Below are 49,482 nucleotides of genomic sequence, written 5' to 3'. Positions count from 1 at the left end.
GCAGGCATCGTCAAGCGCGGGCTCAAGGAACATGGCTTTGCCATCAAAAAGGTAAAAGGTTTTGGTCGAAAGCGAGAAATGCTCACCGCCATCATGACCGATACAAACCATATTGACGTTACTAGTGATAATAAAAGTTGTGATAACGAAAGCCACGATGCGGAGCAGATAACAACAGATAGCACCTTTAATCACACTGCCATCATTGGTGCAGGCGTTTCAGGGTTGCTAACGGCTTGGTCGCTTGCCAATCGCGGCATTGCGGTCACTTTATTAGACAAAACGGCGCCTCTGGCTGGCGCTTCAGGCAACCCTCGAGCATTGCTTGCCCTAAAAATGACGCCAATTCACCACGTTGATGAACATTTGCATACCATCGGTTATCTTTATAGCAGCAGGCTATATCGAGACCTTAATCAGAAAGCCACACAGCTCAATACAGCGCCAGTACTGGAGCCGACTGGAGCGCTTGATTTACTGGTGAAAGCCAATATTGGCACCGAGCAAATCGAAGATTATCCTGATGAGATGGCAACCACCCTACCCCATGAGCAAGCACAGAATATTAGTGGAATAAAAGAGCAAGACTTATCAGAGAACTTATACTTACCACAGTCTGGTTTGGTCAATCCGCAAGCATTGAAAACTATTATATTGACACATCCGCTCATTCGCTTTCAGCAATTAGAAGTGAGTGAGATTAACGAAACTGAACAGCAAGTGTGTATTGAAGGCAGTGATCAAAATCAGGAGACTGTCTCTATTCTTGCTGATCATGTCGTTATTTGCGCCGCCTTTGAGAGTCATCAATTAGATAAGCGCATTTTTGATTGCCGTAAAATTCGTGGTCAACTGTCTTGGTTTCGTCCTAGCCTAGAGCAACTGATAAATTTGCCAAAAATCCCGCTTAAATATAGTGGTTACTGTGCGCCCTTTAACGCAAAAGCAGGGGATGATGAGCTAAATACTGTCACCGCTGGCAAGCCATATCTATTATTAGGCGCAAGTTTTATCCGCAACGATACAGATACGGACTTAAGAGATGAAGAACATCAGATTAGCCGGGACAAGCTCGTTGCTGCCATTCCTGAGATGGAATCTATCGTGCCAGCCGATACTAGCCTGTGGCAAGGGCGCGCTGGCATTCGCACTCAGACACCGGATTATCATCCAATCGTTGGGCAACTAACCAACAGTCAGCGAATTTGGACGATAAGTGCAATGGGTGCAAAAGGTTATGCGTTGGCACCCATCTGCGCTGAAGCGTTAGCGGGTATGATGCTAGGGTCATTTGCGCCACTATCTAATGCAATGCTCGCACGTCTATCGCCCAATCGTACCCGTTTGCAAACACCGCTCACTTAATATCATTTAGGATGATATTCATGTACATCAAAACAACGATTTCGACGATTCATATTATCTTGTGATATCTTTATTTAATGTTCATTCCGACAATGAGATAAGCATCATGAGCTATCATCAAACCACCATTACCCTACCTACTTATGCCCGTGGTATTCATGTCATCACGCCTATCATCGAGGAAGCCATTGCTCAGCTCATACCGTCCAGTGCCAAAGCGGGGCTGGTTCATTTGTTTTTGCAACACACGTCAGCCAGTCTCGCCATTAATGAAAATGCTGACCCAGATGTAAGATTGGACACAGAGGATTGGCTCAATAAAATCGCCCCAGCCGATCAGCAAGAGTACCGTCATACCTTAGAAGGCTCCGATGATCTACCAGCGCATCTCAAAAGCATAATGATAGGTGTCAGTTTAACCATTCCTCTGATAGATGGTGTCTTGGGTTTAGGGATGTGGCAAGGAGTTTACTTATGTGAGCACAGAGACTTGAAGGGTTATGGCGGACAGCGTAAGCTGGTCATTACAATCAATACGTAATACTATATAGTGATGAGATGGCAGGTTGACCCTTGCAAATTGCCACATTGATATAGCGCGCTATTAACGGATAAACCTGACTATGAAAACCTTTTTACCAAAACGGCTCAGCTTTTTGAACGCTAACACTTACTGCCTCAGTGCACCTGCTATTTTTTTGAGTGTGTTTTTGCTGACTGCCTGTCAAGAAACGCCAGAACCCGAAGAATCTGCCGAAACACCATCTGAAACGTCAACACAGACAACGCCAGTAACGACAAATATCAATGTCAATGAAGCGGCGGATGACAGTATAGAGGAGGTACCGAACTTAGCGCAGACTGCTACTGATTCAGAGCGCGATGTGAGCTTGACTGAACTGGAACAAGACCTTGGAGGCACTGTCGCTGCACCAAGTAATACTGCTACATCGCCCAATCCAGAACAGGCCATTAAAGGCGCACAAATCACTGATGTCCGTTACAAAAGTGAAGCAGGCGACACCTTATCGGTCGTTTTTGAAACGTCAGCTGCAGGGTTGCTCAATGCCATCGTCACTCGACCCAACCAGCCAAAAATGACGCTCAGCGCACCAGAAGGACAAGGTAACAACCCCACTTATCGCTCAGCTGACGGTAACGTCCAACTGGTGAGTCATGCAGGTGGCGGCACCATTGATCTTATCCAAAACAATACCGTCACTAGCTTTGATGCAGTCAGTGCTGAAGCAGAAGTCGTCACTGAATAAGTGCTAATTGCATCCTTTTTGAAAGTCTTATTTTAAATAATTAAAAAGCGGCAAACGTTACTATCGTTGCCGCCTTTTTTCACTAATACTGAATGCTCTCCGCTTACTTGCATTCACTCAAATTTCTAATATATAACTTTATTTATCCAAACCCAGTCGATTGACCAAAAAGTCCGACCAACCAGCTTATCGCCGTCCATATCCCCCAACCAACAAATACAATCACGATGAGTCCCAATATGTCAGGGATATGCAAGTACAGCCACGCTACTATAGGATTGCGCCAAAATGCACCAAAGCGGCCTTGCTGCTTGTCTTCTAATGACTGATGTAAAAAAGGCCGATCCATATGCATGGTTTCAGTGATGCCATACTCCTGATGCAAATGCTCGTGTACGATACCCAATGTCTTGCGGCTAGGGCGAATAAAAATATCTAGCAATGTCCCAATGCCGGGCACAATACCGACCACCATATCAATCAGCGCCAGTCTGACCGCAGGTGTCATTTTATCGGCAGGAACACCCAGCTGACGACCCAGTATAAAAGCATAGCTGGTCAGTATCAGTCCTGCGACATCCCCTGCGAGAGGAATGGTAGAGAGCGCCGCATCCGCACCTATGCCTTGCTTGGTAAAAGGCACGCGGACAAGAGAATCCATTGTATTAGCAAACTTTGCCAGTTTACGCTCGGTGGCAATGACTTGCTCGCGTGTCAGTCCCTGCTCAGCAAGTTTTGCCTGATAATCGACGACTGAGCCATTTGTATTAGAGGATTTCTTTGCTTTAAATCTCGGCAACTTCTTAAATTTATCCATTTAGAGTCGTCCATATACAAGCAATTGCAACGAGGGCAAAAACATAGCGTCCTACCCAGATATTGGCTAAGAATGCCTGAAAGCAAGCCTGCGCATTGCGACTGGCACAAGCGCTGTTTTGTTTGGCAAACATCATCGCCACCAATGCCAATCCGAATACGGGTGTCACGCCTAGCGTCGTTGGAGCAAAGTAATGCCACATAGCCGCGCCCATCATCAGCAAAAATAGCATTTGCAGGATTGAGATAATAATCACATCATAGCGGCCAAATAATATCGCCGTTGATTTGACCCCAATCTTGAGATCATCCTCGCGGTCAGCCATTGCGTACTGCGTGTCATAGGCCACCGTCCAGCACATATAAGCAAAGAATAATAGCCAGCACCAAATATCGGGAGCGCCCTGCACCGCCACATAAGACATCGGTATGGCCCAGCCAAACGCCGCCGCCAAAAATACTTGTGGCAGATGGGTATAGCGTTTCATAAAGGGGTAAATAAACGCCAATACAACAGCACCCAGCGACCAATAAAAAACGGCAACGGGTAAGAAAAACAGCAAACTGGCACTGAGTAATACCAGTACCACAAAAGCTGCGATGGCTTCTTTGGCAGACAAGCGGCCATCTGCTAATGGACGTCCTTTGGTGCGAGTCACATGACCATCTACTTTACGATCCGCAAAATCATTAATCGCACAACCAGCGGCGCGCATAAATATCGCACCGAGGGCAAATATTACAAATATCTTGAGCGTTGGCAGACCTGCTGCAACTCCTTGCTGCTGAGCTTGGCCCATGGCAGCTAACAGTACGCCCCATAATGTCGGCCATAGTAGCAGCTCAATACCCACTGGTTTATCAAAACGCGTGAGCTGGATATAGGCTTGTAGTTTGTCTTTGAATGTCATGGCTTCTTATTATCGTCAATAAAGAGTGTTATATGCTTTTTTGCTAGGGCGTGTCGCTATTTTAAAAATGGTGATAAACGTTTGAATTAGGGACACGCCCTAATCGTTAGATTTGTTTCCATAAGTTATTCGCCTCAATTAGAGACAATTCAGGATACTGTTTACGTAACGCTTTAATCGCAGGGATTTTATCTTTATGTGCTGCTTGTTCGCAAAAATGCCAATTGCTCTTGTGGACTGCTCAATTCCTTTAAACATGCTTCAAGCCGAAGAATCCGAGTGCGCAGCATGATATTGACCAACAATAAGCCTGCACCCATGACCCAAATGATTAGCGTTGACATTTCCTGCTCCTGAATACATGTATTCTAAATACTCAAGCTAATGAATGACGTATGTTTATGCTGATACACTTATTTATCACAAACAGTGGCTATGAAATAATCCTCGAAAAACCGATGTCAGGCAAAATACCCATCAAAACGCACGGCTTCATTATGCCAGCTTTCACTAACCGGCTCATCGGCAAGTAATGGCGCAAATTGCGGCCGCTTGACGATCACGCGACCTTGTCCTTGCGCGCTTCGACTCACAATTGCCTTAGCACTATTTAGCAGTTGGCGCTCTTCCTCTAGCGTTGGTGGACGCGCCAATTGATGCAGCGCTTGCATGTGCTTGCCGACTTTGGCACCTTTACCTGTCTTACTGTCTTGGTAGCTATCCTCTGGAAACATGGGATCTAAATACACCACATCGACTGCATTGCCATCATTCGATATATCGTCAGCTTTTAGGCTCGCAAAATAACTCAGTGCATCAGTATTGATAATATGTAGGCGACTCATGAGCTTTTGCCAATTAGGCTGCGCGCTCATACGCTGCTGCTCTGCAAGTAACAGCAACGCCATTAGCGGCTGCTGCTCAAGCATAATGACTTGTGCGCCAGTACTGGCCAATATCAAACTATCATGGCCAAAGCCGGCCGTGGCATCGATAACATGGCTATCTGCGGTAATCTTTGCTGCTTGCAGTAATAGCTCCGACTTACGACCAGCAGTCACCACGCGGCGTTGCAATTTATCCCACTCTGGTGACACGCTCAGTCCATCACTAAGCCACGATAGCTTATCTTTTTCATCAAGCAGCAAAATAAGTTGAGAGGATGTTTGGCTCAGTTGCTGGCGACGTTTTTGTGTTAATTTCTCCGTGGAGAGCTCAGTCTTTAGGACGATTGGTAATTTGTGCTCAGCTATCAATGCCTGTAAGCGCTCAATCTGAGCTTGTTGGTTGTCATTCACATAGAACAATTGGCACTGTACAAGGTCACCTGACTTATTATCTGTGTGATGCAGCACTGTCATAACCATCATCCTTTTTACTTATAACTGCTTACTTTTTACCTATAGCATTACAAGCCATCGTACAAATCTAGCCCGCCATTTGGTAACCAAAGCCCCAAGCCGCAACCAACACGATAACACCCGTGATAATGCGTAACCAAGCAAAAATAGTAAAGTCACGGCGACTCACCCATGCTACAAGCAGGCGAATACAGAGTAGCGCCACGACAAACGACACGATGGTTCCAACACCTAATATCAACCAGTCTTCACGATTGCTCAGTACATCGCCGTGTTTGAGCAGATCTAATAATGCCGCGCCTACAATGACAGGAATACCCAAAAAGAAAGAAAACTCAGCGGAGGCTTTACGCGAGACTCCAAGCCATAGCGACCCAATGATCGTCGATCCTGAGCGTGACGTCCCTGGTATCAGAGCCAAACATTGAAACAGACCAATCATTAGGGCCGTTTTTATACTGACATCTTCTGCTTCTTTTGCAATGATGGTTTTAGGGCGCTTTTCCACATAGAATATGAGCAGACCACCGATGATGAGCATAATGGCAACGACAATAGGATTAAACAAATAAGTTTTGATTTCATCAGCAAAGGTAAAGCCAACAATCATCACAGGAATGGTCGCGACAATGAGACTGAGTCCCAGTTGCCTAGGATTGGTCATGCCTTCTGCTTTACCTGTTATGAGACCCATCAATGCTTGCCACAGTCTGCCCCAATAGTCATATATCACTGCCAAGATAGCACCAAGCTGTACCACGACCACAAACAAATCGACTTTTTCTTTGGTCCAAAATCCCATCACATCGGCTGATAAAATCAAATACCCCGTGCTGGAGATAGGCAAAAACTCTGTGATACCTTCCACGATACCCATGATGACAGCTTGAACGAATAACAGTATATCCACAATGACTTTCCTAAAAACAGGCCGATTGGCTGTCCTATGTTGACGTTGGTTTTATATTGATTAATGCTTAAAAAATACTCAAAAGCTACGCTTTGCCTTGCTCTTTAAGTGTTTTCCAAGCTTGGTTACGTAGATATTTTGGTAGCGCTTGCGCCGCCTCCGTACCACCATCGTTTGCAAACTGAGCAACACCAAGCTGCCCGATGATAACAGCGTCTGGCCAGACGTCTTCATGGCACACTTGCTGATCATGCAATGCTAGTAGTACTGATCCATTCCCCGCGATAGGGAGATTCAGTGCTGTTTGGCTATCATAATCTAATAGCTGCTCAGTGCTATCACTGCCATGAGCCCATACTGGCTGCATGATGCTATAACCTAACTCGTCGTCAACTACCAACTCATACTGTCCGAAATAGACTTGCTGCATACGAGCATCAAGGGCGCTGTATAGGTGTGTCAGCCCGTACTGCTGATACGCAGATTGTGCAATCGCTTGTAGGCTAGAGACACCAACACAAGGCAAGTCATGCGCGACAGACAACGCTTGCACCACTGCCGTGTTGATACGAATACCGCTAAACGCACCCGGTCCGCGATTAAATATTAAAGCCTGTATATCAGCAAGACGTAGCTGCGCCTCAGATAGTGCAGCATCAATCATCGGTAAGATCTGCTGAGTTTGCTGACGCTTGCCTGTTTCGGTATGGTTCGACAGTACCTGTCCGCTCGAATCTAAAATCGCGATCGAACACTGATCGAACACGGTATCCATTGCTAAAAACATCACAACCTCGGCTTTTACTTTTGGCGTTCTAAATGGGTTTGTCAGATTTTAATAATTTTTAATAGTTATTTATTATTTATGTACTATCAAAATTTAGACAGAATGAAACAGCGCCTATCATAGCATTTAGGCTAAATGAATTTTATCAATTTCTACGCTTTTCCACACTTTATTCATCTGTACTTATTCATAGCTAACCATAAAAAACCCTAAAGCTTAGGTAGCTTTAGGGCATATATAAAATACTTTCAGTATGCATCACGATGGCTTAGAAGCGTGTTTTAAACTTCTTGGGTGCTTGGTTTTGCATTTTTTGCATTTCTTGCATCTGCTTTTGCATCTCTTCGGTGCTCGGCATATTGTTCGGATCCAGTCCCATTTGCTTGGCCATTTGTTCTGGATTCACGTTTTTAGTGCCTTGCTGACCGCCGCCAAACAATGGGCCGCCACCGCCTGCGCTACCACCACCCATGAGGCCTTGCATAGACTTCATCATTTTACTGATGCCTTCAGGCTTTGAGATCATTTTCATCATTTTTGCCATTTGCTTGTGCTGCTTGAGCAAACGGTTAACATCTTGAATCTCACGGCCTGAGCCTGCAGCGATACGGCGCTTACGACTTGGATTAATCTTATCAGGGTTTTTGCGCTCAAACGGCGTCATTGAATTAATCAACGCCTCCATCTCACGTACTTTTTCTTCTGGCTTGGCTTCTTCGACGGCTTTTTGCATGTCTGAGCCGCTCATACCTGGCATCTTATCTAAGAAGCCCGCCATACCGCCCATACTTTTCATCTGCTGGAACTGGGTTAATAGATCCTCAAGGTCAAAATCACCGCCTTTTTGCATCTTTTTCGCCATTTTTTCGGCTTTATCACGGTCGATTTTTTGCTCAACCTCTTCGACCAAACTCAGTACGTCGCCCATACCAAGGATACGCTGGGCAATACGCTCAGGGTGGAATAGCTCTAACTCGCCTAGTTTCTCACCGCGGCCCAAGAACTTAATTGGCTTGCCGGTGATAGCGCGTACAGACAGCGCCGCACCGCCTCGTGCATCGCCGTCAGTCTTAGTTAAGATAACACCCGTCAATGGCAACGCATCATTAAAGGCTTTTGCGGTATTGGCGGCATCTTGACCCGTCATTGCATCGACGACGAATAGTGTCTCAGATGGGTTAACCGCCGCCGTTAGCGCCTTAATCTCATCCATCATGGTATCGTCGATATGTAGACGACCTGCCGTATCAATAATAAGGATATCTTGATATTGGATTTTGGCCTCTTCAATCGCACGCTTTGCGATATCGATTGGATTTTCATCCGTGCTTGAGTTCACAAACTTGGCATTTACCTGACCGGCGACTTGCTCAAGCTGTTTGATCGCCGCTGGACGGTAGACGTCGGCCGATACCAGCATGACTTTTTTCTTTTGACGCTCTTGTAGATATTTGGCCAATTTACCAGCTGTGGTCGTTTTACCCGCACCTTGCAAACCTGCTAGCAAATAGACCACAGGCGGTTTGCCTGTCATCTCTAACTGCTGATTGGCACTGCCCATCATTTCGGTCAGCTCGTCGTGTACGATTTTGACAAATGCTTGACCTGGCGCTAGCTCTTTTAGCACTTCAGCACCAAGCGCTTGCTCTTTGACGCGTTTGACGAAATCACGAGTGACAGGCAGTGCTACGTCAGCTTCTAACAATGCCATACGTACTTCACGCAGGGTGTCTTTGATATTGTCTTCAGTCAGTTGTCCAGATCCTACGATATTACGTAGGCTGGACGATAAGCGTTCTGTTAAGGTATCAAACATAAATAACTCTCAATTAAAATGGTTTTCAATTAAATAATACGCAATTAAAATAACTTTCAATAAAATGTTGGCGAATCAAACGATTCAAATGGTTCATCAATACTATTAGGATGGACTATCAAATACTGAGGATGCTCTGATAAAAAATCATATTATCAATACTATAGCATCAACACGGCTCAAAACTTATAGTGGTTTTGCAAAACTTGGCTCTGATATTTATAAGTGACTTACGATATATTTTGCGGATTGATGCTTTGTCAATCATATTTATAAGCAATGAGTAAGATGATGCTCAACTGGCACCCATTTTATGATAAATTGGACGATTATTCTAATCATTCTGATAATACCACTTTAGCGACACATTGAGCGGCAGTTTATGCTCAGTATAAGATGAGGCTTTTTATCTGTGCACCTTGCATTCTTACTTGCTAGCATGGCTTATGTCTTAGTCAGCCTCCATATTGGTTGGGCGCTGATTCAGGACAAACCTATTCATAAAGGCGTCAGTTTGGGGCTTTTATTGGTAGGGATGGCCGCACATGCGACCTTACTTTATCCATATGTAGTGACGCTTTATGGTCTGAATTTCAATTTGTTCAATATCATTAGCCTGACCAGTTTATTCTTCTTATTCTTTTACCTGCTGTTTTGTCTGTACCGCCCTATTCTGAGCCTTGGTATTTTGGCTGCGCCTACTGCACTAATAGGTATAACCGTCGGCTATATTTGCCGCGCACCCTATCAACCGCTTACTGACGTCAGTGTCGGTCTTGAAGCTCATATCCTATTATCGTTAGCGGCCTATTGTGTGCTGTTGATGGCGGCAGTACAAGCGCTATTTTTGCGTCTACAAATTCGCGAGCTCAAGCATCATACCATTCACCGATTTTGGGTCAATAAATTACCCTCATTACAAAGTATGGAGAGTCTATTATTCGATATGCTCTTGGTAGGCTTTGTGCTGCTTAGTATCGCACTGGGCATCGGGTTTATCTATGTCGAAGATTTGATGGCACAGCATATCGTGCACAAAACAGTATTTAGTCTGCTCTCGTGGTTATTATTTGGTACGTTGCTGCTTGGCAATTGGCGCGCAGGATGGCGAGGCAAACGTGCGGCGAATATCACTATTTATGCCTTTATTCTGTTAGCGATTGGCTTTGTGGGTAGTAAGTTTGTTTTGGAAATGCTGATATAAAATATCACATTATAAAAAAGGCGATCAGTAACTGTTGCTACTGACCGCCTTTCTTACTCAATTTTCTACTGATTTTTTAGTTAAAAACTACGGTCTTGTTGCCTGCTACAATCACACGGTTTTGCACATGCCAATTGACAGCACGTGCCAATACATTACGCTCGATATCACGGCCAATAGCGCGCAACTCTGTTACCCCTTGGCGATGGGTCACACGGTGTACGTCTTGCTCAATAATAGGCCCTTGATCCAGCTCAGCAGTCACATAGTGCGCTGTTGCGCCAATCAGCTTGACGCCTTTATCATAAGCCTGACGATAAGGATCTGCACCCACAAACGCAGGCAAGAACGAATGATGGATATTAATCACTTGCATCGGCCAACGCTTCACGAAATCAGCTGACAATATCTGCATATAACGCGCCAACACTAGTAAGTCATTACCTGCCATCAGCTTATGGATTTGCTCCTCCGCTTCTACCTTATTCTCTTTGGTCACGGGCACATGGTGAAAGGTAATGCCAAAGTTTTCGACCGCTTGTTGTAAATCAGGATGGTTACTCACCACGCAAGTAATCTCGCAATCCAGCAAGCCACGCTGGTGTCGCCATAATAAGTCCAATAATGCGTGATCAAACTTTGACACCAAAATACCCACTTTGGTCTTGGTAGCATTGTTATGCAGACGCCAGTCCATGTTATGGCGTTTAGCCACAGTATGTGCAAAGCTGGCTTCAAAGTTCTCAATGATATCGCTCAAGCCTGCCAACGCAAATTCCAAACGCATAAAATATTGACCACCTTCATGAGCTGTTGAATACTGATCTAAGGTGATGATATTCGCGCCATAGCGATGAATAAATTCAGAGACTGCCTGTACGATACCCGCCTGATCTTTGCATTTGATGAGCAATGTCGCTGTATCAGTAAAGCTAGGAATCTGTTTGCTCTGAGAAGCGATGTTTGTTGTACGTGATGATGAAGCCGTTTTGGTGTTGTCTGACATAATACGCCCAATATAAGAAGTGATGACTGTTCGCTGAAAAATTGCTGGCAGCGGAGTAAACCGGTTATTTTAATCTTTTTTGCGATGCTTTGCTGAGCGAGTTGGTTGTTTTTGGTTATTTAGGATAATTTAGTTATTTGAGAATATAACGTAAAAACCCCCAACATAGGGTTGGGGGTTCTATACTTTTAGCTTAATTGACTTTATATAAATCTAATCAGTTTTGTAGAACTGTTTGCAGCTGGAGATGGCGTTACCACTGTTAGTTTAAGTTGATCGTTAGGGCGGCAACCACTGTAGCTAAATGTGTAGCTGACCGCACCATCTGTTACCTTGCCAAAAGTACCATTTCCTACTGGTACACCAGCTCCTAAGTTAACAACATCAGGTACAGTCAAACTACCAGAAACGAGTTCAGCTTCGCATGTTGAACTTGTATCTGCTACTGTCAATGAAGAGTCTGCTGGTAAATTACCACTAGAGGCCGAACCTGTACCGTTTGTACCGATAGATACATTAAACGAAGATGAACCTGCTGTAACAATAGCAACCGTATTTGGCTCAGCATTTGATACTTGAATTCTGCCATCCGCCAAAACGGCTGTAGGAGAGTAACTGGTCTTATCTTCAGCTGCGATGCTAATATTCGTTCCAGATGGCATGCTAACCGTTTGAGCGCCGTTACCGTACATTTTGAAGTCTACTTCAACAGGAGAGTCCAAATCAGTTAATGGGTTTGCTGGCAAAGTTCTTCCCAAACTTGGATATAGAGGACTGTTTGATGCCAAACCTAATACAACCTGATAACGTAAGATAGCATCTAATTTGTCATCACATGTTCCGTCAATATTAGGATAACTGAATGATGAGCTACCGCATTGTAGATTAGAAGCATTTCGGCGATAGATAAATTCACCTAGATTATCATCATACTGGTTATTTTCATTATCATCTCGGAAGAAGTCACCGATATTACGGGTTAGTATATCTCCAGCACTAAACTGGTTATCCCCATCTCTATCTATATAGCTTTTGTCTCCTTCTACATACGCCATAACAGAGATACGATCATCTACAGGACGTGGATTTTGCGTACTAAATTCCACGCTACATTGACCATTAGCAGTTGCACAACTTGGAATAATTCGACCACCTTCGCTAATAAAACTTACGACTGTACCATCAGGTACAGGGTTACCTACTCTATCCACTAGTCTTGCTGTCACAGTAGCAATATCACCATCAACGCCAGCAGCTAATACGTTTTTACTTAGTGAAATACTAAAGCCATTTTGTGTGGCACGTCCGGTCGCTACAGAAACATTTTTAGATAAAGCAAAGACACTACTGTTCGATACTAAAGCGGCCTTTATCTCTACTGGGCCAGGTAAGGCTCCAGGATATAAATTGACTACGACCCTACCTTGAGAATCACTCGTAACTGTCTCAGGGGCTCGATTGCCCAGACTCACGAAACTAAAGTCAGTAGGAGCGAACACCTTACTTATCTGAACTCTTTGGTTAGCGGCAGGTCTACCATTTGAATACACAGTAAATTCTATACTTCCTGAGCGTGACGAACCGCTATTATTGGCACCTAGCTGTACATCATCTGTAGTGGTATATACTATTGAGCTGGCTTCCACACCTTCAATATTAACGGTTACCGTTTGGCTGTTAGAAGGATTACTTACAGGTGCAACTGTAATGGTTTGCTCACCTTCACATAAGTTGCCATTATCATCTATTGCTTGATAAGTTGCAGACACATCACCTTGGTTGCTTGAAACCATACTATTATTGTCAAAAGTGCCACAGCTCGTATCGAACGTAACTGAAATATTGTTTTGATTGGTATTACTAATGACATCTCTTGTCTTCAACGTAATATTTGTACTACCACCTGATTCTAGACTGCTAGAAGATAGAGCAACATTTGTTAATACAACCTCTAAGGTTTGCAAAGAGAAATTATAACCTGGGGTAGTTGCGGTTAGATCCTCATAACTGGCAGTTGCTCTGAGTTGGTAACTACCTGTCGTACTATTATCTAACGGTTTGACAGATATGTTCGCTTCACCGTCCTCATTAGTTAGTATGGCCGCATTACTAGTGCCGAAGATTACATTTTCACCTTCAAAGGTTACCAACGCATTGCTAACTGGTGCACCATCGTTATCGGTTACCACGACTTTTGCATTGGCTCCTGTAGATGTTATAGTACGGGTAATATTGCCATTAGTATCTGTCAGCGCGATAGGTGTGACATTTAGCTCACCCACTTCTTGGCCTCCATTATCAGACCCATTACCCGTACCGGGCTGTTGCGTACCCAAATCAGGCGCCGGTGCAACCGTATCCGTGCCCCCACCACCACAACCCGCTAAGGCCAATGATAAGGTTAGCGCTGTCAGTTGAAACAATTTAGAAGTAGGTAGCAAATGATGTGACATGTTTTGACTCCGCATGAGCAGTAATTTATTCGAGCAAAAAGGCAGAAAACCATTACACAGAATTAAATAAGATTGGTAATGATACTTAGATTTACAGTGATACCGATGTATTAACAGATTGTATTAAATATATAACAGCAACTTTACTGACTTTTGTTATAACTTACAACTAAAAATTAATCTTTACTATTAAACAATCAACAACATAGCACGCTCATTTCAGGGTATAATATCTCTCCTTTAAACCAACAACTATCATAAAAATATTTGAGTATTCGTCTGTTTTATGGTATAAATGTCGGCTTTAAAATTTTCTGAATTGGTCAGCCTGTTATTTGCCTTTAGATAACAGTAAAACCAGCTCAACCTTCATATAGTTTTGTTTGGTGCAAAGCTGCCGCTTGCTGTGTCCATGCCGCATAAACGTGCAACTTGCCCAGACTGGTATGAGAAAAACTCATGCCTCATAGATTAGGAGTTCGCCATGTCTCGAGTTTGCCAAGTGACTGGAAAGCGCCCTATGGTGGGTAATAATGTTTCGCATGCAAACAACAAAACCCGTCGTCGCTTTCTACCAAACCTTCACAACCATCGTTTTTGGGTAGAGTCTGAAAACCGCTTTGTACGTCTACGTGTGTCTACTAAAGGTATGCGCATCATTGACAAACTTGGTATCGATAAAGTGTTAGCGGATCTACGCGCACAAGGTCAAAAAGTTTAAGTTAAAAATAGCAGCTGAGTGATGACTCTCATTATTTAGCTGCTGTTTTGCTACATTAGCTGTGGCAACTTGCTCTTTGAGACACGTACCTATCGTTTGAAGACCCCTCATTTACAGGAAAGCTATCATGAGAGATAAAATTAAATTAGTATCAACAGCTGGTACTGGGTATTACTACACCACTACTAAAAACAAGCGCACTATGCCTGGCAAAATGGAAATCAAAAAGTTTGATCCAAAAGTACGCCAGCACGTGATCTTTAAAGAAGCTAAAATCAAATAATCTTCATTTTATCAATGGTATTATTTGAACAAAAAAAGGGTTTATCAATGGATAAACCCTTTTTTTATGTTTGTATATTTAGCTATCTTCAGCTCACTAATAACTAGATCAACTGTAGTGCGTTGGTTCTTTATCATATACATGCGCATGCCACTTACTCATTTGCTTTTGCATAATGACCTGAATCGCAGCATGAATCATGTGTTGACCAATCACTTGAGTGTCACTACCAAGTAGCTCTTTTAGCTTGTCAGAAAAGTCGATAGTCATCAGCGGCGCTTCATCTTGCTCGGCATCACGCAACAACAATCTACCATCATCTGCTTCCACTAACTCTAAGGTGGTTTCTTTGGCAAACCCTGCAAACTGATCGCTACTTTCGTTGTCTACTTCTATATCATTATCGATATCATATGGCATTAATATGTTCCTTATTATCCCGTTTAGTACTGGTAGAGAAACTAGTGATTGCAAAGCCGTTATTTATTGAAAACAAACGCATTCGGCAAATCTATCATCTTACAGTAACGCGGGTAAATCTGTCTTACTCATACAATGGACGCTTTAACACTAGAATTCAAGGGCTATCACATAAGTCTTCACTATAAAAAACTTGGATGCCTTGCAATAAGGACACATTAGCGCCAATAGCGCAGTTTCGCTAACGTAAATAAGAAAGCAACGAACATCCCAAGGTAATAGACCAGTTTTAGCTCAAGGGTGGGATCGCGGTATTTAAAAGGCAGAGCAACAGTCGCCGTTGCAGTCGGAAGTATCAATAGCATCAGCAGCCAGTTCTCAATCACATTGAGCCAACCCTGTAAATCCGTCCCGTTACGCAGTGAAGCGAGCCCCATCAAAAGACAAGCTATGATTAAGCTGGTAAATAAGCCATTTGGTAAATCTTTTGGATAGATAATTTTGGCAATACTGGCCGGTACAATTCGCATATAAAATTCCAGCCATGCACATAGAACATGGCTTAATGATTAAAAAGTATAAAATAGCACGTCACAATGCAAGCATAAAAAAGCACTATATTTATAGCAAAACCCTTTAACTATAAGTGCCCATCAGCCATAACATCGATACACAAGAAGTCAAATAGCCCAAACTAATGGCATTCCAGCTCTCGATATGCAGTCCTTTAACCTTGTTGACTATACGAGAACCTACCCAAAAAAACAGCGGAATACCTAACATGAACGCAGGCACAATGACCGCAGCATGGCGCAACACTGTTCCGACATCATCACCCACCATCAAACGAAAGCCATAACCTGCCAAGCTCAGTACCAGCGCAAATATAGCCATGCCAATGGTAATACCTTTGGGCACCAAGCTACGTTGTGTCTCACTTTTCGGTGTCTGATCAGTATGTTTCATCGTCTCAGAAGGTTTCAATGAGTTGGTAGAATGTTTGTTGTCCATGATTCACCTTTACATGACTGGCCACTGCGCACAATTGCAAATGATATGGCCTACTTCAATACTGTTTTTTGGTCGCCAACACCGTTTATCGATCATGTCACAATATGCAGATTAGCTATTATTGGCTAAAGCCAACTCTGCGCGCATCTCATCAATAGCCGCTTTATAGTCTTTTTGGTTGAATATCGCAGACCCAGCGACAAACATGTCAGCCCCTGCTTCAGCAATCGCACGAATGTTGCTGGCTTTGACACCGCCATCTACTTCTAATCTGATATCTCGACCACTGGTGATGATACGCTGACGTACCTGACGTATTTTATCTAATGTGTTATCGATAAACGACTGACCGCCAAAACCAGGGTTAACACTCATCAATAAAATTTGATCCACTTTATCCATCACACAATCTAGATGGTGTAATGATGTGGCAGGATTGAGTACCAAACCGCACTCTGCCCCACCATCTTTGATAAGCTGAAGAGAGCGATCAACGTGATGACTGGCTTCTGGATGAAAGGTGATGATACTTGCCCCCGCTTCCAAAAACTGCTCAATCATACTATCGACAGGTGATACCATCAAATGGACATCAATTGGCGCTTCCACACCATAGTCACGCAATGCCTTACAAATCATGCTACCAAACGTCAAATTGGGTACGTAATGGTTGTCCATTACATCAAAATGAATCACATCAGCACCCGACTCTATTACCTTCTCAACTTCTTCGCCCAACCGCGCAAAGTCAGCTGAGAGTATCGATGGGGCAATAAGATAAGGTCTAGCAGGACTGTTCATAATTGGGCTACCTAATTCATGTTTATATAAGATATGGATAGATTAAAAGTAAATTCTAATCGGCTCACATATGCTGCAAGCCTTTGACATATTGATACTAAATATTTAGTTGTTTAGCGCTGCTTGTATTGAGTTTTGCAATAAGCACGGCCAACCTCAAAAGAGCGCTTTGCCTCATGCTTGGTAGCACGATTACTCACGCGCTTGCGCTATAAACGAAAAGATGATGGCTTTAACGTTTGGCGCATAAATTTGATAACCGCAGTCTCATCGAGACCATAGCTATGCTCTATCGCACCGAATGGCGTTCTGTCTTCCCATGCCATCTCTATCACGCGAGATATTTGCGTCTCATCAAGTACTCTCTCACCTGCATCGTTGACGGTTTTTGCGATATACTCTTTTGCTTTCGCTTCGGATACGTGGTCACTATCGACATCATGTTGCTTTTTTGCCAAAGCAGCATCCATATCCGCTTGCATAGTCGTTTTTGTAGCGCTTGTATCTGCTGACTTATTCTTCGAATTAGAAGCTGTCAAGTCTTGATAACCTGCCATAAAAACTACCTTTTAAACATGAATGCAATAGCAAAAAATGTATTACGGTCATCTGAATGACCTCTTAGCTCATCTGAGCCATATGCCAATGATGCTCGATATGATCATTAATCACCGTTTGGATAAAATAATAGCTGTGGTCATGCCCCGCTTGATAGCGTAATGTTAAGGGCTGTTCGGCTTTCGCACAAGCGTCTTGTAGTTTAGAAGTCTGTAGCTGACCTTCTGCTAAGAAATTATCAGCCGCGCCTTGATCAACCAAAATACTGGCATACTGCTGTCCCACTTTTTCGATCATCTGCGCCGCATCGGCTTGTGCCCATAGAGACTTATCATCACCGAAGTACTCTGTATAGGCGGCTTGCCCCCATGCAGACTCACTGGCAGCACACACTGGCGATAATGCCGATACGCTGACAAACTTACTCGGATACTTGAATCCTAGTAATAACGCGCCATGGCCACCCATCGAGTGCCCTGTAATACCAATGCTATCGATAGGAAACTCTGAGCGTAATAAGTCATATAGCTCATCAACGATGTAACTTTGCATATTGAAGTTGTCTGACCACGGTGCTTGAGTGGCATCTACGTAATAACTTGCACCTTGACCAACAAAATAGCGCTCATCATTTGGTACATCGCTGTCTTCACTACTTCTAGGCGAAGTATCAGGTGCGATAAGTATCATACCAAGCTCGCTACATTTTTGTTGAAAATGACCTTTATGCGTCACATTGTCCGCGTTACACGTCAGACCCGATAGATATAATATCGCAGGACAACGTCGTCCAGCCAAGGCCTCATCAGGTAGATAAATACTAAACGTCATAGAGGTTTTGGTAGACGTCGATTCGTGACTATAATAATGCTGCTCACCATTAAAACAGCGATTTACACTTTTTTGGGTAAGCTGTTTATGGTTAGACAAACTATGACTATAAGAATTCTGCATGAGTGATATCCTTTTTATTCAAAAAACCAACGATGGCGTTTAATAAGTGCTCGTTATTTGATACTAGCATTTGCCAGTTACTAGATCATTTCTCATATTTATTCGGCAGCTGCATCTACTTCGCCTACCGATAGATTAGCAGTAGTTTCAGGTAAAGCATTGACGGTCGTAGAAGCAGTATTATTCGTAAGACTTGCAACTGAAGGTCGCGCTTTATCAAACAGCACTTGCTCAAATGCAGGTAAGGCGGTTTCCATCAAACTGCCGATTACCATCTGCGGCTCTGATGGCTCAAACCCCATTGCGCTCTCACGCTCATTGACACGTATACGAGCATCCTTAAAAGCCAACTCAAAACTGGTATTCCCTCTCAAGCTTTCAGCAAAAAATGCTTGACCAAAATACGTCATCTCAGCCGTATTGGTACAACCAAAAGATGCTTTGTCAGCGGCTGATGCCGTTATCACCACTGTGGTCGGAGACGCTAGTTCATCGATGAATGATCCCGAATAACAAGCAGACACCACAATCACACGCCAGCGAATACCCGAGGCGTCCAGTGCTTCACGAAGCCATGCAGCATCTAGATTGTCCATCGCGATTGGCGGATTCGCTAACTGAACGATATCCTCGTTACCATGTGAAGACAACGTCAAAAACAACACATCTTCATCAGCATTCATCTGCTGACCGATCTTCTTTAAGCCGCGTAGGATGCTGGTTTTGGTCGCAATTGGCTCGTCCATCCAACTATACGTATTGTTAATCAAAGACAACGAGTGCCCGCTGGTCCCAAAACGCACATCAAACAGCTCACGTACTTTATTGATCTCAGAACGAAAGACGTTTTGACTAGAGAACCCTGCCACACCCATAAAGTACCAGTCGGTTTTGCCATCGATACTTGGGTCTATACTATTTAATGCTTGCTGTAATAAACGGGGCTGCTCATATAGTGCCGCCTCTTCCAACACAGGCTCTACTGGAATTTGCTTAAAGATAGGCTGATCAGCGACATTGCGCTGCCAGATCGTCAACAATGCCACAGCACCAACTAGGATAATAATTCGCTCCCACCATGGTATGCGCAGGCGACGAGAAAAAATCCATAGCAAAGCAAGCGTCTGCCATAAAAACAATACCAAAAATAGTATGGGTAAAAACGAGTAACTCCACTCAGGTAACCAGCCATAGCTACCAAAAAACTGTACCAAGCTCTGCAATAATGCAGATAAGGTATCAGCAACCAACCAAAGAACGACGGGCACAAAAACCAGTGTCTGATTGCTGGCTCGCCGTGCCAAAATAATACCGCTTAATAAAATAATCATCGGCCAGATCAAATAACTGACCAGCCCCTGCTCATTGAATATACTACCACTTTCAGCCGCCAACCACGAAAATAGGACGTTACTACCAAGTGCCAATAAGGCAAATACAGCAAACTGTATAAAGGTGGGCTTTACCCAAGAAAACGCCCGAGTTGAACCCACCAACATCCACAAAGTTGCGATAATATTGGCAGCGAAATTAAGCGAAAAACGCTGGAGCGATACGGTTTTTAACGACGTAAGTGACAAAGACTTAGACCTCTAGCCAGTCGAGAAAAATAAAATGACCCAATGATAACTATCATGATGTCGTCGCCGCTTGATGTAATCGACTTACGATTTTTTCACGGCTGTAGACATCTATTTATATTGAATTCACGATGGAATGTTTATCGAAGATGACTAGCATTAACCAATAGTTTAGCTCGCTAATCTATCGCGATTGTAACGGATTGTCGGTCAAGAGGATAAGGATGATTTGTAAAATTCATTCAAATATAACCATAAACCTCAATAAAAAAGGAGGCCTTGCAGACAAGACCTCCTTTTACATCAATTACCAGACATTATCTCATCAATAGCTCATTAACGCGTTTTAGATAAGCGGCTGGATCGTCTAACTGACCGCCATCTGCTAACAATGCTTGATCAAAAATCACTTGCGCCAAGTCGTCAAATTGCTCACTGCTCTCAAGCTTTTTAATCAGCGGATGATCTGGATTGACCTCTAGTGTTGGCTTACTCGCTGGTACATCTTGACCCATTTGCTGCAGCATCTGAATCATTTGTGGCGATAACTCACCTTCACCAACAACCAAGCACGCAGGGCTATCAACCAAACGCGTCGAGACTTTGACATCTTTAGCACGCTCACCAAGTGCAGTTTTGAGCTTATCAACGACAGGCTTTAGAGTTTCTTCAGCTTTTTCGGCTTCGGCTTTTTCGGCTTCATCCTGCAAGTCACCCAAATCTACCGCGCCTTTTGCGATGTTTTGTAGCGGTGTCTCATCGAATGAGGTCAAGAAATTCATTGCCCATTCATCGACACGGCTGGTCATCAAAATAACTTCGATACCTTTTTTCTTGAATAGCTCGAGCTGCGGGCTGTTTTTTGCCGCGGCTAAGTTATCAGCCGTTAGATAATAGATCGCTTTTTGCCCTTCTTTCATACGAGCTTTGTAATCTTCAAAACTGGTCTCAAGACCGTCTTGCGTGCTGGTTGCATAACGTAATAGCTTAGCAATACGTTCTTTATTGCCGGCATCTTCGCCCAGACCTTCTTTGATGACATCGCCAAACTCTGCATAGAACTGCGCAAATTTTTCTTGCTTATCGCTGTCTTCGCTATTGGCAAGGCTTGCCAGCAAAGTCAAGATACGGCGCGCGTTACCATCACGGATAGATTTTACATCACGTGACTCTTGTAGTAGCTCGCGGCTCACGTTCAGTGGTAAGTCAGCAGAATCGATCACCCCTTTCACAAAGCGTAAGTACATCGGTAATAGCTGCTCAGCATCATCCATAATAAAGACGCGCTTTACATAAAGCTTTAGACCGTGCTGCTGCTCGCGAGTGTATAGATCCATCGGGGCTTTTTTAGGGATATATAAAAGCTGGGTATACTGTACGCGGCCCTCGACACGGTTGTGCGTCCACGTAAGCGGCGCGTCCATGTCATAAGTGATGTTTTTATAAAAATCGACATACTCATCATCGTCGATTTCAGAGCTTGAGCGTGTCCATAGCGCACTGGCTTTATTGATGGTTTCCCACTCATCAGTGAGCACCATTTCGCCACCAGTAGGCGTGTCATCATTTTCGTCATCGACGACATCTTCTTGCCAGATCTCTTTACGCATTTGAATCGGCAGACTGATATGGTCAGAGTATTTATTGACCAAGCGCTTGATCTTGCTTCGGTCTAGGTAGTTATCTTCGCCCTCGCTATATTCTTCTTTTAGGTGCAAAGTGATCGCGGTACCGCGCGTGTCTTTGGTAATAGGCTCAACCGTAAAGCTACCAGTGCCATCTGATACCCAGCGCACGCCTTTATCAGCAGGCTCACCCGCTTTACGTGATTCAACGCTGATGGTGTCAGCCACGATAAAACCTGAGTAAAAACCAACACCGAATTGACCAATTAATTGTCCGTCTTGTTTTTGTGATTCAGACAATTTATCCAAAAAGGCTTTGGTGCCTGATTTGGCGATGGTACCTAAGTTTTCGATGGCATCGGTTTCATTCATCCCAATACCGTTATCAGTAAAGGTAATAGTTTTGGCGTCTTCATCGACGGCGATACGGATTTTTAATTCGCCATCGTCTTCATAAAGGCTATCATCATTGGTGGCTTCAAAGCGCAGCTTATCGCAAGCATCCGACGCGTTAGAGACGAGCTCACGGACAAAAATATCAGCGTTAGAATATAGTGAATGGGTCACCAAGTGCAGTAGCTGGGCGACTTCTGCTTCAAACGTATGTTTTTTTAATTCTGGATTCAGACCTTCAGCTTGAGTTGCTTCACTCATAAAAACTCCTTTAAATTCTATGAAAGACCTATTATCAGATAACGATATACTCACTAAGACCGCTCTCATAATGTTAGAGACCCTGCCGTATGTGATACCGTTAAACTGTCTATACTAATAGGGTCATTGAGAAAAAATTCAAGCTCAAAAAAAGCCCTATTCAATAAAAAACACCGCGCTTGTTTATCAAGGCGGCGTTCTGGTATCAGTCATTTTTTAGCGCAAGAACAAAAGCTAACCACTATTCTGAATAAACCTCTATTAATAACTCCCAAATAGTCGTCAGTTTTTTGGAAAATTGAGTATATGCTTTCATAGTAACCTCTATGTCGATTGATATCATCTGGTTGGTAATATCGTCTTATTAGCTACTATTAAAACCATTTCTCCAATATTTGTATAATTAATTGATTACAACATATCGTTTCGTTTTCCAAAATTACTAGACAGTTGATTCTTTCTCTTTTAACGTGGCATCGGGCGAATGGTGAGAATCTGTTCGCTACGACCGAACGGCCCGTATATATCGTGCAATACTGCACTGGTCAACCCAATACCATCATCGCCATATTGTTGTACGGCTTCAATACCGAGCCAGCGACCTTTAGGGACACGGTGCATATGGATTTGCAGGTCTGTATTGGGAAACATCCACTCTAACTTAGACAACCCAAGACCCAATCTTGGTACCACGCCATTGGCCGTATCGACCATGCCCAGCAGATGCACCATATCATCAGTGGGTACGCCCTCTACCATCTCGACATCGTTGGTTATCCAAACCATGCCGCGACCTTCTCGGCGATCTGGAGCGGCCACCAAACGCACACTTTCAATAAACCCGCCCGGCCAGCCTTTCATGTCTTCCCAAACGGGCAACTCTTCAGGTTTGTATTTTGCTGGTTGATCTTCAAGTCCGGCAATCTCACTGGTATCTTGCGTCATCAGACGCCACGCTCGAGCAATAATGGCATCACGGCCACGGCTACTCATAACCGCTTCAATCAATTCAATGGTCTTGCCCGGTCGAATACAGCGAGTGGTGACGGTAAAATCGTCCAGCGGTATCAATCCTAAAATGTCAAGGCTGATACGAGCGATACGCATATTGGCTTGCGGCGCATAATTGTTTAATTCAGCCATAAGCAGTCCTGTCGCTGGGGCCATATGCTGTTCGTGCTCATTCCAAGCGCCTTGTGCATGCTTGGTTGGCTGGTAATGCGCCAGACTAACTCCGTCTTCTGGCTGTTCGCGTTTAATAAATTTGTAATAAGCAGTCATAACTATTCTCTATTTCCTATATTTGGCATTTTCACCTGTATTTTTTATTTATGCTTGTATTTTCTATTTATGGGTAAGCTCTTGTTTTCTTAGTATGAGAATACCGCGAGCTTTTTGTATGAAGAACAGTAAGCAAATCATTATGACTGCGAGTACAGCGTAAAGAACGCTTTTTTCTACCATAAACTTCATGATATTCATAAACAGTACAAAGACCACTGCCACCATGACAAGCATATTGAGTCTCAGTTGCTTATTCACTTCAGCGAGCGTGGCTTCTGCCAATACAAATCTGGCTTTTGGTTCTTTCATGCGAGCTTATCCATATAAATGATGATTCATACAAATACGAGGGCGTGTCCTAATTACTTACCAACTTGATTACTTACCAACTTGGGTGACAGGAATCCGCAAGGCTTTCGGCAGACTAAACGTTACGTTTTCTTCAATACCAGATAGCTCACTAGGCAGATCGCCCCCCCAGTCCTGCAACTGTTGTAACACTTCTTGGATCAGCACTTCAGGCGCAGATGCGCCAGCGGTCACGCCGATACTCTGCACACCATCCAACCAACGCTTATCCATCTCACTAGCGTTATCAATTAAATATGCACGGCAATTCATACGCTCTGCTAGCTCGCGCAGACGATTAGAGTTTGAAGAGTTTGGCGAGCCGACGACTAAAACGACTTCGCAACGACTGGCCAAATCTTTTACCGCATCTTGGCGGTTTTGGGTGGCATAACAGATGTCGTCTTTACGGGGACCTTGAATACTAGGGAACTTTTCACGCAGTGCATCGATAACACGAGCCGTATCATCCATCGATAGGGTTGTTTGAGTCACAAAAGCCAAGCGTTCGGCATTTTCCACAGTGAGAGCAGCAACATCAGCTTCGTCTTCCACTAAATGGATTTGCCCACCGTTTTTTGCATTGAATCGACCCATCGTGCCTTCTACTTCTGGATGTCCGGCATGTCCTATCAACACGGCATCCATACCGTCTTGTGCAAATTTTGCCACTTCAATGTGTACTTTAGTGACCAAAGGGCAAGTGGCATCAAATACGGTAATATCACGGCGACCAGCTTCATCTTCGACTGCTTTAGAGACGCCGTGAGCAGAGAAAATCACCACAGACCCATCCGGTACTTCGTGAAGCTCTTCGACGAATACCGCGCCCCGATTTGCCAAATCCGACACCACAAATTTATTATGTACAACTTCATGACGGACATAGATGGGTGGCTCAAAACGTATTAGTGCTTCATTAACAATCGCAATCGCACGGTCCACACCAGCACAAAACCCACGGGGATTGGCAAGATAAATTTGCATAAAAAGGCCTATCGTCGGATAATTTATATCTAAAGCTTATGTATAAAAGCTTTGATTCAAAAGTTGGGGCAAAACCAATGCTCTACTTTAGCATAATTTGATTTTATTGCCCTCAAAAATAGCAGCGCACTCATTGCAATATGTCAGGTGCAAACATCAACATGCTAGCTACATATTGCAAAACCCACTTTATCTCACATAAAAGCAGTTTATAATGACGCAACTACGATGATTTCTATCGCCATACATGATGGCGTTTTTTCTTTTTTCCAGTCTCTACCATTGACTGAATCGTCTTTTAATCTGTTACTAAGACGCATTTTACTAGCACATATTCCATTAGGATAAATTGTATGACAGGTTCATTATTTATTGTTACTGCCGCCTCAGGTACGGGCAAGACCTCACTGGTTAAGCAATTACTTGCTACGACCAACGACTTAACGGTCAGTATCTCACATACGACTCGCACCCCGCGCCCAGGCGAGATTGATGGTCAGCACTATCATTTCACAGATACTGATAGTTTTACCAATGGTATCAATGCGGGTCTATTTTTAGAGCATGCAGAAGTATTTGGTAACTATTATGGCACGTCAGAGAAAAGCGTACGCACCCAACTAGCAGCGGGGATTGACGTTATCTTGGAGATTGACTGGCAAGGGGCGACGCAAATCAGAGAAATCTTTGCCGATGCCATTATGATTTTTATTCTACCACCCAGCATTGCTACATTACGCCAACGTCTCTCAACCCGTGCGCAGGATTCTGCAGAAGTGATAGAGCGCCGTCTAGCTGGCGCGGTCACCGAAATGGCACAATACGTAAATGCTGACTATGTCGTGATCAATGATAATTTTGATGTAGCCTTAGCTGAGCTAAAAGCGATTATCGTGGCGGATAGACAAACCCTTAGCCGTCAGCAGCAGCGTTATCATCGCACGATTAGCAACTTGCTAAATAAGCAAGTAGAAGAGTAAACTAGGCTACAATGCTCGTCAGGTGCTTATCTAACAAGTAGATATAAAAAGCAACTACGCGACTTGGCAAAAAATGCTATAATATTTAGCTATCCCCTTTTATGTATTTGATATTATTTTTATTGAGTGGCGGGCAAGGTCCGTGGCTAATAAAAACAACCGAGGTAGCTATTTATGGCACGAGTAACGATTGAAGATTGTTTGGATAATGTTGATAATCGCTTTGAGCTAATTTTGGCCGCAAGCAAACGCGCCCGTCAATTGGCCAAAGGTATTGCCGAGCCGTTGGTTGATGTCGATAATGACAAGCCTACAGTATTGGCGTTACGTGAAATTGCCGCTGGAAAAATCACCCGCGACATTCTAAATCAACCAGAGCATAACTTTGCAACGAGCTCATTAGATTTAGCATTGTCAGGCGATCATAGCTTCTAAAAAGCTATTTTTGATAAGGTTTGTTTTGCCAAGTCTTTGAAGCTGATAATGGCTTTATAAGATAAACATAACTTTATTGATAACAAAAACCACAGCATAGGCTGTGGTTTTTTGGTTGTAACTGTATTGTATTTGCTGTTTTGATAGCCATTTATCTATCAAAATAGCCCACTGAGTCAAATTTTTTCATCGCCTACTCGCTTATCAGTTGACATTGAATGCGATTTGCGATTAATTAGAGAATGGCCTATCCCTACTTAAGTTTCGTATGGTTGGTCAATATTCAGTCACCATTCACTGCTTACTTCAACCCATAATCAAGTCAGTCAGTCATGGAAAATAGGATCGTCATTTATGAGTCAAACCCTACCCAAACTCAGTCATCATCTCGTCGATGACGCTCAATATAACTTGCTGCGTTCAGTCGGTTATCTCACTGCTGCTGAGCGCCGTGACATTGTTGATGCCTGTGAGTTCGGTGATATTGCGCACATTAAAGACAAGCGTAAATCAGGGGAACCTTATATCACTCACCCTATCGCAGTGGCTGAGATACTGGCGGGCTTTCGCTTAGATCGAGATACCATTATTGCAGCGATTTTGCATGACACGGTCGAAGACACCGACGTGAGTGACGAGCAGCTCGAGCAGCGTTACGGCAAGATAGTGGCTAGGCTGGTCGATGGTGTGACAAAACTAAAATCCTCCTCTCACAATAAGCAGCAAAACAAAGCAGCGACCTTTCACAAAATTTTAACAGCCACACTCGCAGATCCACGGGTACTTATCATTAAGCTTGCGGACCGCCTGCATAATATGTCCACGCTTGATGCCGTGCGCCCTGAAAAACAACGTTCGACAGCACAAGAAACGTTAGATTTTTATGTGCCATTTGCACGCTTGATGGGTCTTAATGATATCGCCGACTATATTGAGGTGCTGTGTTATCGTAACCTTGATTCTGATATGTACAACAAGATATCTGACAAGCTGCTACAACATGGACTTGGGCGTAATTTCCAAAGAGAAGCCATTCATCGTTATCTGAGTATCGTGCTTAATAATTTGGGGCTCAACGGGCTGGTCAAAGTGTTAGACAACCGCGTGGTCATTTACCGTCAGTTTTTCCGCAATCGCGGAGAAATTAACACGCTGCTACGTCACTATGCATTTGAGATTGTCCTCGATAATATCGAAGCTTGTGACAAGTTGGCGTATTATCTTATTAAAAAGTATCAAATTGATGATACGCACATTGCTGATAATATTCGCAGGCCGTTACCAGGTGGCAATCAATCACTCACGCTCATTTATGAGCGCGACAACGATGTCGTAAAAGTGACTATTTTGACCAAGCAAATGCAAAGTGCTGCAAGGCTCGGCGTTATCGGTGCAGAGCACGCCTCTGAAGTCAGTCAATCAGTTATCCAAGCGTCACTGCGTAACATGAAAGACTTGGTCGATGAAGACAACTTAAATGAGAATAGTCCTAACTTTTCGGCAGCGGTCTCGACTATTAATGAGCTGATGGATTATTTGCATTCGAGTAAGATTATTTGTTATAGCCCGCAAGGCCGTGCCTATGAGCTACCACAAGGGGCAACGGCATTAGACTTTGCTTACGCAGTCGGGCCTATGGTTGGTAACGTCGCTGTCGGTGCCAATATCGATGATAAAGCAGCAAAACTCGGTACCGTGGTAAAAAACGGACAGTCCGTTGAAATTGAGATAAACAGTCACTCAGAGCCAAAAGCAGAATGGTTAGGATTTGTAGTGACCAACAAAGCGCGTGAAGAGATATTACGTTGGTTCAAAGACTTATCTACCGCTGACAAGCAGCATCATGGTCGTCAAGCGTTAGATCGTGCCCTTAAAACCTATCAAAAAACGCTCGATGACCTAACAGAGGATGATTGGAAAGATCTGACTGAATGGCGCGGTGTGACTGAAAAAAACGCCCTATTCGAACAAATAAGCTCCGGTACACTACTGCCACAGCTTGTAGTCACTCGTTTGTTTAACGATGAAGTCAGTGACGTACAAGCCAAAGCGCACAACGAAGACATGACACAGCCACAGCAGCTGATCGCCAATGCCTCTGGGGTTGAGCTCGATTTTGCTAACTGCTGTCATCCAATCTATGGTGACCCTATCGTTGGGCACTTATCTCGGCACGGCTTGGTCGTTCATCGACACAAATGCTTTTCGCTTGACGACATTCGTAAAGACAATCCCTATCAGGTGATTCAACTGCGTTGGCGTAGTGATAACGCTGTAAAACAAGGTGAAACAGACGAGCATGATATAAAAAATAGCGGCAAAATACGTTTTCCTGCTTACTTAAAGCTGTCTATTGCGCTTAGCGATGAGCAAATCAGTAAAGTGATTTATCATCTGCGCCAGCTGCATATGGGGGTTGAGACCGTTGACGTGCGTAATAGTGATACTATCATCCATATTATCGTACGCAGTCGCAATCACTTAGCTCAAGGCATTCGTGAGCTGCGTTCATTACTCGGCTTCCCTAACATCATACGGCTATATCAATTATAATAACCCTGCCTGTCTAGCAAACTCTTTGTCTAGTCAGATTTGAACGCATCGCGCTGAGGTTTTGACAACCTCTAAAACAATAATAGGCACTGTTGCTTGTCAGTGAGCAGCAGACCAACGCATAAAATACGAAAAGGACATAATATGACTCGTCAAACGATCCAAACAGATAAAGCTCCCGCAGCTGTAGGCACTTACTCACAAGCCGTAAAAGTTGGCAACACCGTTTATATTTCAGGTCAGCTTGGTTTTGACCCTGAAACCATGGAATTAAGAGAAGGTTTTAAAGCACAGGCTGAGCAAGTGTTCGAAAACATTAAAGCGATCTGTGAAGCGGCTGGTGGTAGTATCAACGACGTGGTTAAATTTAATGTATCTTTGACTGATTTAAGTGACTTTGCGGTTTTAAACGAAGTATTTGTGGCGAACCTAAGCGAGCCATATCCTGCTCGTGCTGCCGTACAAGTCGCAGCCCTACCTAAAGGTGGCGTGGTCGAAATTGAATCTATCTTATATATTGACTAAACTGATAGTAATTTTTTTAGATACTCCTATAACAGTCAATCTATCATAAGCTTAGCATCATGCTAAGCTTATTGGTCTCTGCCTCTTTTTCTTCATTTCACATCAATATTAATCTGATAAGACTGCGAAGCCGTTTATGTTGGTACAAGTTGCGCTGCCCGTACCCCTTTATCGGGTGTTTGACTATAGCTTACCGGCGGATATGCTTGCTTCGCCAGACCGTCTGATGCCGTCAATTGGAAGTCGTGTTGAGGTTTCCTTTGGTCGCCAAACCTTAATTGGTATCGTGATTGCTCATGTTTCTGAAGATGAAAGCAGTGTACCCGTCAATAAAATCAAACCGATTAATAAATGTTTGGACGCTGACCCTATTTTGGATCCCAGCATGCTCAAGCTGGCTTATTGGCTGGCGCGTTACTATCATTATCCACTCGGTGATGTCTTAGCCGTCATCCTGCCAAGCCTTGTCCGCCAAGGTAAGCCAATAGATCTGCTAATTACTCATTGGCGAATATTGCCGCATATCACTGATGATGATTTTCGTGCCAATGCAAAAAAGCAAAAGCAGCAGTTTGACATGCTAAAGCTACATGGTGAGCGCGGTGCTAGTGAAGATGTTTTGCTATTAGAAGGTATGCAGCGAGCATTTTTAAAAACGCTCGAAGACAAAGGTCTAATCGAGCGCTATATCCAAACTAAGCAATCCCCTTCTCCCGTGAAATTGGCAAAAATGCCACTTGATCTCAATGATGAGCAGAAACTTGCCGTTGATGCCATCGTTGCTGCGCATAAATCTGAAATCTATACTGGCTTTTTATTAAATGGTATTACTGGTAGCGGCAAAACTGAAGTCTACTTACAAGCGATGCAGGCGGTACTAGAAGCAGGCCAGCAAGTGCTGATCTTGGTGCCAGAAATTGGTCTCACACCGCAGACACGTGCACGCTTTGCTAGTCGATTTGCCGCTCATATTGTTTTGCTACATTCCGGCTTGACTGATACCCATCGTTTGCAAGGCTGGCAAGACTGCCGCACCGGTCATGCACAAATTATCATCGGTACGCGCTCAGCAGTGCTCTATCCATTTGCAGCATTGGGATTGATAGTCGTTGATGAGGCGCATGATGGCTCGTACAAACAGCAGGATACTCTACGTTATCATGCGGCTGATGTCGCACTCTATCGCGGCCTACAGCACAACATACCAGTCATATTAGGTACGGCAACGCCTTCTCTTGAGCATCTGAAATTGGTCGAAGACGGCAAGCTGATAGAGTATCAACTACTGACTCGTCCCGGCAATGCCAAGCCTGCAACCATGCAACTAATTGATGCGCGCCTGCAAAGCACTCACCAGCAAACGCAACATGATGGTGCTCGCTATGACACGGGGCTGACAGACTCAATGATTGGGGCAATTAAGCAAACGTTAGATGCCGGTGATCAAGTCCTGGTATTTTTGAATCGTCGTGGCTATGCGCCTGTTTTATTGTGTGAGGCTTGCGGTTGGCAGGCAGATTGTCCCCGCTGTGATGCTCATTTGACCGTTCACTATAACAGTCTGGCGCAGCGCAGCGGCTATTCAGGTAGCTCTTATTTAAAATGCCACCATTGCGATTGGCAGGCTTATATTCCTACAGTATGCCCTGATTGTGGCAGTCAAAACCTAGATGCCAAAGGCATGGGTACGACAAGGCTCAGCGAAAATCTGCATGCAATCTTTGCCAATCCCCAAACCAGCAAAGTGACTTATCCAATTATCCAAATCGATCGTGATACCACCAGGCGCAAAGACAGCTGGGAAAATATCTATCAGCAAATCAATCAAGGCGATCCTGCGATATTAGTTGGTACACAAATGGTGGCTAAAGGTCATCACTTTCCTAATGTCACGCTGGTCTGCTTACCCAATGCCGATCGCGGATTTTTATCAGCAGACTTTCGCTCACCTGAGCATACAGCGCAGCTCATGATTCAGGTAGCGGGCCGTGCGGGTCGAGGTGACAAAGCGGGTCGCGTGTTGATCCAGACCCTACAGCCTGACAATGAATTACTGTTAAAGCTGGTCAAAGATGGTTATTTATCGTTTGCCCGCGAGCTATTGCAAGAGCGTAAAATGATGGGCTTACCGCCTCACAGTCATGCCGCACTGATACGCTGTGAGGGCAAGACGCTGGCAGCTACCACACAAGCGCTCAAGGATGCGATTGCTCACTTACCCAGTGCGCACCATCTTGCGGTTCTTGGTCCTATTGATGCCCCAATGAGTAAAAAGAACAGCCGCTATCATGCGCAGCTACTACTCTTAGCCAAAGATCGTGCGCACTTACATCATGTATTGAACCAATGGTGGCAGCCCGTACTTGCCTTACCAAGTGCTAAATACCTCAAGCTTACCTTAGATATCGACCCCGTTGGTTGGTAAGCTCATTCCCTTGCAGGTGTTTTTCACATGACATATTGCTCTATTTACTTCGTCGTTACAGCTTCTCAGGCGTGGCTATGTTAGATTTATAACCACTATCAGGTGGTATGTATCCAAAAACCTCCTGCTACCTGAACCACAATGGATATTGTTTACTAAACCTCGCTATTAGCTGACTTGAGTGTTGTTATGAATCAAAATAATCTTAGCACTGACGAGCACGATCATAATCACCATAGCCATGAGTACAGTCATGACCATGACGACCAGTTAGAATCGTCATCATCGCAAGACACCAAAGGTTATCAGCGCACCTTGCTGTTTAGCTTTATTATTATCACCGGTTATATGTTTATAGAGGCTATTGGCGGCTGGCTTACTGGTAGCTTGGCGCTATTGTCCGACGCAGGTCACATGCTGAGCGATGCGGTTGCTTTAGGCGCGACCTTGATGGCATTCAAAATTGGTGAAAAAGCAGCCACGCATCAAAAAACATTTGGCTATAAGCGTTTTGAGATACTGGTCGCGACCCTGAATGGCGCTACGCTCGTTTTTATCGCCTTGATGATTTTTTATGAAGCGATCAAACGCTTTAACTCTCCACCAGAAATCGCAACCCAAGGTATGCTGATCGTTGCCACTGTCGGTATGCTGGTCAATATTTTAGTTGCATGGCTCATGCACCGCGGCAGTCATGCGGTAGAGGGTGACGGACACGAGCACAGTCATCATAGCGATACTAAAAAAGAGCGTAAAAAACCTGCCAACTTAAATATGCAAAGCGCGTACTTGCATGTGCTTAGCGATTTGATGGGCTCTGTTGCTGCTATTATCGCTGCGCTGTTGATGATGGGGTTTGGCTGGGTATGGGCAGATGCCGTGGCATCCGTGATTGTCGCCATTCTTATATTAGTCAGTGGATACCGTGTCGTACGTGATTCTGTGCATATATTAATGGAAGGCACCCCTGCCAACATATCGCTAGTCAACGTTGAGCAAAAATTACTCGCACACCCTCAAGTACAAAAAGTCCATGACCTACACGTTTGGAGCATTACTAGCGGCCTACACGCCCTATCCTGTCATGTCGTAGTCGATGGAGACATGAGTATTCATGAGTCGAGTAGCCTCATTGCCAATCTTGAACAAAGCCTATCAGCGCTCGGCATTCATCATGCGACTATTCAAGTTGAAAGCTTGTCACATCCACAAAACAGCTCACATAGTGAGGCTCTTGTTTGCGATATTTCGGGACAAGCACCTGCTGGCAACAGTCATATTGGTCATAATCATTAAGAACAAATACCAGTATAGAAACCTGACCAATTATTGGTTATGTTTTATTAAATGATATAAATAAAGCAATATGTGCCAAATAATCCAAGCAGCCACCAACACCCAAAGGCTAATACCAACCACGAGTAACATCATTCTGACCCATATATCGAGACAGCCATTGCAGATATTTGGCAAATAAGCAGGCCCCATATTTGACATCATCAGCAACCAAAACCCAAGTGCGAGTATGACACCGGTACAAATGACGATAAAGGCTATTTTGCCAATCATCTTCAATGAGGCTCGCCACTTAGGACAAGCTGCCAGTTCTGATGAGTAGTTACTCATAACGGTCATTCTCAATAATCTGATTGGCTATAAATCATTGTTGTCTTACATAGTATTAAAAATGAAAACCTATGAGCCAATAAAAGAAGAAGGTTTCACTTAAGTTTGCCTAAAACTTGTTTCTACGATTGTAATAGCGTGTTAAAACTGATGAAAAACCCTATCTCTCGACCATATTTTTGATATAAATTCTGTATACTTAAGACTGACTACCCCTTTTCACGATCTATTGATGATATAACATTATGTCTAGACGTTCCGCACCCTTTGTCGCCCCAGACTATATCGATGATCCTACGTCAAAAGACGGCAAAAAACACGCCAAAGTTTTGCTATCGACGCTGCAAGAGGACATTGCAAACTTTCGTCATGAGCAATTTCCGCCTGATATTTTGCGCCAAATTCGCGATATGCCTATCTATGAAGGCAACTTAGCAGAGGTACAGGCTTATCAGCAACGTTGGCAAAATCTACTTGAGCGCGCCAAGGATTTTTATCCAGCGGCCAATATGCCACCTGATTATCTGCCACTGCCTGCCAGTCTTGAGATACCGCAGTTTATCTACCATGTTCAGCGCCTACATTTAACCAAAACGCGAGCCAAGGAATCTAAAAGCTTTGGCTCAGTTGGGGCACTAACTGATAAATGTGGTGACTATACTGATGATGAAGTCGCTCGCATGACAGCGGTACTGGATAATGATGACGACGCGCGTTTGGTCGCTCATCGTGAGTTTATCGATCTGCGCGCTTATGTGTTTTGCCGCGATAGCAAAGGTGAGATGCTAGAGCCTGAACGGGTACGTTTTTATCGTACTGGCCTTATTGTCCATGCTTTGCCTGATTTTAAGATTGTCGACAGCAGGCAAACACCGCGCAAGCGCCGCAATGACGCTTATAACAATCCGCTTGCAGATAATGGTGTTTGGAAGATTTATCGCAAAAAATAATGTATGTTTATGCTATATTTTTTCGCGAGTCTAATTTTAGTTATACCCGTTTTAAATTGCTTATTTTGTCCTAATTTCTGAGGATTCCAGATGTTCGCTGCCGCCGCCGGCTCACCAAATTTAATGTTACAGGCCACTATCTTTTTGGGAGCAGCGCTGCTCTTTGTTCCCCTTGGTAAACGCTTCGGTATTGCAACGGTCCTAGGCTACCTCATCACAGGGCTTATATTGGGTCCAAGCGGTTTGGATGTGGCGGGTGATGCTGAAAGTCTACTGCACTTTTCAGAGTTTGGCGTGGTCATGCTGCTATTTATCATCGGGCTTGAGCTGCAGCCATCGCGGCTTTGGGCGCTGCGTCGCTCTATATTCGTTCTTGGCGGTCTACAGGTTGGGCTGACTGGTACACTATTGATGGGGCTATTGCACCATTTTTTCGCCTTACAGCTAGATACTGCTTTTATCGTTGGCTTTGGTTTAGCACTCTCCTCGACCGCTTTTGTGCTACAGATATTGACCGAAAAACAGCAACTTTCGAGCACACATGGCCGCGAAGCTTTTACTATCTTACTATTCCAAGATATCGCGGTTATTCCTTTATTAGCAGTCATTCCGTTTTTATCAGGGGTTCGTGAGCAAAGCTACGATTTACTGTACTTTGGGAAAGTATTCGCAGTCTTTGCTGGTCTCATTTTTGCCAGTCGTTATGTGGTTCGACCATTCTTTAAGTTTGTGGCCTCAAGCGGTGCTTCAGAACTACTAACGGCGGTCGCGTTATTTATCGTCATGGGCGTGTCTATTTTGATGGGTCAAATTGGTCTATCAATGGCACTAGGTGCATTTTTGACAGGGGTGTTGTTAGCTGACTCTGAGTATCGTCACGAGTTAGAAGCCAGTATCGAGCCGTTTAAAGGATTGCTATTGGGTCTATTTTTCATGTCAGTCGGTATGCTCACTGACGTCAAACTCATTTTGGCCAAGCCGATATTTATCATTGGCTGTGCCCTCGCTTTAATGTTTATCAAATTTGCAGTGATTGCAGCCATTGCCAAAGTATCTGGCAACCGCTGGCCAACCAGTATCAGATTGGGTGTGACCTTGGCGCAAGGCGGTGAGTTTGCCTTTGTTCTGTTCAGTGTCGCCACCGCCCAAAGTGTCTTACGTCCTGATCTTGCCAATACGCTAAACCTTGTTGTTACGATCTCAATGGCACTGACACCATTAGCCTTTTTGTTGTTAGAAAAAATAGGCGAACCATTATTTGCCAAACGCAAACCAAGTCGAGAATACGACACCATTCCCGATCATGAGCATCAGGTAATTATCGCAGGCTTTGGCCGAGTCGGTCAGATCATTGGTCGTGTGCTTCGTATGCATAATATTGAATTTACAGCCATTGAACGTTCTGCCAACCGAGTAGATTTCGTGCGTAAATTTGGTAACCAAGTCTATTACGGCGATCCAAAAAACCCTGAGATTCTACGAGCTGCCGGTATTCAAAAGGCGCGTGTCTTTATTTTGGCCATTGATGATTTAGAGCGCTCCATCACTACCGCTCAGTATTTACGCAAAAACTATCCTGAGCTGATTGTATTAGCCAGGGCGCGGGATCGTCAGCATTACTACCGCTTACGCGAAGTTGGTGTGCGTCACATTTGGCGTGAGACTTACTTGTCCTCTTTAGACATGTCGCGTGAATCGCTACAGCTACTCGGTATCTCTCCGGAAAAAGCTCGAGAGACAGTAAAAACATTCCGTGATTATGATGATGACTTAATTGAGCGTCAGCAAGCCATTTACGATGATGAAGCCAGCATGATTGAGTCTGCACAATCAGCGATGGCAGAGCTTGAAAGCCTATTTGATGAAGATATCGGCAAAGCACGCAAGATGGATTTGACCGATTTCTACGAAGCCTTAAAGAGCCAAGCGACGCCAGTTGACGAACCACACGATACCGCAACAGACTCTAAACACTAGCAAAAACTAGATAGGTATAGCCCCTAGTCAGATAGACAGTTTTTAGGGGCTTGTTTTTTATTTAGTGAGCTTGTGCAATCCCAGTTATCACTGTCTGGTATATGATAAAAAACCAATGTCTGCTCGTTCAGATAGCGGATTGGAAATGTCACGTTCTGGATCGTAGCAATCACCGCGCAATCCGTCTCTAGCACACCAGCCGCTTGACTATCGACATGCATACGTACCTGTTGCTGCTCGGTACTGAGTGGCAAATCTACAGGACACCGCCCAGTCTGCTGATAAATCAACGCTACTCGGTTTTGGGCATTTTTGGCAATGTCATAAGCAACAAATAGCACCTCATTTTCTTTTGGTTTGGCGATAATAGGTAAAAACTGCACCTTAATGACCAATAATGCAAAGGCGAAAAAACCAAACCCCAATGCTAAGCCAAATAAACTGACGCCGCCTTCTTTTTTCAAATGCGCTTGTTGTGCCGCCTCATCACGTGGATAATCGTTAATCGCATCCGCGATCTCACGTCGCGCCATCCGGTAATAATATGCATCTGTCCAGCGTGCCACCATAGCAGACCAAAACAACCAAATAATCGCAGCAATACCGATCCGCGTCGCCATTTGATAAACGTCTGGCACATAAGACATCGCCACAAACTCAAAGGCAACAAGCACAATGGCGACATTAAGCTGAATAAATGACCATCCTGCCACGCTATACACAATGGCATCCATATAGCGTTTACGGTATAACAGCCAAGGAAACGTCATAAAAAATGCAGCCCAATGCCATTTTGGCGACAGATAGCCTTGCTGATCAAACTGCTCAAAGCGCTTGAGATAATAGCGCTGGGTACGATCACCGATAAACCATTGATCCAGTTGCTTGCGTTTAGCAGGTGTTAATGACTCTTGATAAAACGGTGGCGGTGAATCCGTCTCAATAAATAGCATGGCAATACGCTCTACTGACTCTAAAAAACATCCTTAACGATGACACTATGATAACGCTAAAACCCATATCTAGGATAGAGAAACGACAGAACTGAGCAGCAAACGCGCTAAAATAAGATTGTACGTTCACAGTTGTATGGATTTGACTTATAATGAGTCAACATCACCCACTTAATTAAGCCTTACAAATCCTATGAGTCAACATTCTGATATCAATGACACCATCAACAGCCTTGACACTACTGATGAGCAAACCTCTAATAATACTAGTGCGCCTATCGATACGGATACAAACGCTAGACATGAGATAGAACCTGGCTCTGACAAACATATCCGCATCGTTAATACTTTTATGAAGCGGCGTACGCACATGAACAAAAACGCCGAGCTAGCACTTACCGCGCCAGAGTTTTCTGAGTATCTGGTCAATAACAGTTTCGGCGATGGCGATCTTTCAGGTATTGATGATTTGCGAGCATTGTTCGCTGATAGTCCAAATGGTTCTGACGCACCGCTGACCTTAGAGATTGGTTTTGGTTTGGGTGATTCATTTATCGAGATGGCAGCCGCAGAGCCCGCGCGCAATTTTGTTGGTGTCGAAGTGCATGAGCCAGGTATTGGTAAATGCGCTTATATGGCAGGAACGCAGAACTTGAGCAATGTCAAAATCATCAATGGCGATGCTATTCAATTGCTGAAGCAACTACCAGAAAATCATATTGACCGTATCCAGCTTTACTTCCCTGATCCATGGCAAAAGAAGCGTCATTACAAGCGCCGTTTTGTCAGTCCTGAGCGTATGGTTATCGTTACGCGCAGTCTAAAACAAGGCGGCTGGTTTCATACAGCCACGGATTGGGAGCACTATGCATTTTGGATGGTTGAGGTATTGGATGGTTTTGCTGGATTAACCAACAAAGCAGGCGCAGGCAACTTCACCGACCGTCCTAACTTTCGTCCAATGACCAAATTTGAGCGCCGCGGTCTTGAGCGTGGTCACGGGGTCTGGGATTTGATCTATATCAAAGACTAGCAAACACAATCTTGCTATCGATAATTTTGACAAAGCGGCTATTCTATTTAGCCGCTTTTTTATGCCCGTTTATAAGCTTGCTATCACAGCAATAAATATGCTTGGCGGGTCGTTGGTTGCTTTTATCTCGTCATACTCTTGACTTCAAAGCCCTATAGTATGGTAATACGTGGAAGAATCACAAATTGTAATTATGTGAAACATAGCGCTTAGAGCACAGTTTGTCGACGAAAAATCATCTTCAACGCTTAATACTGGAAGCTTGCAATATATAACCTATACACGCAAGCATAGATACCATAAGGGCTTCAAGAGTTCTCCCCATAAGCTGTGGATAACCCTGTGTATAAGTGACCACTTGACAACCATGTGCCTAGGTAACTTAAAGGTTAAGATAAAATCGTTCATTTTTTGTACAATTTAAAAATCATTTAAAAACAATAACTTATATTAAATATAAAGCCATAAAAAATTATTTTAAATATTTTAAAAAATAATTTAGCCGTTTATAATGTTTCACAACCAGTAAAAATGAGTACATTATTTGCTGTGGACAACTCATAAGTCTATTGACAAACATAGCTGTTATCAAGTTCAAAAACACATTTGAACAGATGGCTATCTTCGTGAATCCTCACTCTTATATCGTACGACATTCAGTGTCGTTTAGCGTCGTCCAAGCCTCAATATCGCGCTTGGATTTTGTTATAATTACTCTATCGAATCAATAGCACTACAGAGATTCAGATAGCTATTAGTCGTTAATATTCGACTCAAAAGCTATTGTAACTGTGATTGATTATGAACTTATTTTTATTTCTCTCGTTATTTAATTTTACTGTATAGTAGAGCGATATCTCGATATTACTACTGATAGCAGTCATATGACAACCTGTGTATTTAAACCAGTTGTCAGAGCGCGAATAGCTATATGATTTATCTTATTAGCGCTGCTCAGTATGCACCAGTTATCACTCTTAGACGTATAAATCTTTTATCTATAGCGCCAAATCAATTATCAAAAAAGGAATCCAGTATGGACGACAATAAAGCCAAAGCCCTCAAAGCGGCATTAGGTCAAATTGAAAAGCAATTTGGTAAAAATACCATCATGCATCTGGGTGATGATTCAGCCATTCTTGATGCCGATGTGGTCTCAACAGGTTCTCTTGGTCTAGATATCGCACTTGGTATTGGTGGATTGCCGAAGGGCCGTATCATCGAGATCTACGGCCCTGAGAGCTCAGGTAAAACCACAATGACCTTGCAAGCAATCGCGGAGTGTCAAAAACAAGGCGGCACCTGTGCATTTATCGATGCTGAGCATGCGCTTGACCCTGTGTATGCACGCAAGCTAGGCGTCAATACCGACGACTTATTACTGTCACAGCCTGATAACGGTGAGCAAGCGCTTGAAATTACTGACATGCTCGTGCGTTCAGGCGCAATCGATATGATCGTTGTTGACTCGGTTGCTGCCTTGACTCCGCGTGCAGAAATTGAAGGCGAGATGGGCGACTCACATATGGGCCTACAAGCGCGTCTGATGAGCCAAGCGCTACGTAAGATTACTGGTAATGCTAAACGCTCTAATTGTATGGTTGTGTTTATTAACCAAATCCGTATGAAAATTGGTGTTATGTTTGGTAGCCCAGAGACTACAACTGGTGGTAATGCCCTTAAATTCTACGCCTCTGTACGTATGGACATTCGCCGCATTGGTGCGGTCAAAAATGGCGATGACATCATCGGTAACCAAACTCGTGTTAAAGTCATCAAGAACAAAATGGCACCGCCGTTCCGCCAAGCTGAGTTTGAGATTACTTATGGCGAAGGTACCAACCACTTGGCCGAAGTGATTGACTTGGGTGTCGAGATTGGTGCCGTTGGCAAGGCAGGTTCTTGGTACAGCTATGGCGATGAAAAAATCGGTCAAGGTAAAGCCAACTCTGTGCTTTTCTTAAAAGAAAACCCTGCTATCGCCAAAGAGATCGAAGATAAAATTCGTGATGAAAAGCTTGGTAAGAAAAAAGATAGCAAAGCGCCTGAAACTGACGATGTAGAACTGGCACCTGACTCTGTACAATAATGGTTCACTAGTAACCATTATCAGTAGCTGCTATAAATAATCATGACTTATTATGAAAATTAAAACATTGGCTGAAATCTTAGCTGAGTCGGAAACCGGCTCAGCTAGTTCTGTTGATAGCAAACGAAAAAAACCTACTAAACACTCCTATCAAAACACATCTAACAAATCAGGTAAATCTAGCAAGCTTTCTAAAGTCCCAGATCAAGTTCATTCAAGCACTAGTGAGCCTACTGTTGACACATCATATTTTGAAGAATCTTCTGCTAAGATAAAAAAAAACTCTAAATCCAAAAAACGTAAAAAACGCTTTCATCCAGCGGCTACCTTTACTGCTGAGCCAAGCGATACACCTGCTTATCAGCCACCTGAAGCACAAACCATCAAAGAGATGCTGGCCGAGGTCAAGAACAGCGTACATAGTGGTGATGCAGAGAATGACATAGCTGAAAACGACAACTATGCTCCCTCGTTTGAGCAATCAGAATGCGGAAGTGAACGTCCATCATTTGATGATAGTGCAGTAGAAAACCAAAACGATAATATACCAGCCGCGCTTAAAGCTTACCTGCGTACCCCAGAGCAAAAACAAGCAGAGATTGATGCTATCAAAGCTGAGAGCCGGCTACGTTGGCTTGCCTTCTATTACTTGTCACGACGCGAATACGGCAAAGCTGAGCTCAAGCAAAAGCTAATCGACAAAGAACAAGACCCAGAAAAAATAGATGCCCTACTTGATGAGTTTGAGGAAAAAGGCTATCAAAGTGACTACCGCACCACTCTTATGCTCATACGTGAGAATATCCGTAAAGGTCGGGGACGCGGGCGTATCAAGCAAGAGTTCTATCGTAAAAAAATCGCGATGCCAGGTAACATCGATGAATTGATTGATATGGCAAATAGCGACTCTGAAGAGTTTAGTGAGTTTGTAGATGATAGCTCAGACAGTCTGGTAGATGGGGTAGATTGGCTAAAACTGGCTGTGGTAGCCCGTACCAAAAAATACGGTGATGACCTACCTACTGAGCAAAAAGACAAAGCCAAACAACTGCGATTTTTGCAGTACCGAGGGTTCAATACAGATATCTGCTTTGCAGCACTCAACTACACAGTGGAAACCTTAGATGAGCGATTTTAAAACTTTAATACTACTATAATAGACATAAAAAAGAGCACGTCGTTAGACGCACTCTAAATTTATGACCCTAAGCTTTTTTAACTCAGTCTGTCACTTTAAAGTACCGAGACGATTAGATAGCTGGCTGATAATTTGATCAATCTCTTCGTTGGCTTCTACTTCATTATCTAAATTACCATTGGGCGTTAGCTGGTTCATTACCTCAGGTAGTAATTCAGCCAAACCTTGACGTACTTCTGTTTCGTTTGCACCCGTACGCGCTGCTACTTGTTGAATCTCACGCTCATCAAACAGCTGATTTATCTCATTTGGGTCCAAGTTCTCGTTGGCCTCATTCGTGCTCATCCAAGAACGTACTTGTTCAGCATGGCCCATACCAGTAATTTTCGATAGTGCACCGCCGATACCGCCATTACGCTTGATCCAGCTCAGCACCATTGGCATAAGGACAGCGATAAGCATCCCCTTACCACCAAAGCCACTACTGTTACGCTGACCCCCTAGTACACTGCCTAAAATATCTCCCAGTCCACCAGCGCCTGAGCTGACGCTACCACGCTGATTACCACCAGCCAGACCACCAATGATATCATCTAAACCAAAACCATTATCTGGATTACGATCGTATTGCTGCGGATTGTAGCCACCTGCTTGATTACCGCTGCCCAATACGCTGCCTAGTATATCGCCCAAGCCACCTGTACGACGTGGATTGATACGTTGATTCACTGGATAGCGTTGAGCATCCTCTGGATTCATCGCACTACGGGCCACTTGGCTCACTAAATTCCCTAATAAACTCATGATCTCTTCCTCTTTTTGTCATATTATTTATCATAAGAACCTACTGCTTAATCCTATAAATACTTGCTTTTCGCTTGTATAAATTTGAGAAATGAGACAGTCGGTTTATGTGCTTTGTTATTGACTTTTAATATAACAAAACTCTTTGGAGACCAAGATAGGTATTTTGTTATGACATGTAGGCATTCGTAAGCCTATAACAGATGAGTAAGACTAAATAGAAACGTGAAGATCAATCAGTATATTTTACCCTGTTTAATCCTTATTAATATTGGCTAAAACACTAAGCGTTCGCCATTCCTCTGGGCTTACTTGATCACAAAATATGGTGATAGATAGAGGGCGCTGATAAGGCTCTACTATGTTGAACTCAAGATTTATCGCCCATTGATAGTAATGTGTAGAGAGTAGCTGTGCTTGCCACAGCTCATCGCCTCGACTTGTCTGAATCAACAACTGCCACTGTTTATCCATACGTTGATCAAGTGGTGGCTGACTCAGATGTCGTAGTGTCAAACGTGTCAGAAATAAATAGCCAACAATGGCTAGCGAGACAGTCAAAACCAGCAAATATTGCCACCATGCCAAAGCCGCAAGCCACGCTAAGACAATCATGATCGCAGTTAAACCCACATAGAGCAGCCAGCGTAGCCGACTGGTAGAATGAATAGCTGTATCAATGCGCAGCGCCGTTGCTAGGGTCATATGGGCGCGCCATGAGAAATCATCAGTATTGTGCCTATCAAATACAGAGCCTCTAAACCAAGTCTTTGGTGTGTCGCCATGTTTTTATTTTATTAACGAGTGCCCATATATCATCCTCTGCTGGACGATTTTGATTGGTAAAATAATCCAATAGATCCGGGTCCTCATGGGTGAGCATTTGGGCAAAGGTCTCTTGCTCAGCAGAATCTGCTGTCAGATACAGCTCTTTGACATAAGGATCGATATAAAAATCTAACTCTTTCAAGCCGCGACGAGCTTGATAAATAATACGGCGCTGCTCATTGGTCGGTTCTGGCTGAGTGATACTGGTCATAAAGATACTCTCTTTCATTTCAATAGTTTTTGATGTGGTATTCAATCATAGTGGAAAATTAGATTGTAGATATTGTATTTATCACGGTGTAGCTTTATCGAGTATTTGTATTAATAATACAATGCTCATGATGGTACGCTGATAATTGACTCCATAGTGCCACTGCTTGCTGCATCATGTCTACATTATGCGTGCGAATGATGCTGGCACCTTGTTGTAGCGCAAATATCCCAGCAGCAGTCCCTACTGCGTCTCGTTCTATCGCTTGAGTGGTCTGTACTGTTTTGACACCACTATTGGTCAATACCTCTGCTAAAAAGCGCTTACGTGAAATACCAAACATCATTGGCAAACCCAATACCTGTAAGCTGTCTAACTGACTTAATAAAGCACAATGATGCTCATAGTTTTTGGCAAAACCAAAACCTGGATCAATAATAATATTTTCCTGCTTAACCCCAAGGCGCGTTACCTCTTTGATACGTGTGGTCAGTTCTGTGCTCACTTCATCAATCACATTATCATACTGTGCCAGACTGTTCATCGTCGTTGGCTCACCGCGCATATGCATCAGCATGACAGGAATATCAAGGCTAGCGGCCAGTTCTGCAGCGCCAGTACGTTTTAACGCCCTGACATCGTTCCAAATATCAGCACCAGCATCAAACGCTGCCTGCGTGACCTCTGGGTTGCTGGTATCAATAGATAACCAAATATCATCTCCACAATGCTGGCGTATAGCTTGTACCACTGGCACAACCCGTTGTAGCTCTTCAGTAGTCGATACAGCATCTGCATTGGGGCGAGTAGATTCACCGCCAATATCAATAATAGTAGCACCGTTATCCATCATCTGCTGACAATGAGCAACGGCATTCTCTACCGCATTAAACCGCCCACCATCCGAGAATGAATCTGGCGTTACATTCAAGATACCCATGATATGCGGCTCAGACAAATTCAAGGTTTTATTACGGCTCGATATTTTATAGTTGGGTAAAGGCTGAAATAATGACATGACCGATCCATCATAAATAAGTTGTATAAAATAGCTCGAGAGTTCGTTATCTGTGCTTATGATACCAGTAAATCTTATGACGTCCTAAGCCCTTAAAAGAATGATGACAATAAAAAGGCCCTTTATGATAAAGGGCCTTTTATTAAACTTCAATCAGAACTGCCTTACATCGCTGGTAATGGTGGCGGTGTAGAAGTAGTCGTCTTAATGTCATTTTTTGACAAATTGACTTCGTTATGTTGATAGACTCTTGGTGGACGCGGTTCTTCACCTGCTAGAATATCTTGCAGTTGGTCACGGTCGATGGTTTCCCAATTCATGAGCGCTTCAACCATTGCATGCATTTTATCTTGATTGGCTTCAATCAATTCGCGAGCGATATCGTACTGCTCTTCTAGCATACGGCGCACTTCTTCATCAACCTTTTGCTGCGTGGCTTCTGAAATCGTACGACCACCACCGCCAAAGTATCCTTGCGAGCTGTCATCATCTTCATACACCATGATACCTAGTGCATCAGACATACCGTACTTGGTTACCATGGCGCGTGCCATTTTGGTTGCACGTTCAAAATCATTTGAAGCACCTGTTGACATCTGATTAATAAAGACTTCTTCAGCAATACGACCACCGAACAAAATCGCAATGTCGCTTAACATCTTAGATTTATACATGCTGGTTTGATCGTGCTCAGGCAGCTGCCAAGTAACACCAAGCGCAAAACCACGAGGCATGATAGTGACCTTATGCACCGGATCTGTACCTGGCAGTAGTTCAGCTACTAGCGCATGACCCGCTTCGTGATACGCGGTCGCACGGCGCTCTTCTTCGCGTATCACCATAGATTTGCGCTCAGGACCCATGTATAGCTTGTCTTTTGCATCTTCAAAATCATTCATGTCGACGCTGTTTTTGTTACGACGCGCGGCAAACAAGGCTGCTTCGTTTACAAGGTTAGCAAGCTGTGCACCACTGAACCCTGGCGTACCACGAGCAAGAGAACCTGCATCGACACTGATGGTGTTCGGCAACTTTCTTAAGTGTACTTTTAAGATTTGCTCACGGCCTTTGATATCTGGCAAGCCCACTTGAACCTGACGGTCAAAACGACCTGGACGCAATAATGCTTTATCAAGCACGTCAGCACGGTTGGTTGCAGCAATAACGATAACACCTTCATTGCCTTCAAAACCATCCATCTCAACCAATAATTGGTTCAATGTCTGCTCACGCTCGTCGTTACCGCCGCCCATGCCAGAGCCACGATGACGACCGACTGCATCAATCTCATCAATAAAGATAATACAAGGGGCGCTCTTTTTCGCTTGCTCAAACATGTCGCGTACACGTGATGCACCAACACCAACAAACATCTCAACAAAATCAGAACCTGAAATTGAGAAGAACGGTACTTTAGCTTCACCAGCAATGGCTCTTGCTAACAATGTCTTACCCGTACCCGGTGGACCTACCATCAAGATACCACGAGGAATCGTTGCACCAAGTTTGGTAAATTTATCCGGATCACGTAAAAAGTCAACCACTTCAACGACTTCTTCTTTGGCTTCTTCACAACCAGCCACGTCTTCGAAGTTCACCTTGATTTGGTCTTCCGTCAGCATTTTGGCTTTTGACTTACCAAAGCTCATTGGGCCGCCGCCTTTACCGCCTGCACCGCCCTGCATATTACGCATAAAGAATAAAAACAGACCAATAATCAGTAAAATTGGGAAACTGGCTATCAGTAGTTGCATCAATACGCTTTGGCGCTTTGGTGCGGTCCCTTGGACTTCGACTTGGTTCTCACGTAGCATTGGCATCAACTGGTCATCTGACACAGCCGGTCTAATGGTCTCAAAAGATGAGCCATTTTTCTTTTCGCCGGTGATCTGTTCGCCGTCAATTTCGACACTGGCTACTTGGTTTTCTGACACAGCGGTCACAAACTCAGAGTAGTTAAGGTTATCTGGCTCAGATGATTGATCAAAGCCGCTAAACACCAGCACTAAAACGCCGATTACCACCAGCCACAATAAGGTATTTTTTACCATGTCGCTCACTAGTTATTCCCATCCCTTACTTATTGGTGTGTTTACTAAACACGTGACGTCTATAAACGTATTGCTCATTTTTAACGAGTATCCCGATAATAAAAAGCTGCTAAATTAAATTTATATGATTTACAGGTAGCATAAAAATTGCTTTTATAAATAATCAGTATGAGATAAACATAGATATACGATCATTGAGCTTGTAAAACGCTTATTATCAGACGACTTTGTCTAAAACGTATGCTAAAAACAAAGGTAATATACCATGATATATGGCGCTAACCTGCATAATTCAAGCAGGTTTCACGATTATTCAGTTAATGAATGTAGCGCTTTTTATACGACCATAATGATAGTTTATGGTGACTGATTAACTCGCTTACAATAGCAGCAACTCATTGATGTTAAAACTATTTAATCGCCACCCAAAACATCTCTTTTGAGCGCGGACGTGACGCACCTGGTTTTATACTACGAATCTTACTAAAATCCTGCTGCATCTGCTTGCGTAATTCTTGTGTGCCTTCGCCCTGAAACACTTTCATAATAAGTGCGCCACCTTTTGGTAAGGTTGATAAAGCAAAGTCCACTGCCAGCTCGCATAAGTACATCATACGCGGCTGATCGATAGCGCTATTCCCCGCCGTATTGGGTGCCATATCAGACAATACCACGTCGACTTGCCTATCGCCTACTTCTGCCATAATGGCGTCAAACACTTCAGCTTCACGAAAATCACCCTGAATAAAGGTAACATTAGGCAAAGCATCCATGGGCAAAATATCAGAGGCAATCAAGATACCGTCGTCACCAACCAACTGTCCCGCTACTTGAGACCAACTGCCAGGCGCACTACCCAAATCTACCACCGTCATGCCTTTTTTAATCAGGTTGGTTTTTTCGTTAATCTCTAATAATTTATAAGCGGCACGGGCACGGTAGCCATCTTTTTGAGCCTTTTGTACATAATGATCGTCAATATGCTCTTTCATCCAAGCACTGCTGCTCTTTGATAGTTTTTTGTTTTCGATACGCGTGGCCAAAATACCTGCTCCTATTGCTTTACTCAATCTAGCTGCTTTAATTGCGCTATCACTTACAAACTGATACTAATCCGTTGCGGATTATTCTAAATACGGTGTTAATCAGATTTTTTATTCATGGTTGGTCGCAAACTGACCAAATTCTATTGGTTAAATGACTGTTTTATAAGGCAGTAGCGTTTATAATGTACCAAACATTCAGTTTAACATTTTCGTCACGTAAAATCGTGCAAAATCCTGCTGATCTCATGCAAGATGGTCACAGATTATCTATAATGCTCCATAACTGTTTTTGACAGTACCATTTTTATTTTTACCAACACCTAGGAATTCTATGCAACTCGATAACGCTACCATCAAACGTCTAAAAGGCATCGGTCACGAGCTAAAGCCTATCGTTATGATCGGCAACAAGGGTATTACCCCAACCATTACCGAAGAGATTGATCGCGCGCTAACAGATCATGAGCTTATCAAAGTAAAACTGCCTGCTGGCACCAAAGAAGAGCGCGACATCGTTGGCGCTGAACTTGCTAAAGCAGCTAATGCGTCTTTGGTCCATTCCATTGGACGTATGGCATTATTGCTACGCCAAAACCCAAATGCCAACCCTAAACTGTCTAACCTAGCACGTCACGCGCAGTAATATGTCATGACAAGCTTTGCTTGAATAACAGTAGGCCGCATCAGCTTAAATAATGACGGTAACTATAAAAGCCGCGATGCATCTTGCTCGCGGCTTTTGTCTTGTCTGCTGGTTTTGGATCTGCTTAGTGTGTCGTATCAGCCTAGGGCATATCCCTATTTAAAAATGGTGATAAACGTTTGAATTCGGGGTGCACCCTAGTTATTCCGTTTAATCTTTTACCATTAATTTTTAAAAGTATTATAGAGTTTGATAAATAATGAACCAATTTTTTAATCTTGTTATAGCCGCCGAGACGCTAGAAAAAGACGCACAGCAACTGGACGTGACGGTAGAAGCATTACAGCGTATTTGTGTCAAGGTGAACGCTAAGATCGTTCGACAGCCAGTATTACAATTACAGTTAACCTATCAAATTACTTTACCCAGTCAAATATTAGCCAATCAATTGGTTTGGCCAACTTGGCAGCAAACCCGAGTAGGATTTGCTGATTATCTGTGGGAAGAGACTTGCCTTGAATGCTTTATCACGGGTGACACTCTAAGTGATGAGGCTGCTACTGAGATTCAAGACGCTGAACCTTACATTGAGATTAATGCCAACCCTGATGGCCGCTATGCACTCTATAATTTTAAAAGCTATCGTCAACCTGCCACATTGCCACCAGCACCTTTATACGAGACTGATGGACACACACGTGCCTCTATTGAGTGGACGGATAATATAAATACACAGGACATAATACAGAAATCGTTGTTTGACAAATCACCAGCAGCGTATTCCATTCATCGCTTCGAGCGAGGCTTTAACGTTCCTCTGGTCGAACTTCCTAATCAAAAATACGCCATTGCAAATACGATTATTGAGCAGATACATCCTTGTGTTATTTTACAGCTCGGTAAGACCGCTTTATATTTTGCCTCTCAGCACGCCTCCCCGCCTGATTTCCATAATCGCCACTATTGGCCAAAATTTGCACTTTGATTTACTTTTATGATCTGCACTCACTTAGATACAGTTATTATTAGATATCATTAGGGCGTATTGAACATTCGCAAATAGGCACTGCTGAT

Annotated in this window: 45 protein-coding genes and 1 pseudogene; 19 read left to right on the top strand and 27 right to left on the bottom strand. The window is 43.7% G+C overall.

All coding sequences use genetic code 11. The features are described from left to right. The 3 genes from mnmC to B3V51_RS06200 all read left to right on the top strand — a co-directional run. A partial coding sequence (gene mnmC, locus B3V51_RS06210) for an FAD-dependent 5-carboxymethylaminomethyl-2-thiouridine(34) oxidoreductase MnmC (RefSeq protein WP_286708114.1) occupies positions 1–1,365 on the top strand: 1,365 nt, incomplete at its 5' end. A gap of 106 nt (positions 1,366–1,471) precedes the next feature. Beyond that, entirely contained in the window at positions 1,472–1,906 is a 435-nt protein-coding gene (locus tag B3V51_RS06205; RefSeq protein WP_186473765.1) for a secondary thiamine-phosphate synthase enzyme YjbQ, read from the top strand. 82 nt (positions 1,907–1,988) lie between these two features. After that, complete coding sequence (locus tag B3V51_RS06200; protein WP_186473764.1) at positions 1,989–2,633, top strand: hypothetical protein; 645 nt, start codon at positions 1,989–1,991, stop codon at positions 2,631–2,633. Positions 2,634–2,775: 142 nt separating this feature from the next. On the opposite strand, the gene B3V51_RS06195 is transcribed toward B3V51_RS06200, so the two are convergent. The 6 genes from B3V51_RS06195 to ffh form a co-directional block, all read right to left on the bottom strand. Beyond that, the gene (locus tag B3V51_RS06195; protein ID WP_286708113.1) at positions 2,776–3,450 is read right to left on the bottom strand and encodes a DUF4112 domain-containing protein; all 675 of its coding nucleotides are present in this window, start codon (positions 3,448–3,450) and stop codon (positions 2,776–2,778) included. Beyond that, positions 3,443–4,360: a 4-hydroxybenzoate octaprenyltransferase gene (gene ubiA / locus B3V51_RS06190; RefSeq protein ID WP_286708112.1), complete on the bottom strand. Its 918-nt coding sequence runs from the start codon at positions 4,358–4,360 to the stop codon at positions 3,443–3,445. The genes B3V51_RS06195 and ubiA overlap by 8 nt, the downstream gene beginning before the upstream one ends. Positions 4,361–4,821: 461 nt before the next feature. Continuing rightward, positions 4,822–5,721 (bottom strand): class I SAM-dependent methyltransferase, encoded by a 900-nt coding sequence (locus B3V51_RS06185; RefSeq protein WP_212564234.1) that lies wholly within the window; start codon positions 5,719–5,721, stop codon positions 4,822–4,824. Between the two features lie 67 nt (positions 5,722–5,788). After that, the gene (locus B3V51_RS06180; RefSeq protein WP_212564233.1) at positions 5,789–6,631 is read right to left on the bottom strand and encodes an undecaprenyl-diphosphate phosphatase; all 843 of its coding nucleotides are present in this window, start codon (positions 6,629–6,631) and stop codon (positions 5,789–5,791) included. Between the two features lie 85 nt (positions 6,632–6,716). Next, complete coding sequence (gene tsaB / locus B3V51_RS06175) at positions 6,717–7,418, bottom strand: tRNA (adenosine(37)-N6)-threonylcarbamoyltransferase complex dimerization subunit type 1 TsaB (RefSeq protein WP_212564492.1); 702 nt, start codon at positions 7,416–7,418, stop codon at positions 6,717–6,719. Between the two features lie 268 nt (positions 7,419–7,686). Beyond that, a complete protein-coding gene (gene ffh / locus B3V51_RS06170) occupies positions 7,687–9,234 on the bottom strand; it encodes a signal recognition particle protein (RefSeq protein WP_212564232.1) in 1,548 nt (515 codons plus the stop codon). 412 nt (positions 9,235–9,646) lie between these two features. Between ffh and B3V51_RS06165 the strand changes: the two genes are divergently transcribed. Further along, positions 9,647–10,438: a cytochrome C assembly family protein gene (locus tag B3V51_RS06165; protein ID WP_197496673.1), complete on the top strand. Its 792-nt coding sequence runs from the start codon at positions 9,647–9,649 to the stop codon at positions 10,436–10,438. Positions 10,439–10,514: 76 nt separating this feature from the next. Here the strand turns inward: B3V51_RS06165 and purU are convergent, their stop codons facing one another. Together purU and B3V51_RS06155 are read right to left on the bottom strand one after the other, a co-directional pair. Further along, complete coding sequence (purU, locus tag B3V51_RS06160; protein WP_083328935.1) at positions 10,515–11,444, bottom strand: formyltetrahydrofolate deformylase; 930 nt, start codon at positions 11,442–11,444, stop codon at positions 10,515–10,517. Positions 11,445–11,647: 203 nt separating this feature from the next. Next, complete coding sequence (locus tag B3V51_RS06155; RefSeq protein ID WP_212564231.1) at positions 11,648–13,897, bottom strand: hypothetical protein; 2,250 nt, start codon at positions 13,895–13,897, stop codon at positions 11,648–11,650. A 484-nt stretch (positions 13,898–14,381) separates the two neighbouring features. Here B3V51_RS06155 and rpmB point away from each other — a divergent pair, with 484 nt between their 5' ends. Together rpmB and rpmG are read left to right on the top strand one after the other, a co-directional pair. Further along, on the top strand, positions 14,382–14,618 hold the full coding sequence (rpmB, locus tag B3V51_RS06150; RefSeq protein ID WP_057761372.1) for a 50S ribosomal protein L28: 237 nt from the start codon (positions 14,382–14,384) through the stop codon (positions 14,616–14,618). Between the two features lie 127 nt (positions 14,619–14,745). Then, positions 14,746–14,901, top strand: a complete 156-nt coding sequence (rpmG, locus tag B3V51_RS06145) for a 50S ribosomal protein L33 (RefSeq protein WP_010201403.1) — start codon at positions 14,746–14,748, stop codon at positions 14,899–14,901. Between the two features lie 108 nt (positions 14,902–15,009). Here the strand turns inward: rpmG and B3V51_RS06140 are convergent, their stop codons facing one another. The 11 genes and pseudogenes from B3V51_RS06140 to ispH form a co-directional block, all read right to left on the bottom strand. After that, positions 15,010–15,321 (bottom strand): hypothetical protein, encoded by a 312-nt coding sequence (locus tag B3V51_RS06140; protein WP_071003085.1) that lies wholly within the window; start codon positions 15,319–15,321, stop codon positions 15,010–15,012. 218 nt (positions 15,322–15,539) lie between these two features. Further along, positions 15,540–15,851: a hypothetical protein gene (locus B3V51_RS06135; protein WP_058024609.1), complete on the bottom strand. Its 312-nt coding sequence runs from the start codon at positions 15,849–15,851 to the stop codon at positions 15,540–15,542. A 106-nt stretch (positions 15,852–15,957) separates the two neighbouring features. Further along, positions 15,958–16,287 (bottom strand): hypothetical protein, encoded by a 330-nt coding sequence (locus B3V51_RS06130; RefSeq protein WP_071003769.1) that lies wholly within the window; start codon positions 16,285–16,287, stop codon positions 15,958–15,960. Positions 16,288–16,443: 156 nt separating this feature from the next. Next, positions 16,444–17,133, bottom strand: coding sequence for a ribulose-phosphate 3-epimerase (gene rpe, locus B3V51_RS06125; protein ID WP_071003083.1), 690 nt, complete (start codon positions 17,131–17,133; stop codon positions 16,444–16,446). 113 nt (positions 17,134–17,246) lie between these two features. Beyond that, a pseudogene (locus B3V51_RS06120) lies at positions 17,247–17,528 on the bottom strand (TIGR03643 family protein). Positions 17,529–17,754: 226 nt separating this feature from the next. After that, entirely contained in the window at positions 17,755–18,645 is an 891-nt protein-coding gene (gene fghA / locus B3V51_RS06115; protein WP_212564228.1) for an S-formylglutathione hydrolase, read from the bottom strand. A 98-nt stretch (positions 18,646–18,743) separates the two neighbouring features. Then, a complete protein-coding gene (locus tag B3V51_RS06110) occupies positions 18,744–20,225 on the bottom strand; it encodes a C13 family peptidase (RefSeq protein WP_212564227.1) in 1,482 nt (493 codons plus the stop codon). Positions 20,226–20,542: 317 nt separating this feature from the next. After that, the gene (gene htpG, locus B3V51_RS06105; RefSeq protein ID WP_212564226.1) at positions 20,543–22,504 is read right to left on the bottom strand and encodes a molecular chaperone HtpG; all 1,962 of its coding nucleotides are present in this window, start codon (positions 22,502–22,504) and stop codon (positions 20,543–20,545) included. Positions 22,505–22,969: 465 nt separating this feature from the next. Then, positions 22,970–23,785 carry a thioesterase family protein gene (locus B3V51_RS06100; RefSeq protein WP_212564225.1) on the bottom strand — a complete coding sequence of 272 codons (816 nt, stop codon included), beginning with the start codon at positions 23,783–23,785 and terminating at the stop codon, positions 22,970–22,972. 63 nt (positions 23,786–23,848) lie between these two features. Continuing rightward, positions 23,849–24,097: a hypothetical protein gene (locus tag B3V51_RS06095; RefSeq protein WP_212564224.1), complete on the bottom strand. Its 249-nt coding sequence runs from the start codon at positions 24,095–24,097 to the stop codon at positions 23,849–23,851. 69 nt (positions 24,098–24,166) lie between these two features. Then, entirely contained in the window at positions 24,167–25,123 is a 957-nt protein-coding gene (ispH, locus tag B3V51_RS06090) for a 4-hydroxy-3-methylbut-2-enyl diphosphate reductase (RefSeq protein ID WP_058024602.1), read from the bottom strand. A 353-nt stretch (positions 25,124–25,476) separates the two neighbouring features. Here ispH and gmk point away from each other — a divergent pair, with 353 nt between their 5' ends. From gmk to B3V51_RS06060, 6 genes are all read left to right on the top strand, one after another. Next, positions 25,477–26,103 (top strand): guanylate kinase, encoded by a 627-nt coding sequence (gmk, locus tag B3V51_RS06085; protein ID WP_212564223.1) that lies wholly within the window; start codon positions 25,477–25,479, stop codon positions 26,101–26,103. Positions 26,104–26,277: 174 nt separating this feature from the next. Further along, entirely contained in the window at positions 26,278–26,538 is a 261-nt protein-coding gene (gene rpoZ, locus B3V51_RS06080; protein WP_071003070.1) for a DNA-directed RNA polymerase subunit omega, read from the top strand. A gap of 354 nt (positions 26,539–26,892) precedes the next feature. Beyond that, entirely contained in the window at positions 26,893–29,091 is a 2,199-nt protein-coding gene (locus B3V51_RS06075; RefSeq protein ID WP_286708111.1) for a RelA/SpoT family protein, read from the top strand. A gap of 144 nt (positions 29,092–29,235) precedes the next feature. Beyond that, a complete protein-coding gene (locus B3V51_RS06070) occupies positions 29,236–29,616 on the top strand; it encodes a RidA family protein (RefSeq protein ID WP_058024599.1) in 381 nt (126 codons plus the stop codon). 136 nt (positions 29,617–29,752) lie between these two features. Next, entirely contained in the window at positions 29,753–32,041 is a 2,289-nt protein-coding gene (locus tag B3V51_RS06065; protein ID WP_286708110.1) for a primosomal protein N', read from the top strand. A 189-nt stretch (positions 32,042–32,230) separates the two neighbouring features. Further along, positions 32,231–33,337 (top strand): cation diffusion facilitator family transporter, encoded by a 1,107-nt coding sequence (locus tag B3V51_RS06060; protein ID WP_212564221.1) that lies wholly within the window; start codon positions 32,231–32,233, stop codon positions 33,335–33,337. Positions 33,338–33,367: 30 nt separating this feature from the next. Here the strand turns inward: B3V51_RS06060 and B3V51_RS06055 are convergent, their stop codons facing one another. Continuing rightward, entirely contained in the window at positions 33,368–33,667 is a 300-nt protein-coding gene (locus B3V51_RS06055) for a hypothetical protein (protein ID WP_212564220.1), read from the bottom strand. Between the two features lie 245 nt (positions 33,668–33,912). On the opposite strand from B3V51_RS06055, the gene B3V51_RS06050 reads away from it, so the two are divergent. Further along, positions 33,913–34,617 carry a hypothetical protein gene (locus tag B3V51_RS06050; protein ID WP_058024595.1) on the top strand — a complete coding sequence of 235 codons (705 nt, stop codon included), beginning with the start codon at positions 33,913–33,915 and terminating at the stop codon, positions 34,615–34,617. Between the two features lie 90 nt (positions 34,618–34,707). Next, positions 34,708–36,594 carry a monovalent cation:proton antiporter-2 (CPA2) family protein gene (locus B3V51_RS06045; RefSeq protein ID WP_071003060.1) on the top strand — a complete coding sequence of 629 codons (1,887 nt, stop codon included), beginning with the start codon at positions 34,708–34,710 and terminating at the stop codon, positions 36,592–36,594. Positions 36,595–36,617: 23 nt separating this feature from the next. Here B3V51_RS06045 and B3V51_RS06040 read toward each other — a convergent pair whose 3' ends face one another. Then, complete coding sequence (locus tag B3V51_RS06040) at positions 36,618–37,547, bottom strand: DUF2628 domain-containing protein (RefSeq protein ID WP_286708109.1); 930 nt, start codon at positions 37,545–37,547, stop codon at positions 36,618–36,620. A gap of 193 nt (positions 37,548–37,740) precedes the next feature. On the opposite strand from B3V51_RS06040, the gene trmB reads away from it, so the two are divergent. The 3 genes from trmB to B3V51_RS06025 all read left to right on the top strand — a co-directional run bounded on the left by trmB (position 37,741) and on the right by B3V51_RS06025 (position 41,807). After that, a complete protein-coding gene (trmB, locus tag B3V51_RS06035; RefSeq protein WP_286708108.1) occupies positions 37,741–38,580 on the top strand; it encodes a tRNA (guanosine(46)-N7)-methyltransferase TrmB in 840 nt (279 codons plus the stop codon). A gap of 1,036 nt (positions 38,581–39,616) precedes the next feature. After that, entirely contained in the window at positions 39,617–40,669 is a 1,053-nt protein-coding gene (recA, locus tag B3V51_RS06030; protein ID WP_071003057.1) for a recombinase RecA, read from the top strand. A 52-nt stretch (positions 40,670–40,721) separates the two neighbouring features. Further along, the gene (locus tag B3V51_RS06025; protein WP_212564217.1) at positions 40,722–41,807 is read left to right on the top strand and encodes a regulatory protein RecX; all 1,086 of its coding nucleotides are present in this window, start codon (positions 40,722–40,724) and stop codon (positions 41,805–41,807) included. 90 nt (positions 41,808–41,897) lie between these two features. Here B3V51_RS06025 and B3V51_RS06020 read toward each other — a convergent pair whose 3' ends face one another. From B3V51_RS06020 to B3V51_RS05995, 6 genes are all read right to left on the bottom strand, one after another. Next, entirely contained in the window at positions 41,898–42,611 is a 714-nt protein-coding gene (locus B3V51_RS06020; RefSeq protein WP_212564216.1) for a YidB family protein, read from the bottom strand. A 255-nt stretch (positions 42,612–42,866) separates the two neighbouring features. Further along, positions 42,867–43,316, bottom strand: a complete 450-nt coding sequence (locus B3V51_RS06015; RefSeq protein WP_212564215.1) for a hypothetical protein — start codon at positions 43,314–43,316, stop codon at positions 42,867–42,869. A gap of 52 nt (positions 43,317–43,368) precedes the next feature. Further along, positions 43,369–43,650, bottom strand: a complete 282-nt coding sequence (locus B3V51_RS06010) for a succinate dehydrogenase assembly factor 2 (RefSeq protein WP_058024586.1) — start codon at positions 43,648–43,650, stop codon at positions 43,369–43,371. 94 nt (positions 43,651–43,744) lie between these two features. Beyond that, positions 43,745–44,668 carry a dihydropteroate synthase gene (gene folP, locus B3V51_RS06005; protein WP_212564214.1) on the bottom strand — a complete coding sequence of 308 codons (924 nt, stop codon included), beginning with the start codon at positions 44,666–44,668 and terminating at the stop codon, positions 43,745–43,747. Positions 44,669–44,832: 164 nt separating this feature from the next. After that, positions 44,833–46,728 (bottom strand): ATP-dependent zinc metalloprotease FtsH, encoded by a 1,896-nt coding sequence (ftsH, locus tag B3V51_RS06000; protein WP_212564213.1) that lies wholly within the window; start codon positions 46,726–46,728, stop codon positions 44,833–44,835. A 401-nt stretch (positions 46,729–47,129) separates the two neighbouring features. Next, positions 47,130–47,762: an RlmE family RNA methyltransferase gene (locus tag B3V51_RS05995; RefSeq protein WP_071003051.1), complete on the bottom strand. Its 633-nt coding sequence runs from the start codon at positions 47,760–47,762 to the stop codon at positions 47,130–47,132. Positions 47,763–48,096: 334 nt separating this feature from the next. Between B3V51_RS05995 and B3V51_RS05990 the strand changes: the two genes are divergently transcribed. Both B3V51_RS05990 and B3V51_RS05985 read left to right on the top strand, forming a co-directional pair. Next, positions 48,097–48,408: a YhbY family RNA-binding protein gene (locus tag B3V51_RS05990; RefSeq protein WP_058024582.1), complete on the top strand. Its 312-nt coding sequence runs from the start codon at positions 48,097–48,099 to the stop codon at positions 48,406–48,408. A gap of 259 nt (positions 48,409–48,667) precedes the next feature. After that, positions 48,668–49,393 carry a hypothetical protein gene (locus B3V51_RS05985; protein WP_186473719.1) on the top strand — a complete coding sequence of 242 codons (726 nt, stop codon included), beginning with the start codon at positions 48,668–48,670 and terminating at the stop codon, positions 49,391–49,393. Positions 49,394–49,482: the final 89 nt, after the last annotated feature.

The organism is Psychrobacter sp. UBA2514, from assembly GCF_002341255.1.
Classification (GTDB): Bacteria; Pseudomonadota; Gammaproteobacteria; order Pseudomonadales; family Moraxellaceae; genus Psychrobacter; species Psychrobacter pacificensis.
The sequence above is the reverse complement of the archived record's forward strand: the minus strand, read 5'-3'. Positions and strand labels throughout refer to the sequence as shown.

What these genes read in the sequence shown, in the direction of transcription:
- ispH (WP_058024602.1), bottom strand. Translation starts at nt 25,123, where the DNA reads ATGCAAATTTATCTTGCCAATCCCCGTGGGTTTTGTGCTGGTGTGGAC.
- folP (WP_212564214.1), bottom strand. Translation starts at nt 44,668, where the DNA reads ATGTCATTATTTCAGCCTTTACCCAACTATAAAATATCGAGCCGTAAT.
- B3V51_RS06045 (WP_071003060.1), top strand. Translation starts at nt 34,708, where the DNA reads ATGTTCGCTGCCGCCGCCGGCTCACCAAATTTAATGTTACAGGCCACT.
- B3V51_RS06025 (WP_212564217.1), top strand. Translation starts at nt 40,722, where the DNA reads ATGAAAATTAAAACATTGGCTGAAATCTTAGCTGAGTCGGAAACCGGC.
- B3V51_RS06195 (WP_286708113.1), bottom strand. Translation starts at nt 3,450, where the DNA reads ATGGATAAATTTAAGAAGTTGCCGAGATTTAAAGCAAAGAAATCCTCT.
- B3V51_RS06185 (WP_212564234.1), bottom strand. Translation starts at nt 5,721, where the DNA reads ATGACAGTGCTGCATCACACAGATAATAAGTCAGGTGACCTTGTACAG.
- B3V51_RS06205 (WP_186473765.1), top strand. Translation starts at nt 1,472, where the DNA reads ATGAGCTATCATCAAACCACCATTACCCTACCTACTTATGCCCGTGGT.
- B3V51_RS06020 (WP_212564216.1), bottom strand. Translation starts at nt 42,611, where the DNA reads ATGAGTTTATTAGGGAATTTAGTGAGCCAAGTGGCCCGTAGTGCGATG.
- ubiA (WP_286708112.1), bottom strand. Translation starts at nt 4,360, where the DNA reads ATGACATTCAAAGACAAACTACAAGCCTATATCCAGCTCACGCGTTTT.
- trmB (WP_286708108.1), top strand. Translation starts at nt 37,741, where the DNA reads ATGAGTCAACATTCTGATATCAATGACACCATCAACAGCCTTGACACT.
- B3V51_RS06130 (WP_071003769.1), bottom strand. Translation starts at nt 16,287, where the DNA reads ATGAAACATACTGATCAGACACCGAAAAGTGAGACACAACGTAGCTTG.
- htpG (WP_212564226.1), bottom strand. Translation starts at nt 22,504, where the DNA reads ATGAGTGAAGCAACTCAAGCTGAAGGTCTGAATCCAGAATTAAAAAAA.
- rpmG (WP_010201403.1), top strand. Translation starts at nt 14,746, where the DNA reads ATGAGAGATAAAATTAAATTAGTATCAACAGCTGGTACTGGGTATTAC.
- ffh (WP_212564232.1), bottom strand. Translation starts at nt 9,234, where the DNA reads ATGTTTGATACCTTAACAGAACGCTTATCGTCCAGCCTACGTAATATC.
- purU (WP_083328935.1), bottom strand. Translation starts at nt 11,444, where the DNA reads ATGTCAGACAACACCAAAACGGCTTCATCATCACGTACAACAAACATC.
- B3V51_RS06015 (WP_212564215.1), bottom strand. Translation starts at nt 43,316, where the DNA reads ATGACCCTAGCAACGGCGCTGCGCATTGATACAGCTATTCATTCTACC.
- B3V51_RS06155 (WP_212564231.1), bottom strand. Translation starts at nt 13,897, where the DNA reads ATGTCACATCATTTGCTACCTACTTCTAAATTGTTTCAACTGACAGCG.
- rpe (WP_071003083.1), bottom strand. Translation starts at nt 17,133, where the DNA reads ATGAACAGTCCTGCTAGACCTTATCTTATTGCCCCATCGATACTCTCA.
- B3V51_RS06065 (WP_286708110.1), top strand. Translation starts at nt 29,753, where the DNA reads ATGTTGGTACAAGTTGCGCTGCCCGTACCCCTTTATCGGGTGTTTGAC.
- tsaB (WP_212564492.1), bottom strand. Translation starts at nt 7,418, where the DNA reads ATGTTTTTAGCAATGGATACCGTGTTCGATCAGTGTTCGATCGCGATT.
- B3V51_RS06140 (WP_071003085.1), bottom strand. Translation starts at nt 15,321, where the DNA reads ATGCCATATGATATCGATAATGATATAGAAGTAGACAACGAAAGTAGC.
- B3V51_RS06040 (WP_286708109.1), bottom strand. Translation starts at nt 37,547, where the DNA reads ATGCTATTTATTGAGACGGATTCACCGCCACCGTTTTATCAAGAGTCA.
- rpmB (WP_057761372.1), top strand. Translation starts at nt 14,382, where the DNA reads ATGTCTCGAGTTTGCCAAGTGACTGGAAAGCGCCCTATGGTGGGTAAT.
- B3V51_RS06070 (WP_058024599.1), top strand. Translation starts at nt 29,236, where the DNA reads ATGACTCGTCAAACGATCCAAACAGATAAAGCTCCCGCAGCTGTAGGC.
- fghA (WP_212564228.1), bottom strand. Translation starts at nt 18,645, where the DNA reads ATGCAGAATTCTTATAGTCATAGTTTGTCTAACCATAAACAGCTTACC.
- B3V51_RS06200 (WP_186473764.1), top strand. Translation starts at nt 1,989, where the DNA reads ATGAAAACCTTTTTACCAAAACGGCTCAGCTTTTTGAACGCTAACACT.
- B3V51_RS06095 (WP_212564224.1), bottom strand. Translation starts at nt 24,097, where the DNA reads ATGAAAGAACCAAAAGCCAGATTTGTATTGGCAGAAGCCACGCTCGCT.
- gmk (WP_212564223.1), top strand. Translation starts at nt 25,477, where the DNA reads ATGACAGGTTCATTATTTATTGTTACTGCCGCCTCAGGTACGGGCAAG.
- B3V51_RS06060 (WP_212564221.1), top strand. Translation starts at nt 32,231, where the DNA reads ATGAATCAAAATAATCTTAGCACTGACGAGCACGATCATAATCACCAT.
- B3V51_RS06050 (WP_058024595.1), top strand. Translation starts at nt 33,913, where the DNA reads ATGTCTAGACGTTCCGCACCCTTTGTCGCCCCAGACTATATCGATGAT.
- rpoZ (WP_071003070.1), top strand. Translation starts at nt 26,278, where the DNA reads ATGGCACGAGTAACGATTGAAGATTGTTTGGATAATGTTGATAATCGC.
- B3V51_RS06010 (WP_058024586.1), bottom strand. Translation starts at nt 43,650, where the DNA reads ATGACCAGTATCACTCAGCCAGAACCGACCAATGAGCAGCGCCGTATT.
- B3V51_RS05990 (WP_058024582.1), top strand. Translation starts at nt 48,097, where the DNA reads ATGCAACTCGATAACGCTACCATCAAACGTCTAAAAGGCATCGGTCAC.
- B3V51_RS06075 (WP_286708111.1), top strand. Translation starts at nt 26,893, where the DNA reads ATGAGTCAAACCCTACCCAAACTCAGTCATCATCTCGTCGATGACGCT.
- B3V51_RS06135 (WP_058024609.1), bottom strand. Translation starts at nt 15,851, where the DNA reads ATGCGAATTGTACCGGCCAGTATTGCCAAAATTATCTATCCAAAAGAT.
- B3V51_RS05985 (WP_186473719.1), top strand. Translation starts at nt 48,668, where the DNA reads ATGAACCAATTTTTTAATCTTGTTATAGCCGCCGAGACGCTAGAAAAA.
- B3V51_RS06055 (WP_212564220.1), bottom strand. Translation starts at nt 33,667, where the DNA reads ATGAGTAACTACTCATCAGAACTGGCAGCTTGTCCTAAGTGGCGAGCC.
- B3V51_RS06100 (WP_212564225.1), bottom strand. Translation starts at nt 23,785, where the DNA reads ATGACTGCTTATTACAAATTTATTAAACGCGAACAGCCAGAAGACGGA.
- recA (WP_071003057.1), top strand. Translation starts at nt 39,617, where the DNA reads ATGGACGACAATAAAGCCAAAGCCCTCAAAGCGGCATTAGGTCAAATT.